Here is a 54,839-nt window from a genome sequence, read left to right as displayed (position 1 = left end):
GCGGCGCACATACGTGCCGTCCGCCGCGAAGGTGCCGTACACCGCGCGGAAGCCGCGGTCGACGCTGCCGACGTTGATCAGGTTCTCCATCACCCAGCGGGCGACCCGCTCGTGCTCGGTGGCGGGCCGTTGCGCGGCCTGGGCGGCGATGCGGGGGATGAGGCGGGCGACGATCTGGTCGTGGTCCGCGCCCGTGTCGAAGTCCATGTTCAGGGTGACCAGGTCGATGGCCGCGAGGGCCACCTCCGCCATGCCGTACACCGAGTACTCACCGGCGAGATTGGCCTTGCGCGCGTCGAGGTCGTGCAGCGGCGCGGTGCAGGCGAGCGCGCGCAGGCGCCGCGCCAGGCCCTCGTCGGCGGCCGGCCCCGGGGCGGGGCGCGGCCCCGCGCTGAGCTGGGGCGGAACGCTGTCCGTCGATGCAGGCGAAGTCACGGTGCACAGACTAGGTCCTGGGTCTGACATCGGCCCAAACGACGCGGTGCGCCCCCGGCGCCACCGTCCTCAGCCGTCCTCGCCGACCCGCCGCCGGTACACCTCGACGACGCGCTCCAGCGAGTCGTCGAGGTATCCGGCGAGCAGGCTCTCGGCCTTCTGGCGGTCCCCGCTCTGAAGAGCCTCGAGAATCGCGACATTGCGCGCGATGTACGGTTCGTGGAGTTGCTGCGGCTCGTCCACCACATGGAAGGCCAGCCGCAGTTCGGCGAAGACGCTCCGCATGAGCTCGTCGGTGCGCTCGCTCGCTGCGAGAGCGACCAGTTCCCGGTGGAAGTGGATGTTCGCCGTACCCACCGCTTTCCAGTCACCTTCCCGGGCCGCCGTCCGCCCCAGCGCGACCGCGCCCGCCAGCCCGTCGAGCCCGTACGGCGGCCGCCCGAGGCCCCGGACGACCGCGCACTCGACGAGCCGGCGGGTGCGGTAGATGTCCTCGACGTCCTCCACGGTCAGAACCCGGACGAAGACACCCCGGTTCAGCTCGTGGACGAGCAGGCGTTCATGCGTGAGCAGCCGGAACGCCTCGCGCAGCGTGTTGCGGGAGACACCGAGCGCGCCGCCGATGCTGTCCTCCGACAGGCGGGTCCCGGGCGGGAAGTAGCCTTCGGCGATCCGGCTCCTGAGGATGTCCGAGACCCGTTCGGCGGTACTGGTGCGCCCGAGGAGGGCCCGGTCGTCGGCGAGGTCCTTCAGCTGCTCTGCCATGCCGGAATTCAATCGCAGATCACAAGAACGAACCAACATGGGTATTGAGGGATCGTTGAACAATCCTCTACGGTGCTACGCACGGCGTCGCTTCCCCCACCAGCGCGCCGACCGGTTCGGCACGACACGGCTCACCCTCAGCACTCTCCTCCTCCCTCTGCGAGGTGCCCATGAGCACGACTCCTCCACCGCAGGCAAAGATCGACGACACCCGCCCCACGACCGCGGAACGCGCCCCGGACGACGGGGCGCTGGGCTGGCTGCGGGCCCTGGGCCCGCGCGGGCGGCGCGCGTTCGCCGGCGCCTTCGGCGGCTATGCCCTGGACTCGTACGACTACTTCACGCTGCCGCTGAGCATGGTCGCGCTGTCGGCGTACTTCGGCCTGAACAGCGGCCAGACCGGACTCTTCACTACGGTCACGCTGGTGGTCTCCGCGATCGGCGGCGCCCTCGCGGGCGTGCTCGCGGACCGGGTCGGCCGGGTGAAGGCGCTGATGGTCACCGTGATCACGTACGCGGTGTTCACGGTCGCCTGTGGTTTCGCGCCCAACTACGAGACGCTGCTCGTCTTCCGCGCGCTCCAGGGCCTCGGTTTCGGCGGTGAGTGGGCGGTCGGCGCGATCCTGGTGGCCGAGTACGCGAGCGCCAAACACCGGGGCCGCACGCTCGGCGCGATCCAGAGCTCGTGGGCCGTGGGCTGGGGCCTGGCCGTGATCGTCTACACCCTGGTCTTCTCGGTGGCCGGCGACGACCTGGCCTGGCGCATCATGTTCTGGACCGGGGCACTGCCCGCGCTGCTCGTCGTCTGGCTGCGGCGCAGTGTGCACGACGCACCCGAGGCGGCCGCTGCGCGCGAACAGAGCGCGCAGAAGGGCTCGTTCACGGCGATCTTCAAGCCGGGCCTGCTGCGGGTCACGATCTTCGCGGGGCTGCTGTCCACCGGTGTCCAGGGCGGTTACTACACGCTGGCCACCTGGGTGCCGACGTATCTGAAGACCGAGCGCGACCTCTCGGTCGTCGGCACCGGCGGTTATCTGACGTTCCTCATATCGGGTGCCTTCATCGGCTACCTGACCGGCGGCTACCTCACCGACAAGCTGGGCCGGCGGCGCAACATCTGGCTCTTCGCCCTGCTGTCGGCGCTCTGCATCCTGGCGTACGCGAACATCCCGAGCGGCGCCAACACCCTGCTCCTGGTGCTCGGTTTCCCGCTCGGGTTCTGCATGTCGGCCATCTTCAGCGGCTTCGGGTCCTACCTGAGCGAGCTGTACCCGACGGCGGTGCGCGGGACGGGACAGGGCTTCACGTACAACACCGGCCGCGCGGTGGGCGCCGTGTTCCCGACCATGGTCGGGTTCCTGGCCGACAGCTGGGGGGTCGGCGGCGCGCTGGTCTTCGGCGCGATCGGCTACGGCATCGCGGCCCTGGCGCTGCTCGGGCTGCCGGAGACCCGTGGGAAGGAACTCGCGTGAACCGCACGAGCACCGAGGACCGACCCCTGCTCCTCGTCGACGAGCACGCGCGCGCGTGGAGCCCCGCGACGGCCCGGGCCCGCTTCCGTCAAGGCCTGACGGGCCCCACGGCGGGGGTCGCGACGGGCCACACCCAGGTCAACCTGATCTCGGTGCCCGCCGACTGGGCCTACGACATGCTGCTGTTCTGCCAGCGCAACCCCAAGCCCTGCCCGGTCCTGGACGTCACCGACGCCGGGTCCTGGACGACCGTGCTCGCCGACGGCGCGGACCTGCGCACGGACGTGCCGCGCTACCGGGTGTGGCGGGACGGTGAGCTCGTGGACGAGCCGACCGACGTGCGCGCGTACTGGCGGAACGACCTGGTGTCGTTCCTGATCGGGTGCAGCTTCACCTTCGAGTGGGCACTGGGCGAGGCGGGCGTGCCCATCCGCCACGTCGAGCAGGGCCGCAACGTCCCGATGTACGTGACGAGCCGGCAGTGCCGTCCGGCGGGGCGGCTGCACGGGCCGCTGGTGGTGTCGATGCGGCCGGTGCCGCCCCCGCATCTGGCGGCGGCGATCCGGGAGAGCAGCCTGCTGCCGGCGGTGCACGGCAGCCCCGTGTACTGCGGTGACCCCGCCGGGCTCGGCATCGGCGATCTCGGCCGCCCCGACTTCGGCGACCCGGTGGACGCCGAACCGGACGACATCCCGGTGTTCTGGGCGTGCGGGGTGACCCCGCAGGCGGCGGTCATGGCCTCGCGCCCGCCGTTCGCCCTCACGCACGCCCCGGGGCAGATGTTCCTCACCGACGCCCGCGACGAGCAGTACCGCGTGGCCTGACAGGAGACACTGGAGACATGGCCTGCATCGACCTGAACGCCGACCTCGGCGAGGGCTTCGGCCGCTGGCGGCTCACCGACGACGAACGACTGCTGTCCGTCGTCACCAGCGCCAACGTGGCCTGCGGCTTCCACGCCGGGGACGCGGTCACCATGCGCCGGGTGTGTGCGCTGGCGGCCGAGCGGGGGGTCCGGATCGGCGCGCAGGTCTCCTACCGGGACCTGGCCGGCTTCGGGCGGCGCGCGATGGACGTGCCGCCCGCCGAGCTGGCGGCCGAGGTCGCGTACCAGATCGGCGCCCTGGAGGTGTTCGCACGCGCGGCGGGCGCCCGCGTGGCCTACGTCAAACCGCACGGCGCGCTCTACAACCGGGTCGTGGGCGACGCGGAACAGGCCGCCGCGGTCGTCGACGGCGTGCTCCTGGCCGACGCCGCCCTGCCCGTCCTCGGCCTGCCCGGCTCGCGCCTGCTGGAGCTGGCCGGGAAGGCCGGACTGCCGGTCGTCACCGAGGCCTTCGCGGACCGGGCGTACACCGATGAGGGCACCCTGGTGCCGCGCACCCGGGAAGGTGCCGTGATCACCGACCCGGACGCCGTGGTGGAACGCTCCCTGGGCCTGGCCCGCTCCGGCGAGGTCGTCTCCCTCTCGGGGACGCGCATCGAGGTACGCGCGCGCTCCCTGTGCCTGCACGGCGACACCCCGGGCGCGGTGGAGCTGGCGCGCCGCGTGCGGGAACGGCTGGAGGCCTCGGGCGTCCGGGTGGAGGCCTTCGTATGAGGGTGCTGCCCGTCGGCGACGACGCCCTGCTCGTCGAGGTCTCCTCGGGCGACGAGGCCGAGGCCCTGCACGCCGAGCTGCTGCGACGCCGCGTGGAGGGCTCGCTCCCGGCCCGCGAGATCGTGCCGGCGGCCCGCACGGTCCTTATCGACGGCCTCGACGCCCCCGCCCGGCTGGCCGCCGAACTGACCGCCGCCGAGCTGCCGCCCCCTCCCTCACGCGCACACGCGGTCGTCGAGATCCCGGTGCGCTACGACGGCCCGGACCTGGCCGACGTCGCCGCGCACTGGGGCGTGCCGGTGCCGGAGGTCGCCCGCCTCCACGCGGACACCGAGTTCCGGGTCGCCTTCTGCGGCTTCGCGCCCGGATTCGGCTACCTCACCGGGCTGCCGCCGCGCTACGACGTCCCGCGCCGGGCCACCCCGCGGACGGCCGTCCCGGCGGGGTCGGTCGCCCTGGCGGGCCCGTACACGGGCGTGTACCCGCGCTCGTCGCCCGGCGGCTGGCAGCTGATCGGCAGCACGGACGTCGTGCTGTGGGATCACACGCGCGTGCCGGCGGCGCTGCTGTCGCCGGGTACGCGGGTGCGGTTCGTCCCCGAGGCGGGATCATGACGGACCGGGCGCTCGCCGTGGTCCGAGCCGGGGCCCTGACCACCGTGCAGGACGCGGGCCGCCCGGGCCACGCCCACCTGGGTGTGCCCCGCTCCGGGGCCCTGGACCGGCCCGCCGCCGACCTCGTCAACCGGCTCGTCGGCAATCCGCCCGAGGCGGCCGTGCTGGAGACGACCCTCGACGGCTGTGCCGTCCGACCCCGTTCGACCGTCACCGTGGCGGTCGCGGGCGCGCCCTGCCGGGTCACCGTGGACGGGCGGCCCGTCGCCTGGTGCGCACCGGTGTGTGTACCCGCCGGGGCGCTGCTGGACGTCGGACCCGCGGTCTCGGGCGTACGCGCCTACGTGGGGATCTCCGGTGGCATCGCGGTCGAGCCGGTGCTCGGCAGCCGGTCGACGGACCTGCTGTCGGGGCTCGGCCCGCCCCCGCTCGCGGACGGCGCGGTGCTGCCCCTGGGCCGGCCGGCGGGCGGGCACGCGCGCGTGGACGTCGCCCCGCAGCCGGCGCCACCGGCCGAGCTGGTGCTGCGGGTGACACTCGGCCCGCGCGACGGTTGGTTCACACCGCAGGCCGTACGCACCTTCGGCTCCCGCTCCTACCGGGTGTCCTCCGCGAGCAACCGCATCGGGCTGCGCACCGAGGGACCGGCCCTGGAGCGGGCCCGGCCGGGCGAACTCCCCAGCGAGGGCATGGTGCTGGGTGCCGTACAGGTCCCGCCGGACGGCCGGCCGGTGGTGTTCCTGGCCGACCACCCGACGACCGGGGGCTACCCGGTGATCGCCGTGGTCCGTGCCACCGACCTCCCTGCCGTCGCTCAGGCGGTCCCCGGGACACCGGTCCGCTTCGTGGCCGTGCGCCGCCGCTGAGGCCGGTACGCGGGTTCGCGGGACAGGCGGCGTCAGAATCAGGCCGCGTCCGCCTGCACCACGCCCCCGGGCGCGGAGGGCAGTGCCGGGCGCACGGGGACGGCCGCGTCGTGCGCGGCGAGGAACGCGTCGACCGCCGCGTTCCACCCGAAGCACTCCGCACGCGCGCGTGCCGCCTCGCGCCGGTCCGCCTCCAGGCGTTCCAGCAGGAGGTCCACGCCGTCCGCGAAGGCCTCACCGTGGTCCGCCGCGACGGCTCCGGCGGAGCCGATCACCTCGGGCAGCGCGGACGACGCGCTCGCCACCACGGGCGTGCCGCAGGCCATGGCCTCCAGTGCGGCGAGCCCGAAGGTCTCGGCGGGCCCGGGTGCCAGGGCGAGGTCGGCGGACGCCTGGAGCGCGCCCAGCAGCCCGCGGTCGAAGACGTGCCCGAGGAAGGTGACCGGCAGGCCGCTCTCGCGCACCCGCTGTTCGAGGCGGGCGCGCAAGGGGCCGTCCCCGGCCACCACCAGCACGGCCCGGCGACCACGCCGCCGCAGCGCCGCCAGGGTGTCCAGCGCCGTTCCGGGCCGCTTCTCCACGGACAGCCGCGAGCACATCACAAGCAGCGTCTCGTCCTCACGCGCGTACCGGGCCCGTACCCCGGGGTCGCGCAGCGCCGGGTGCCGCCGCGCCAGATCGACGCCGAGCGGGGCCCGGACGACGTTGCGGGCACCGATCCGCACGAATTCCCGCTCGGCGAACTCGGTGGTGCACACCACGCGCGAGTAGGTGTGGGCCGTACGGACATTGAGGGCGTCGGCGGCTCGCCGGGCGGCGCCCTCGGGCAGGCCCCAGGTGCGCAGCACCCCGTCGGCCGTCTCGTGCGAGACCATCACGGCCGGAACGCGGGCGCGCCGCGCCCACTTGCCGGTCCACCGCAGGGTCGTCCGGTCGGACACCTCCAGCCGGTCCGGCGCGAGTTCCTCCAGGAGCCGGGCCACCCTCCGTTTGTCGGTGAGGACGCGGTAGCCGCCGGTGCCGGGCAGCAGGGGCCCCGGGAGGGTGATCACCCTTCCCTGCTCGGTCTCGCGGTCGCTCATCCGTTCGCCGGGGACCACGAGGACGGGTTCGTGTCCCGCCGCCTTGAAGCCCTTGCCGAGCTCGCGCAGCGCGGTGCGCAGCCCGCCGGAGGAGGGCGCGACGAAGTTGGCGAGCCGGACGATCCGCAGCGGCCGACGGCCGCTGTCGCCCGAGCGGGAGGCGCTCATGCCGCCACCGCCGTCCGGCGCCCGGCGAGCACGTGCGCATAGTGCCCGATCAGCTGGTCGCCGACGGCCGCCCAGGTGCGGCCCTCGACCATGGCGCGTCCGGCGGCGCCGAAGGCGGCCCGTAGTCCGGCGTCGGCGGCCAGGGACCGCACCGCGCCCCGTACGGCGGTCGCGTCGCGCGGCGGTACCAGCAGGCCGGTGCGCCCGTGGGCGACCAGGTCCAGCGGTCCGCCCGCGGCGGGCGCCACCACGGGCAGGCCGCTGGCCATGGCCTCCTGGACCGTCTGGCAGAAGGTCTCGAACGGGCCCGTGTGGGCGAAGACGTCCAACGAGGCGAAGATCCGGGCGAGGTCGTCACCGGTGCGCCGGCCGAGGAAGACCGCGCCGGGCAGCACCTGCTCCAGGCCGGGCCGGCTGGGGCCGTCGCCGACGATCACGACCCGGACGCCCTCCAGGCCGCAGGCACCGGCGAGGAGTTCGACCTGCTTCTCCGGGGCGAGCCGGCCGACGTAGCCGACGATCAGTTCGCCGTTCGGGGCGAGTTCGCGGCGCAGGACCTCGTCGCGCCGGTCGGGCCGGAACCGTTCGGTGTCCACGCCGCGCGGCCACAGCCTGACCCGGTGGACTCCGTGGGTCTCCAGATCGCGCAGGGCCGCGCCGGACGGGGCCAGGGTGAGGTCGGCGGCGCCGTGGACGGAGCGGATGCGCCGCCAGGCGGCGGCCTCTCCGGCCCCCATGTACGTACGGGCGTAGCCGGCCAGGTCGGTCTGGTACACGGCGACGGCGGGGATGCCGAGGCGGGCGGCGGCGGCCATGCCGCGCACGCCGAGGACGAAGGGGCTGGCGAGGTGGACGACCTCGGCACGGTGCTCGATGAGGGTGGCGGCCAGGCGGCGGCTGGGGAGGGCGACACGGACCTGGGGGTAGCCGGGGAGCGGGAGGGAGGGGACGTGGACGACGGGGCACGGCGCGCAGGCGTCGGGCTTGTCGCCGGGCGCGGGAGCCGGGGCGACGACGACGGGGGCGTGACCGCGATCGACGAGGTGCCGGGCGGTCTGGAGCGCGCAGTGGGCCACGCCGTTCACATCGGGGGGAAAGGATTCGGTCACGATGACGACACGCATACCGGTGTTGTCGCCGTGCCGGACGTGGCCGCGTCAACGTGGATCTTTCCTCACGTGGAACGTCCCATGAGCGTTCTGAGGTACACCCGCGCAGGTCAGGTCGTGTCCATGCGCTCCTGACCCGCGCGTCGTCCCGTGTTCACCCTGGAGGCGCGAATCCGCCCCGGCGTCCCGTCGGGGAGGGGGGTCACACAGCGGTTTCCTCAGGACCGATGCGGCTGCGGACGGCCGTCTGGACCTCGGCCTCCTCGGCCGGGTCGGCGGCGAGCCGGCGCAGTCGCTCGACGACGCGGGTGTCTCCGGTCTCGGCGTGCCGGGCGGCGATCTCCCGGGTGGTCTCCTCGCAGTCCCACAGGCATTCGACGGCGAAGCCGGTGGGGAAGGAAGGGTCGGTGGCGGCGAGGGCCCGGGCGGCGCGGCCGCGCAGATGGGAGGAGGCCGTCTCGCGGTACACATGGCGCAGGACGGGTGCGGCACAGGCGATGCCGAGCCGTCCGGTGCCGTCCACGAGGGTCCACAGGGTCGGCGCGTCGGGGCCTTCGCCCCGTACGGCCTCCCGTAGCGCCGCGAGGACCAGGTCGCGGTCCTGGGCCCCGCCGCGGCAGGCGAGGAGGCGTCCGGCTGCGGCGCCCAGCACCTCCGGCCGCCGGGCCCAGCCGCGCGCCCGGTCCACGGCCGCCAGTGAGCGCATGCGTTCGAAGGCGTCGACGGCGGCGTCCACGACGAGCGTCGAGCCGGTGGCCACGGCGCCCTCGATCAGATCGAGGGCCTCGGGATCGTTGCCGTCGGCGAGGTACCTGAGGGCCGTGCACCGGGCTCCGTCGGTGCCGTCCTTCGCCGCCCGGACGATCTCGGCCCGGTCCTCGGGCCCTGCCACGGCGGTGAGACAGCGGGCGGCCGGCACATGGAGGGCGGCACCCCGCTCGATGCCTTGCTGGGCCCACTCGAAGACGGCCTGCACGCTCCAGCCCGGCCGGGGGCCGGACGGCCGCATCTGCCGCTGCCAGCGGTCGAAGCTGCCGGTTTCGTGGGCTGCGCGCACGCGCGTGGCGACGGATTCGCGCGGATCCTCTGCCCACAGGCGCCAGGGCCGGGGTTCGAAGGCGTCCCGGACGGTGGCGGCCAGCTCGGCGTCACCCTCCGGATCGGCCGGGAACCGGGCGAGGACGGGTGCGGCGAGGGCGCGCAGACCCGCGTCGTCGTCCCTGAGGGCCAGTTCGTCGAGGGCCCAGGCCCAGTTGGAGCCGTGGGCGGCGTACCTGCGCAGCAGTTCGAGGGCGTCCCGCCTGCCGTAGGAGGCGAGGTGCCCGAGGACGGCCAGGGCGAGCCCGGTGCGGGACTCGTCGGTGTCGAGGACGTCCTCGGCGCAGAAGAGATGGGCCTCGACCTCGTCCAGCTCGCCGTTCAGGTCGAGGTAGAGGCGGGCGTAGTAGAGGGAGCGGTTCTCCACCTGCCAGTCGTGGCGGGGATCGCGCAGCACACAGTGGTTCAGCGCCGCCAGCGCCTCGGGGCGCGGGGCGGTGAGCGCGTGCAGCGTGCCGTCACCGCGGCCCCGCTGGAGCAGGCCGAGCAGCGTACCGCTGGGCGCTATGACCGGATCGAACATGGGAAACAGCCTCACATCAAGCGTCGACGCAACCGGGGACGTGAACTACCTGGCCGCGCGACAACACGTCGGAGTGCCCGCCGTTTCCTGCTTGCTGTAGACCATCTTCCTCTGCCTCTCGTCGGTGGTCCTTGCGGACCGCGTCACGGCCCGCGCGGTGCGGCAACCTCTGCCCAACCATCACGTCCGTGAACCACGTCGTCATGATGACTCGGCACTCTCGTCCACCGCGACCGAAATTTCGGCGGCCTTGTACCGCCTCCCCCGTTTTCCGTGTCGTGCCTGGTCAGGTCGGTCGGCTCAGTGCTCGCCGAAGAGTTCGAGCAATTCGGTCCGCCCGAACATCCGGGCGGTGTCGACCGCAGAGGGCGTGCCGGAGGACGGGTCGGCTCCGCCTTCCAGAAGGACCTTGATCACGTCCGTCTCGCCCTTGAAGACCGCTCCGGCGAGCGGGGTCTGGCCTCGGTCGTTGATCCGGTCGGCCTCGGCACCGCGTTCCAGCAGCGCCCGCACCGCGTCGGAGTGGCCGTGATAGGCGGCGAGCATCACGAGCGAGTCGCCGCGGTCGTTGGTGAGGTTGGCCGGAACACCGGCGTCGACGTACGCCACGAGGGCCTCGGTCTGTCCCCGCCGGGCCAGATCGAAGATCCTGGTCGCCAGCTCCACGACCTCGGGGTCGGGGACTTCGGTCATCGGCCGGACCGCCTCTCCATCACGCGTCTGCTCAGGGTGTACGCCTGCGGGGGCGCAGCCGTACGAGTGAATCGCCAGGGTACTGGCTCGCGCGGCACATGACCCGATGTGCCCGAGGTAAAGATCAGCACAGACCCGGACAAGCGCAACAGCCCGGCTCCACCGGGCGCGGGGCCACTCCACCGCACAGGGGAAATAGTACGAATTTCACCCAGTTGCACCTTTTATCGTATGGATACATCCTGTGAGCCTGGAAGTACTCATGGTGACTGTCCCCGCGAACCAGGAGAACTCAAATGATCCTCTCCATCTCAGGCGTGGTCCTGCTCGGCATCGTCGTCTTCATCTTCTTCCGCAAGGACGGACTGAAGGCGTCGCATGCCGTGGTCGCCATGCTGTTCGGCTTCTATCTGGCGAGCACGGCCATCGCCCCGAGCATCAAGGCGGGCGGCGAGAGCCTGGCGAGCCTCCTCGGCGGAATCAAGTTCTGACGGCCCGGTTCCCCGTGCGCATCCCGCCCGTACGCACTCACTGGAGGCAGTAGTGGCCCGGCGCCCCCTCCCCCGCATTCTGAGCAGCGGCAGCGCGCAGCTCGCCCGGAGCCGGGAGCTGGCCCGGACGGCCGCCGACGGCGCCACCGACGTCCTCCACCCGCTGATCACGATCATGCGGGGTCTGCGCCGGCTGGCAGCGGCCGGACGGCGCAGATGGACCGAGACACCCAAGGAGCGACGAGGGGCGCTGCTGTTCCTGGTGGCCTCCGTGGTCCTGGTGGTGGCGCTGGTGCCTTACGGGCCGCTGCTCGCCGGCATCACCCTGATGGCGGCGGCGGCCTGGCAGGGCCGGGACCGGGCCGCTTCGGCGTCCGACGGGCCCGACGAGTCGCAGAGCCAGCGGCTGAAGTCGCTGTACGAGGCGCTCGTGCCGTACTTCTCCGCCGCCGAGGACCCCGAGCCGCTGTACTCCCACGGCGGCGCGTGGGACAAGGCCTTCCCCACCTACGCGTTCGACGGCGACGGCCGGATCTCGCAGCTGGTGGTGCGCTACCCGGCGTACTTCACCGACGGCGAGGCCGAGGCCCGCGCCCGCATCGAGCACGTCCTGGCGGCCAAGTCGGGCCGGGGCCGCGAATACCACTTCACGTGGGACGAGGAGGGCAATCAGTTGACGGTCGGCGTCCTCCTGCCGCTGCCCGTCGACATCGCCGCCCAGCGTTTCGTCACCACCCCCGGCGAGACGGTCCTGGGCTTCACCGACCCCACCCGGGTCCAGCGCACCCTGCCCCTCACCCACGGGGAACGCCGCCGCGACGTGCCGCCGGTCATCTGGCGCACGGGCCCGCGCTCCACCGAGCCGCACCTGCTGGCACTCGGCCAGCCGGGAAGCGGCACCTCCACCCTGCTGCGATCCATCGCCCTGCAGGCCCTGCGGCACGGCGATGTGGTGATCATCGACGGCGGCGGCACCGGTGAGTACGCCTGCCTCACCGGCCGGGACGGCGTCCTGGCCGTCGAGGCCGGGCTCGCCGGGGTCACGGCCAGCCTGGAGTGGGCGGCGACCGAGACGGAGCGCCGCCTCACGTCCGCCAACCGCGCCCACCAGGCGGGGCACCCGCCGCCGGACGACACCAAGCGCCCGCTGTGGATCCTCCTCGACCGGCCCACGGCGTTCACCCATCTGGCCGCCGCGGACGGCCGCAAGGATCCGCAGTCGCTCCTCCAGGTCCCCCTCCGTCACGGTCGCCCGGCGAACGTGACGGTCGTCGTGGCCGACCAACTGGACAGCATGGACGCCCTCAGCGACCCGGTGCGCCGGCACACCCGCGCCCGCGTGGTCCTGGGCCCGGCGACGACGGACCAGCTCGAGTCGGGGCTGGGCGCGCCCCCGCACACCACCCCCATCGACCAGCTCCCGCCCGGCCGCGGGTACGCCCGCCTGGGCATGGGCCCGGTCCACCGCCTGCAGGTTCCCGCCACCCCGAACCCCTACGACGACGCGACGCCCGACGCCCTGTGCCAGGCGGTCCTGGACCTCCTCCCACCCCGGACGGCCCCGGCGGACGGGGAGACGATCCCGGAGCAGGACCAGTCGGCGGGCGAACCGGAGCCGGTACCGACGGCAGGGGAATCGGAGCCGGTGACGACGTCCGGCGAACCGGAGCGAGTGCCGGCGTCCGGCGAACCGGAGCGAGTGCCGGTGGCCGGCGAACCGGAGCGGGTGCCGGTGGCCGTAGGGCCCGTGGCTCCGGAAGCGAAACCCGGCCCGGTACCGGTCCTCGGTCAGGACCCCCTGCCGCATCCGGCGCCGGTCCTGACGAAACCCTCGGAAGCGGATCACTCGTAGCCCGCCAGGCCACGGGCGATCCGCCCCGACCTAGGCGACGAACGTGCGCGGCGCCTCCGCGCTCCCGACGGCTCCGCTCTCCACCAGTCCCGCGGCCGCGGCCAACCGCACGGCCGCCTCCTCGGCCACCGCGCCCCCGACGGTGAACGGCAACCGCACATACCCCTCGAACGCCCCGTCCACCCCGAAACGCGGCCCCGACGGCACCCGCACCCCGACACGCTCCCCCGCCTCGGCCAGCCGCGAACCGGACAGCCCTCCCGTGCGCACCCAGAGCGTCAGCCCGCCCTGAGGCACCTCGAACTCCCAGTCGGGCAGCTCCCGCCGCACCGCGGCGACCAGCTCGTCCCGGTTCGCCCGGGCCTGCTCCCGCCGCACCTCCACGGCCTGCTCCCAGCCCCCGGTCCCGAACAGCCAGTTCACCGCCAGCTGTTCCAGCACCGGGGTACCGAGGTCGGCATACGCCCGCGCGGCGATCAGACTGCGGATCACGTCCGGCGCGGCCCGCACCCAGCCGATCCGCATACCGGCCCAGAAGGCCTTGCTCGCCGACCCCACCGTGATCACCGTGGACCCGGCCGGGTCGAACGCGCACACCGGCCGCGGCATCCGTAGCTCCGCGTCGAACCACAGCTCGCTCATCGTCTCGTCGGCGATCAGCACGGTCCCCGCGGACCGCGCCGCGTCCACCAGCCGCCGACGCTGGTCCTCGTCCGCGAGCGCCCCGGTGGGGTTGTGGAAGTCGGCGACGACGTAGGCGATGCGGGGCGCGGCGTCGCGCAGGACCTGCCGCCAGCGGTCCATGTCCCAGCCGGTGAGCCCCTCCGCCATGGCGACGGGCACGAGCCGGGCCCCGGCCTCCCGCATCAGCTGGAGGATGTTGGCGTACGAGGGCGACTCGACGGCGATGCGCTCGCCCCGCCCGGCGAACAGATGGCAGATGGCGTCGATCGCGCCCATCGCCCCGGTCGTCACCATGATCTGCTCGGGCATGGTGGGAATCCCCCGCGCGGTGTACCGCTCGGCGATCATCGCCCGCAACGCGGGCAGCCCTGCGGGATAGTCGCCGTGCGTGTGCGCGTAGGGCGGCAGTTCCTCCAGGGCGCCCTGGACGGCCCGGGTGAGCCAGGGCTCGGGAGCCGGCAGGGCGGCGCAGCCCAGGTCGATCATCGAGCCGAGGGCCTCCGGCGGCAGGGGCTCGAGCCCTCGCGCGGGCAGCGGGTTCCCGGCCGGCACCGCGGTCCAGCTGCCCGCGCCGCGCCGGGACTCGAGGAACCCCTCACTGCGCAGCGCCTCGTAGGCGGCGGCGACCGTCGTGCGGCTGACGGACAGGGAGAGTGCGAGTTCGCGCTCAGCGGGCAGCCGGGCGGCCACCGGGACCCGTCCTTCGAGCACCAGCAGGCGGATGCCGTCGGCGAGCGCGCGATAGGCCGGCGGCCGGCGCGTACCGGGTCCAGCCGGTCGGTCCTGCTGGGAGCTGAGGAGCCGGGCGAGTTGCGCCGCCCCCACAGCCGAGGTCCACTCCGCCATCGAAATCAGTCCACCTTCCCCGGATTGGCCATGGATGGCCTCTCCATCCAAGCCACAGGGTGTCATACAGCAGTCCACTACCACCACAGGGGGGCACATCATGTTCACGCGGGGACGTCTGGCCCGGCGGCTCGTCCAGCTCTACGCCGGTCTCGCGCTGTACGGAGCGAGCTCGGCCCTGCTCGTCCGCTCGGGTCTCGGGCTGGAGCCGTGGAACGTGCTGCACCAGGGCCTGGCCGAGCGGACCGGCCTGCCGATCGGCGTCGTGCTGACGCTGGTGGGCGCCGCGGTGCTGCTCGCGTGGATTCCGCTGCGCCAGCGACCGGGCCTCGGCACGATCTCCAATGTGCTGGTCATCGGCCTGGCGATGGACACGACGCTGGTCCTGGTGCCCGACGCGCACGGTCTGACGCCGCGCATCACACTGCTGGTGGGGGGGATCGTCCTGAACGGGGCGGCGACCGGCCTGTACATCGCGGCCCGGTTCGGGCCGGGCCCGCGCGACGGTCTCATGACCGGACTGCATCAGCTCACGGGCGTCTCGATCCGTCTGGTGCGCACGGGCATCGAGCTCACGGTCGTGGCGACCGGCTTCGCCTTGGGCGGCACCGTCGGGATCGGCACCCTTCTGTACGCCCTGGCGATCGGCCCGCTCGCGCAGGTGTTCCTGCGCGTGTTCGCCGTCCCCCCGGCATCCGGTGACAGCACGGCCGTTGCCATCGCTCAACCCCGAGGGGCGATACTGCGTCCGTGACCCCGCGGATACGCCACCCCTACCTCGGCCATCCCGGCCCGATCGCCTTCGCCCACCGGGGCGGGGCTGCGGACGGCCTGGAGAACACCGTGCGGCAGATCCGGTGTGCCGTGGAGGCCGGCTACCGGTACATCGAGACCGACGTCCACACCACCCGGGACGGCAAGCTCGTCGCCTTCCACGACGCGACGCTGGACCGGGTGACGGACGGGACGGGCCGGATCGCCGACCTGCCGTGGCAAGTGGTGCGGCAGGCGCGCGTGGCGGGCGAGGAACCGCTCCCCCTCTTCGAGGAGCTCCTGGAGACCTTCCCCGACGTGCGCTGGAACGTCGACGTCAAGGCGGAGGCCGCCCTGCTGCCCTTCCTGGACCTGGTCGGGCGGACTGACTCCTGGGACCGGATCTGCCTCGGCTCGTTCTCCGAGGCTCGTGTGGTGCGTGCCCAGCGGCTGGCCGGCCCGCGCCTGGCCACGTCGTACGGCACCCGGGGTGTGCTCAGTCTGCGGCTGCGCTCCTGGGGGCTGCCGGCGGCGGTGCGCCGCTCGGCGGTGGCCGCGCAGGTCCCCGAGATCCAGTCCGGCATCCAGGTCGTGGACGGGCGCTTCCTGCACGCCGCCCATGCGCGAGGGCTCCACGTCCACGTGTGGACGGTCAACGACGCCGAGAGCATGCACCGGCTTCTGGACCTGGGCGTGGATGGCATCATGACCGATCACATCGACACGTTGCGCGAGGTCATGGAGGACCGCGGCGTCTGGGTCTGAGACCCCGGTCCGTCCTCTCCACGCGTTCGCGGGGAAGCGAGGGCACGGGTGGGCCACGACACCGTGCGGACACCACCGGCCGACGGCGCCGCGGCGCTGAGGCGCGAGCAGCGCGGCTGGTACGTCTACGACTGGGCCTGCTCCGTCTATTCGACGAGCGTGCTCACCGTGTTCCTCGGCCCCTATCTCACCTCGGTCGCCAAGTCGGCGGCCGACGCCGACGGGTACGTCCACCCCCTCGGCGTACCGGTGCGGGCCGGGTCCTTCTTCGCCTACTCGGTGTCCTTGTCGGTGATCGTGGCCGTGCTGGTGCTGCCCCTGGTGGGTGCGGCGGCCGACCGCACCGGCCGCAAGAAGCCCCTCCTCGCGGCCGCCGCCTACACCGGCGCCACGGCGACGACGGCCATGTTCTTCCTGGACGGTGACCGCTACCTGCTCGGCGGCGTCCTCCTGATCGTGGCGAACGCCGCACAGTCGGTGGCGATGATGCTCTACAACTCCTACCTGCCGCAGATCGCGCCGCCCGAGCGGCGGGACGCGGTCTCCTCCCGCGGCTGGGCCTTCGGTTACGCCGCCGGCTCGCTGGTTCTGGTCGCCAACCTGGTCCTCTACACCGGCCACGAAGGCTTCGGGCTCTCCGAGAGCGCGGCCGTCCGCATCTGCCTGGCGTCGGCCGGGCTGTGGTGGGGCGCGTTCGCCCTCGTCCCGCTGCGGCGGCTGCGCGATCGCAGGACCGCCGTCCGGGAGGCGGCCCTCCCCGGCTTTCGGCAGCTCGCGGCGACCGTCCGCGACATGCGCCGCCACCCGCTGACCCTGGCCTTCCTGCTCGCGTACCTGGTCTACAACGACGGCATCCAGACGGTGATCTCCCAGGCCTCGGTCTACGGTTCCGAGGAACTGGGCCTCGGTCAGTCCACACTCATCGGCGCGGTCCTGCTGGTGCAGGTGCTGGCGGTGGCGGGCGCGCTGACCATGGGCCGGCTGGCCCGGGTGTACGGGGCCAAACGCACGATCCTCGGCTCGCTGGTCGCGTGGACGGTGACGCTGGCGGCCGGGTACTTCCTGCCGGCCGGGGCGCCGGGGTGGTTCTTCGTCCTGGCCGCCGGGATCGGCCTGGTCCTCGGCGGCAGCCAGGCGCTGTCCCGATCCTTGTTCTCCCATCTGGTCCCGGCCGGCAAGGAGGCCGAATACTTCGCGGCGTACGAGGTGAGCGACCGCGGCATGAGCTGGCTGGGACCGCTGCTGTTCGGGGTCACCTACCAGCTGACCGGAAGCTACCGGGACGCGATCATCTCGTTGGTGGCGTTCTTCGTCCTCGGGTTCGGGCTGCTCGCACGGGTTCCGGTTCGGCGTGCGATCACCGAGGCGGGGAACCCGGTCCCCGAAAGGATTTAGCACTCAAGGCGAAAGGGCTGTAGTGTACGCGTTTGGCCTGCCAGGCGGACCGTTACTGCGCGTCAAAGATGCCGAAACGCTGGGTTATATCTGTTATCAGATGTGACAAACCGGGCGCTGGTGGGTACAACAAGGGCGGCTACGACGGCGACGCATGACCCGGAACGGGACTCGGAACGGGAATCTTTACCGCCGACCGGACGTTGACCGGATGACGACGACAGCGACACCTGTCCTGTGGGCGACAAGCCCGGGAGGCACGATTCATGAGTGAGCGAGCTCTTCGCGGCACGCGCCTCGTGGTGACCAGCTACGAGACGGACCGCGGCATCGACCTGGCCCCGCGCCAGGCCGTGGAGTACGCATGCGAGAAGGGGCACCGCTTCGAGATGCCCTTCTCGGTCGAGGCGGAGATCCCGCCGGAGTGGGAGTGCAAGGTCTGTGGGGCCCAGGCACTCCTCGTGGACGGCGATGTCCCTGAAGAAAAGAAGGGCAAGCCCGCGCGTACGCATTGGGACATGCTGATGGAGCGGCGCACCCGTGAGGAACTCGAAGAGGTCCTCGAGGAGCGCTTGGCGGTTCTGCGCTCCGGTGCGATGAACATCGCTGTTCATCCCCGAGACAGCCGCAAGTCGGCATAGCCCCTCCAGGGTCTGGCCGAAGTAAACAGCACATCAGTAAGACCGCGGGCGCCGTACGAGATGTACGGCGCCCGCGGTCTTCTGCGTGCCCGGGCCCGATGCCGGACCGGCTGGGCCCGGGACGGCACGGCTCAGTGCGTCAGCGGCGGCCGCGGGGCGTCCTCCGGCTCGTCCCTGATGACCTCGCCCTGGACGACCTTGCCGTCGGGTTGGCGCATACGTGCCTGCTGGAACGCGCCGCCCAGGGTGCCCGGGCGGGCCTGCCGGAGCTTGCGCTCGAAGGTGCGCTCGGCGGAGCGGCTCACGGCCTTCTGGACCGGCGGCAGCAGCAGGAGCAGGCCCACCGCGTCCGACACCAGGCCCGGGATCATCAGGAGCAGGCCGCCCAGCATCATCAGGCCGTTGCCCTCGCTGCCCGGCCGGGCCGCCTCGGGCATCGCTCCGCCCTGCTGCTGTTGCAGCGTCTTCGAGAGCTTGCGGAAAGCCCGCCGGCCGGCCCTCTTGATGACGACGGAGCCGAGAACGAGACCGGCCAGCAGGACGAGGAGGACCACCAGCCCGTTGGTCGCCCCCGCGACCATCGTGAGCAGCCAGATCTCCAGCACCAGCCACACGGCGACACCCAGCGGCAGGAAGGTGCGCAGCCGGGAGCGCCTGGGCCGGGCAGGGGACAGAGGGGTCTGAGCGCCAGTCGTCATGCCCCCAGTGTGCCTGGCCCCGGCTCAGCGCGGCGTAAGGCCACCATCAGCTGATTCTGTGAACGGCTGCCCGGGAAGGAACCCGACGGCGCTACGGCTTCGACGGCTTTGCGGCGCGCCCCGTGACCTTGCCGAACCGCTCCCCCACGCCCCAGGCCGTGACACGCCACAGCGCCTCGACGAGGATGTCGCGGCTCATCTTGGAGTCGCCGAGTTCCCGTTCGACGAAGGTGATGGGCACCTCGATCACGTGGTAGCCGGCCTTGACCGCGCGGCGGGCGAGGTCCACCTGGAAGCAGTAGCCCTGGGAGGCGACCTCCTCGAGGCCGAGGCCTTGAAGTGTCTCGCGGCGGAAGGCACGGTAGCCGCCGGTGATGTCGCGCAGCGGCAGATCGAGCGCCAGCCGGGAGTAGAGGCTGCCGCCCCGGGAGATCACCTCGCGGGACTTCGGCCAGTTCACCACCCGGCCGCCGGGCACCCAGCGCGATCCCAGCACCAGGTCGGCGCTCTTCAGGGCGGTGAGCAGACGGGGCAGTTCCTCGGGTTGGTGGGAGCCGTCGGCGTCCATCTCGATCAGCACGCCGTAGTCCCGCTCCAAGCCCCAGCGGAAGCCCGCGAGGTAGGCGGCGCCCAGGCCCTCCTTGCCCTTGCGGTGCAGAACGTGGACGTGGTCGTCCTCGACGGCCAGTTCGTCGGCCAGCTTGCCCGTGCCGTCGGGGCTGTTGTCGTCGGCCACGAGCACATGCGCCTCGGGGACGGCCTTGCGCACCCGGCCGACGATGCTCTTGATGTTCTCCGCCTCGTTGTAGGTCGGGATGATCACCAAGGCCGTGCCGAGCGGGCCGAACTTCCTCCCCTGGGCCCCTGCCGCGAGGGTTCCGTCGCCGTCGTTCACCACTGCCCCTTCATGTCCATACGCAGACGTCCACCATAGTGGGCCCGGCCTGCGCCGACATGACAGGGCGTTCGAATCGGGGTGTCGAATCGGCACGACGCGGTTAGGAACGCGCTTCCGGGTGCTCACGTACGGCGGATGGGGGCCCGGCGCCCTTCGGGCCGACCTGGGATCCGCCGGCTGCGGATCGACCGAAAGCCGTTGTCTACTGAGCGCCCGGGCCCCACCCGGGTCACACCTCCCCGACCGGCCGGAACATCCCTCGGCGCTGCGCCGGCCTGAGCCTGGCTCCCAGTGGCGGTGCCCCGGTGCGGCACACCGTCCCTGACCCGGCGGCGCCGCGGCGAGTGCTCGGACGTTCCCCGGTCGGGCGTCCGGTGGTGGACTCCGCCGAACCTACCGGCCTCCTCCGGCCGCCTGTCAACAGCCGTTCGACCTGCGCATCTTCGGGCAAAGCCCTGGTCAGCGCGGAGGATGCGCAGGTCGAACGCCGGGGCCGCGGCGCACGACCGCGTGCGCGCCACCCCCGTACATCACTCGCCCGGCCGTACGAAGACCGTGCGTCCGCCCACCACGGTGCGCAGGCAGACGGGCAGGTCGCGGCCCGGGGTCAGGTCGGGCAGACCGGGCGTGCCGGAACGGGGATCCGTCGACCAGCGCGCCACACGGTCGTCCGGGGCCTGGACGACGAGTTCGCCGGTGCGCCAGACGGCGTAGTCGGCCGGGGCGCCCGGGACCAGAACGCCCGCGTCGTCCCGCCCGACGGCTCGCCAGCCGCCGCGCGTGTGCGCCGTGAACGCGGCGCGCACGGAGACGCGGTGCTCCGGCGTGCGGTGGAAGGCGGCGGCCCGGACCGTGCCCCACGGATCGAGCGGGGTGACCGGGCTGTCGGAGCCGAAGGCGAGCGGCACACCGGCGCGCAGCAGGGCCGCGAAGGGGTTGAGGGCGCGGGCCCGTTCGGCGCCCAGGCGCTGCGCGTACATGCCCTCCTCGCCGCCCCACAGGGCGTCGAAGGCGGGCTGCACCGAAGCGGTGAGGCCGAGTTCGGCGAAGGCGGCGACACTCTCCGGGGTGAGCATCTCGGCGTGCTCGACGCGGTGGCGTGCGGCCCGGATCCGGGCGAGGCCGAGCTTCTCGGCGGCGGCGCGCACGCCCTCCACCACGGCGTCCACGGCCGCGTCGCCGATGGCGTGGAAACCGGCCTGCAGGCCCTCCTCGGTGCAGGCCATGACGTGCGCCGCGACCGCGGCGGCGTCCAGATAGGCGATGCCGGTGTCCCCGGTGTCGGCGTACGGCTGGTGCAGGCAGGCGGTGTGGGAGCCGAGGGCGCCGTCGACGAACAGGTCCCCCGCGGCTCCGGCCGCGCCCAGCTCGCGGGCCTTGGCGACGTCCTGTTCGGCCCAGTAGCCGACGACACGGGGTCCGGGTTCCGCTGCGGCGAGGCGCAGCAGGCCGGTGAAGTCGTCCTCGGAGGAGATCTCGGGCCCGGCGCACTCGTGGACCGTGCCGATGCCGAGCGAGACGGCATGCGCGAGGGCGGCGCGCTGCGCCTCGGTGCGCTGCCGTGGCGTCACGGCCGCGAACGCGGCGGCCCGCACGGCGTGATGGGCGCCGGCGGTGAGGGGACCGTCCTCGCGGGTGACCTCGGGAACCAGGTCGAGCAGGGCGGTGCTCACCACCGCCGAGTGGACGTCGATCCGGCTGAGGTAGAGAGGCCGGTGCCCGGTGGCCTCGTCGAGCTCGGCCCGCGCCGGGGGCCGGCCACCGGGCCAACGGGCGGCGTCCCAGCCGTGCCCGAGCAGCACGCGGTCGTCCGGGCGGGCCGCGGCGAAGTCCCGCACGAGGGCGAGGGCGGCTTCGAGGGTGGGGGCGCCCGACAGATCGAGACCGGTCAGGGCGAGCCCGGTGGCCGTGGTGTGCACATGCGCATCGGTGAACGCGGGGGTCACCAGGGCCCCGTCGAGGTCGACCACCTCGTCGACGCCGTCGGCAAAGGCGTCAGCGGCCCCCTCGGACCCCACCCACGCGATCTGTCCCCGCTCCACAACCATGGCGGTGGCGAAGGGATCGGCGGGGCTGTGCACCTCGCCACGGCGGAGCAGAACGGTCTTCGGCGGCACACGGGACTCACTCATGGGGACAGTCTCACAGGCCGCCCTTCGACGCCCCGCGAAGGGGCGCGGGACGATGCCGATCTGCGCCTCCGCCGCGCGGGCGCGGTCCGGCACACAGGCACCGCAGCCGCAGTACCGACCGGTCAGATCCTGGGAGGCCGCGCCTCGTAGGGCGTGGACAACACCACAGTCGTCCGGGTCGACACCCCGGCCAGTGACCGCAGCCGGGCCAGCAGCTCCTCCAGCTCGTGCGGTGTGGCGACCCGCACCTTGAGGATGTAGTTCTCGTCCCCCGCGACGCTGTGGCACGCCTCGATCTCCGGCACGCCGGCCAGCCGGTCCGCGATGTCGTCGGGCGCGCTGGGATCGAACGGTTTCACCGAGATGAACGCCGTCATCGGCAGCCCCACGGCCTCCGGGTCGACGACCGCGGCATAGCCCCGGATGACACCCCGCTGCTCCAGCCGCCGCACCCGCTGATGCACGGCCGACGTGGACAGGCCCGTGGCCTTGCCCAGGTCGGTGTAGCTCATCCGCCCGTCCTTGACGAGCAGCTGCACGATCTGTCGGTCCAGCTCCTCCATGGCGCAAGAACCTACAGTGCGGCTGATCTCCCGGGATACCTGAGCGGCCCAGGTCATGCCCGCTTCGTGATGTGGGCGGAAGCCGGCTGTCAGCCGTCCGGGGGACAAACACACCGCAGCGGACACCTGCGCGGGGCATGTGACGAACGCCACAACCCTCGAACAGTCTCCGTAATGTTCTCGTGATTACCGCCCAGGGGGCGCGGGAAGTGCTTGCTGTGGTCGAGGCCGCAGTGCCTGATACGGCCCAGCCCTAGGGGGAGAACCCAATGCAGAGTCTTAAGCGCCCTGGTCGCACCGCACCCAAGCGGCAGCAGCTCGTCGTCGAGCCCGAGCCGGAGGGTGTCGAACCCGACGCCTTCGACGACGAACTCGACGCCTACGACACGTTCGAGATGTTCCGGGTCGTCTGCCCGGACTGCGCGCAGCCCATCGCCCTGCTGGCGGACGAGGAGGTTCTGCCGGAGCACGCGATGTGCGCCTCGCCGTGGAACCCCTTCGGGCTCACGGTCTGCGCCGGAACCGGCCGCAGGGCCGCGGACGCCCGCCCCGCGGACGAGTCCGTGGAACCTCAGGAGCAGGACACCGCCCTGCTGTTGACGCTCCCTCAAGGGCTCGACTGGCGGACCCAGCCCTTCTCGCACGTCGGCGGCCCGGGCTCGCGCCCCATCAGGGTCCCCGTCATGCGCCGCCACGCGGCCTGAGCGCGGGCCTTCTCCGCCCGCCCGCTCCACTCCCGTAGCTGCCCCGCGCCACGGCATCGCAGACCGCCGTGGCGCGGGACCCCTGCGCCCGGAGCCGGGCCGATCCGGGCGGGCACTGAACGCACGGCCGATTCCACCATCCGGTGACCTGTCCGGGCTCTGCCGCGTTGCCCTGGTATGACCCCCATCTCCTCAGCGACCGGGCGTCAGCGCCTCCTGTACGTCCCACCGCCCGCAGAATCGGTTCGGCCGGCTCCGCCCCGTTATCAGGACCCGCCGATCTACCGCGACCTGATGCGGACCTGGGCCGAGGGTGGCCGCACCCTGCCGGGCCGGCACGACCCGGAGTGGATGCGGCTCGCGGCCCCCTGGCGAGGCCTCGACCAGTTCAGCGTCCCTCTGGGCCCACGAGATGGCGGGCGATGACCATCCGCTGGATCTGGTTGGTGCCCTCCACGATCTGCAGCACCTTGGCCTCGCGCATGTAGCGCTCGGCCGGGAAGTCGGCGGTGTAGCCGTAGCCGCCGAGGATCTGCACGGCGTCGGTGGTGACCCGCATCGCCGTGTCGGTGCAGTGCAGCTTGGCCATGGCGGCCTGCCGCGCGAAGGGCCGGCCCGCGTCCTTCAGCCGTGCCGCGGCGAGGTAGAGCGCGCGGCCGGCCTCGATCTGCGTCGCCATGTCGGCGAGCATGAACCGCAGCCCCTGGAAATCGGCGATCGGCTTGCCGAACTGGCGCCTCTCGGTCGCATAGGCCAGTGCCTCGTCGAGAGCCGCCTGCGCCACGCCGATGGCGCACGCCGAGATGCCGAGCCGTCCCGAGTCGAGCGAGGACAGCGCGATCGCGAAGCCCTGCCCCTCCTCGCCGATGCGCCGGTCGTCCGGGACGCGGACGCCGTCGAAGTGGATCTGCGCGGTGGGCGAGCCCTTCATGCCCATCTTCTTCTCCGGCAGGGCGGCGCTCAGCCCTTCGGCGTCGCCGGGCACCAGGAACGCGCTGATCCCGCGCGGGCCCTCCTCGCCGGTGCGCGCCATCACCGTGTAGAAGTCGGCGATCCCGCCGTGCGTGATCCAGGCCTTGGTGCCGGTGATCACCCAGCCGTCACCGTCCCGCACGGCCTTGGTGCGCAGGGCGGCAGCGTCCGAGCCGGAGTGCGGTTCGGAGAGGCAGTAGGCGCCGAGCAGGCCGCCGCCGAGCATCGCGGGCAGGTGCTCGGCCTGCTGCTCCTTGGTGCCGTAGGCGGCTAGCGCGTAGGAGGCCAGGGAGTGGACGCTGACGCCGAGACCGACGGTGAGACGGGCGGCGGCGAGCTCCTCCAAGACCTGGAGGTAGACCTCGTAGGGCTGGTCACCGCCGCCGTACTCCGAGTCGTACGGCAGGCCGAGCAGTCCTGAGCGGGAGAGCAGGGTGAACAGCTCGCGCGGGAAGCGGCCGGCGTCCTCCTCCTCGGCCGCCTTCGGGGTGATCTCCTGCTGCGCGATGTCGCGCACGAGCGAGATCAGGTCCCGGGCCTCCTCCGTGGGCAGTTGTCGGTCCACCGGCTGCGGGGCGCGGTCGGGCATGGCGACGCTCTCCTCCCTGTCGGGCACTGGCGGGCGGGCCCATGGGTGGGGGCGGCGCCGCCGGGTCGTTCTGATGCCTGGCCGATGCTCGCAGTCCCGGGTCTCGGAAGCTGCTGACCAGCGGCTGTGCGCTGTGAGTATGCCCGATCGGAGGCATCCCGTCACCAGTTAACGACCGCTTACTTCAAGAAATGGCGGTGCGCGCCGGGACGGCGAAATTGGTCCGCACCATTGACCCAACTGGTCTAGTCCTCCTACTGTTTCGCTCCACCGATTCACCGCGTTCATGCCAATGGGCGCGGCGTTCACCTCTCCCCACGAGGAGACACCGGATGCACACCCCCCACCCCTCCCGCTTCCGGGCCATCGTGTCCTTGGCCTGTTGCGCCGTACTCGGCGCCGGTCTGCCGGCCGGCGCGGGCACCTCCGCCTTTGCGGCGACCTCGGCTCAGAAGGCCGCCGCAGCCACGACGGACGCTCCCGGCACCAGGGCCGCAGGCTCCAAGGTCATCGGGTACTTCACCGAATGGGGCACCTACGACCGCAAGTACTACGTCAAGAACATCGAGACGTCCGGGTCGGGCGGCAAGCTCACCCACATCAACTACGCCTTCGGCAACGTCACCGGCGGCAAGTGCGCCATGGGCGACGGGTACGCCGCCACCGACCGGGCCTACACCGCCGCCGAGTCCGTCGACGGCAAGGCCGACACCTGGGACCAGCCACTGCGCGGCAACTTCAACCAGCTGCGCAAGCTCAAGCAGAAGCACCCGGACCTCAAGGTCCTGTGGTCCTTCGGCGGCTGGACCTGGTCGGCCGGCTTCGGCGAGGCCGCGAAGAACCCGGCCGCCTTCGCCCAGTCCTGCTACGACCTGGTCGAGAACTCCAAGTGGGCCGATGTCTTCGACGGCATCGACATCGACTGGGAGTACCCGAACGCCTGCGGCGCCACCTGCGACACCAGCGGCAAGGCGGCCTTCAAGAACCTGATGCAGGCCTTGCGCACCACGTTCGGCCCACGCAATCTCGTCACCGCGGCGATCACCGCCGACGCCACCCCGGGCGGCAAGATCGACGCGGCGGACTACGCGGGCGCCGCCCGGTACGTCGACTGGTACAACCCGATGACGTACGACTTCTTCGGTGCCTGGGACGCCGCGGGTCCGACCGCTCCGCACTCACCGCTGACCTCGTACTCCGGCATCCCGAAGGCGGACAACCACAGCGCGGCGACCATCGCGAAGCTCAAGAACCTCGGCATCCCGGCCTCGAAGCTGCTGCTCGGCATCGGCTTCTACGGCCGCGGCTGGACCGGTGTGACGCAGTCCGCCCCGGGCGGCACCGCGACCGGCCCGGCGGCGGGTACGTACGAGCAGGGCATCGAGGACTACAAGGTCCTCAGGACCAAGTGTCCGGCGACGGGGACGGTGGCCGGCACGGCGTACGCCAAGTGCGGCAGCAACTGGTGGAGCTACGACACCCCGGCCACCATCGGCACCAAGATGAACTACAAGAACCAGCAGGGTCTGGGCGGCACGTTCTTCTGGGAGCTGAGCGGCGACACGTCGAACGGTGAGCTGATCAAGGCCATCAAGTAACACCCGGAGCGAAGGGGCGGAGGTCCGCTGCGGACCCTCCGCCCCTTCGTCATGCGCCCCGGCGGGCGGGCTGCGGGGCCGGGTGGGCCGGGTCGAGTTCCTCGATCGCGCGCAGAGCGCCGCCGAGGGTCTTCACGAGCAGCTCGCACATGGTGGCGCGGGGCAGTTCGGGACGGTCGATCCATTCGAGCGTGGCACCCTCGACGCTGCACATCCAGGCCAGCAGCCCCATCCGCGCCAGCGCGGTGATGTCGACACGGCCGTACGCCCCCTCGGCGATGGTCGTCACCACCGCCTCGCGCACCCCGTCGCGCAGCGCGTGCACTTCGGTGTCGAAGCCGACGCCGCCGCTGACGATCGTGCGGTACGCGGCCTGGTTGTGCTCGGCGTAGCGCAGATAGCTGTCGACGGTGCGCTGGACCCGGTCGACCGGGGGCAGCTCGGGACCGCTCGCCGCCAGTGTGACCAGCTCGGTGACCGAGTCCTGGATGATGGCCAGGTAATAGCCGCGCTTGGACTGGAAGTAGTAGTAGATCAGCCCCTTGGCGACGTGCGCCTGCCGGGCGATGTCGTCCATCGACAGGGCGTCGTAGGAGATGTCGGCGAACAACCTCCGCCCGATGGCGATGAGTTCGGCACGGCGCGCCATCGAGCGCTCGGTGCCGCGGGCCTTGGGGCGCGCGGCAGGCTGGGGGCTGATGTTCAAGGTCGACCCTGGTCTCGACGGGCGGGGGCGGGACCTCCGCAGTATGGCAGGCGCCGACGCCGGGCCGTGGGTCAGGTCACAGCAGCCCGAGCTGGGTCACGAGCATCGCGACGACCACGACGAGGGCCCATCCCATGACGTGCTCGACGATCTTCGGGCCGTCTTCCTGAGGGCCGCCGGTGCGGGCGCGGGTGGCGGTGACGGAGTACGCGGTCATGGCTTCTCGCAGGGTCGGTGGTGCGGACGGACTCCCCCCTAAGTCCTGTCCACCTTGCCACCGGGAGCGGCTTTTGCGGCCGAGAGCTTGGTCACACGCGGATGCCCACGGCCGCCAGGGCCTTGCGCTGGACGGCGCTCGGGCGGGCCGGGAAGTACAGATAACAGATGCCGCCGGTACCGGAGACGACCTTGCCGGAGGCGTTGTACCGCTTCGTCCTGAGCCAGATGTTCTCCCACTCGCGCCTGCGGTAGACGCGTCGCACGGCCTCGTCGGTCGCGGAGAAGGGATCGTTGGCGATCACGTCGCCCTCGGCGGTGAAGCCGATGACGGTCATCAGGTGCCCGGCGGTGCCGTACCCGGCGCCGGTCAGCTCCTCCTTGAGGAACGACTGGGACGTTATGGCCGGGATGCCCGCGGCGATCAGCCTCTCCAGTTCGGTGAGCGAGCCGAGCCGGGTGACCACGCCCTGGAGGTCCTCGTACGTGGCCGCGTATGCGGCGTTGAACGGCCAGTTGCCGCACCCCCCGTACTGGTAGTCGTACGTGAACCGGGCCGCGTGGCAGACCTGCGGATCGGTGTACGACGGGTCGACCCAGGCGAGTTGCTCCTCGGTGAGCCGGCCGCCCCAGTACTCGATGATCATCTGGGAGGACGTCGGGCTGCACCAGGCTTCGCCACCGTTGTCGTACTCGGGATACCGGCCCTTGTGGATCTCCTGCGAGTAGCGCGGGACGGCCAGTTCCTTCGCGAGGCCGGGCGCGGACGCCGGGACGGTGAACCGGTCGGGCACGTCGGAGCCCATGGCGCCGAGCCGCCAGACGGTGGGCGTGGCCTTGGTGCCGGGCTTGCGGTAGAGGGTCAGGCGCAGCCGGTACGAGGCCAGGCGCAGGCCGGTCGGCGGGTCGTCGATCGCCAGGGTGTCGGTCCAGACCGTGCTCTTGCCGTCGCCCTGGTCGTCGACCGACGTGCGCCGGATGTCCTGGTCGCCCGCCGCCCAGCGGCCCATCACGTACCAGGGGGTGCTGGTGCCGTCGGTGTAGGTGCCCCTGATCTCGGCCTGGATCCAGGTGCCGACGGGGGTGCGCGCGTTCCAGGAGACGACCGCCTCGGTCGCGGGGACGGTGAACCGGTGGACGGGCGAGGTCCAGGTGCCGTACTCCCACGCCGCGGTGGTGCCGGTGTGCGGGTCCGTGTAGTCGGCCGTTGCGACGGGGCCGGCGATCACCAGGCCCGGGCGGGCGCCCGCGACGGCCCGGGTGCCCCTGGCGGTTCCGCCGCGCCAGTCGCCGTAGGAGATCCAGGCCCGGTTGTCGACGGTGGGGGCCGGGACCGCCCGGGCGGGGTCTGCGGTGTCGGTCGTCATGGGAGCCTCGGGATCGGCGGCCGCCGGACCCGCGCCCGCGGTGACGGCGGCGGCGACCGCGGCGGCCAGGACGGTTCTGCGGGAGGGCTGTTCGGCTCTGCGCATGGCGGGGACCCCCGGATGTCGGAGTCGGGCAGGGGCGGGACAGGTCCGCGCACGGCCGGACGCATCCGTGCGTGCGCCACATATGAGCACAGCCCGCCGTGTCCTGCCAGCACTTCGACGCGCGCCACGCCCACCAATATTGGCGTCGACCAGTGGCGACCGCGCAGGACACCGTCGTTAGAGTGCTGGGCGAGATGAATCCGTCCTTCCGCCCCGCACCGGGCCCCGCCGTCCACGAGCTGGCCACCCGGATCCGCCGTCTCTCCCCCTCCTGCGGCCCGGTCCGCCTCGTCGGCGTCGACGGCCACGCCGGGTCCGGAAAGAGCACGTTCACCGGGCAGTTGGCCACGGCGCTGGGCGGTGCGCCGGTGCTGCGCCTCGACGACGTCGCCAGCCACGACGCGCTCTTCGACTGGACCGGGCGGCTGCTGGACCAGGTGATCGAGCCGCTCTCCCAGGGCCGGACCGCGCACTACACCCCCTACGACTGGCGGGATCGCCGCTTCGGCGCGCCGGTCCCGCTCCCGCCCGCTCCGGTGCTCCTCCTGGAGGGCGTCGGCGCGGGGCGCCGGGCGCTGCGCCCCCACCTGGCCCTTCTGCTGTGGATGGAGCTGCCGCGTGAGGAGGCCTGGGCGCGAGGACGGTCGCGGGACGGGCCCGAGCAGCGGGAATTCTGGGACGGCTGGGTCCCGGCGGAACGCCGGCACTTCGCCGGCGATCCCTCGCGACCGTTCGCCGACCTTCTGGTACAGCAGGAGAATGAGGGATATGAGGTGCTCGTGGGACCTGCTGGGACCGCTGGACCGGACCAGCCCCTCACGGACGGTGACGGACCGCCCGCAGTGTGCTGAACTGGTGAAGGGGCCTTGCGGGAGGTCTCGCCGCAGTGCCTCAACTCGGCTTGACCGCTGGGCCGTACAGGTCTTACGTTCTCAATGTGCGGCATCGGAGCCGCCCGCAGACGCGAAGCCCCCGGTTGTTCCCCCGTGATCGGGGGCTTCGTTCTGCCCTCTTCCGGTTTTCCGGCCGCCGCGGGGGGCACCGACCGCTCACCCTGGGTCACCGTGCGCGAGTCCGCCACGTCCGCTCCCACCTCGCCGAACGGCCCCTGCGGCACTCTACGGGCGCGCCGCCCGCGAAGGTACGATGCCCTCGTCGCGACCTGCGGACGGTTGCTTTGCGCCCGGCAACTCCGGTCCGTGGCACAGCGGTTCGAGCAGGGCAGCCGACCGGGGGACGGCTCGTTGGCATACCGACGGGGGCACGGTTCGTGGGGGACGTGATGGACTTCGGCACGCAGGGCCCTCAGGCCCCGGCCGACCTCGCCTGGCTGCGAGGCGTGGACGCCTACACCATGGGCGCCTATCCGCAGGCGGAGGAGGAGTTCCGCGCCGCCGTGCGCATGGACTCCGGGATGGCCGACGGCTGGCTCGGACTGCACGCGCTGCGCGTCGACACGACGACCGCGCTGCTGCGGATGTTCCAGCACCGCGACCGCTTCGGGGAGCAGCGCTCACGCTATCGTCGCCCGCTCAACTCCTGGTACTGGCTGGGCTGGTGGGTGCAACCCGTACTGGAGAGCCCCCGCGACCTGCTCCTCGCGCACGCCTCCCACTGGCTCGACGGCCGCCATGTTCCCGAGCTGGACCGGGCGCTCGCCGGGCTGCCGCCGGTGGACACCGACCACCAGGTCCGCTTCCTGCACGCCTGCCGCGCCTATTTGGTCAAGGACTGGGAGCAGCTCGTCCGCCACACCGACCCGCTGCTCGACGAACCCGTGCTCGGCATCGAGGCGGGCCTGTTCGGCGGCATGGCCCGGGTCCGCCTGGAGATGTACGGCCAGGCCGAACCACTGCTGGCCGCCGCGCTGATGCGCTGCCGCAGCGAACAGCCCCAGCGCAAGGAGCTGCGGTACTGGCTGGCCCGGGCCCACGAGGGCACCGGCCGCAGTGCCGCCGCGCTCCCCCTGTACCGGGCCGTGCACCGCGTCGACCCCGCCTTCATGGACACCTCCGCCCGGCTCGCCGCGATAGCCGAGGGCGACGGATACGACGACGTCACGGACCTCGCCGCGATCACGCTCACCGGCGCGGGCCAGGACGTCGTCGACGGGCCGGACGGGTTCGATCCGCTCTTCGGCCTGGAGGGGCGCGACCTGAGACTGCCCGACCCCGAGCCGCCGACCGCTCCCCTGCCGCCGGTGACCGTCCCGCCGGTCCGCGAGAGGACCGGCCCGGCCTCCTCCCTGCCCGCCGGGCCGACCGACCCGGCCTTACTGGAGGAAGCACTCGCCGAGCTGGAGCGCATGGTGGGCCTGGAGCCGGTGAAACGTCAGGTCAAGGCACTGTCGGCGCAGATGAACATGGCCCGGCTGCGGGCCGGGCAGGGCCTTCCGGTCCAGCCGCCCAAACGGCACTTCGTCTTCTCGGGACCCTCCGGCACCGGCAAGACCACCGTCGCCCGCATCCTCGGCCGTGTCTTCTACGCGCTCGGGCTGCTCGGCGGCGACCACCTCGTGGAGGCGCAGCGGGCCGATCTGGTGGGCGAGTACCTCGGGCAGACGGCGGTGAAGGCGAACGAGCTGATCGACTCGGCCCTCGGGGGCGTCCTCTTCGTCGACGAGGCCTACTCGCTGTCCAACTCTGGCTACAGCAAGGGGGACGCCTACGGCGACGAGGCCCTGCAGGTGCTGCTGAAGCGCGCGGAGGACAACCGCGACCACCTCGTGGTGATCCTGGCCGGCTACCCGGAGGGCATGGACCGCCTGCTGGCCGCGAACCCCGGTCTGTCGTCCCGTTTCACCACCCGCGTGGACTTCCCGTCGTACCGGCCCCTCGAACTCACCGAGATCGGCAGGGTACTGGCGGCCGACAACGGTGACCTGTGGGACGAGGAGGCCCTCGACGAGCTGCGCTCCATCGCCGGGCACGTGGTGGACCAGGGGTGGATCGACGAGCTGGGGAACGGACGGTTCCTGCGGACGCTGTACGAGAAGAGCTGTGCCTACCGGGACTTGCGGTTGTCCCTCTACCCCGGCGCGCTGGAGCGTGAGGATCTCGCCACGCTGCGGTTGCCGGATTTGATGCAGGCGTACGGGGAAGTGCTGTCCGGGCGGGGACCGCAGGATCCGCCCGGACCATGAGGAAGCGGCGTGGGGCGTAGCGCTAGGTGGCCAGGACCTCCTCCGAGGCCCCACTGCTCCGGGGCTCGGTCAGCCTCACCTCGCGCACCTCACGATGGGCCGGGTCGCGCACCTCCCCCACCAGCAGCTCCAGCACGTCCTCCAGCGCGACCAGCCCGAGCACCTTCCCGGACCCGTCGGCCACCTGGGCCAGGTGGGTCGCCGCCCGCCGCATCACCGTCAGCGCGTCGTCCAGCGGCAGCTCGGACCGCAGGGTCGTCATGGAACGCCACAGGTGCTGCGGGACGGCCCGGTCGGAGTCCTCCAGGTCGAGGACGTCCTTGACATGCAGAAAGCCCATGAACACGCCGTTGTCCGCGGCGACCGGGAAACGGGAGTAACCGGTACGGGCCGTGAGCTCGACGATGCGGCCGGGGGTGACCGACGGGCTGACCGTCACCAGGGACTCCCGCTTGAGCAGGACGTCCGTGACCGGTCGGGAGCCCAGCTCCAGGGCGTCCTCCAGGCGTTCGGCCTCCTCGGGGTCGAGCAGGCCCGCCTGGCCGGCGTCCTCCACCAGCCGGTTGAGCTGCTCGCTGGTGAAGACGGCCTCGACCTCGTCCTTGGGCTCCACGTGGAAGAGCCGCAGGATGCTTTGGGAACAGGCGCCGAGGGCGGCGGTGATGGGCTTGCAGAAGCGGGCGAACCAGACCAGGCCGGGGCTCAGCCACAGCGCGGCCTTCTCCGGGGCCGCCATCGCCAGGTTCTTCGGGACCATCTCGCCGATGACGAGGTGGAAGAAGACCACGGCGGCGAGGGCGATGACGTAGGTGAGCGGATGGATCACGCCCTCGGGCAGGTGGATCCGCTCGAAGACCGGCTCCAGCAGGTGCGCGACGGTCGGTTCGGCGACCGCGCCGAGGGTCAGCGAGCAGATCGTGATGCCGAACTGGGCCGCCGCCATCATCTGCGGCAGGCGCTCAAGACCGTAGAGGACCTGCCGGGAGCGGGCGGTGCCGAGCGGCTCGATCTGGCTGCGGCGTACGGAGACCAGCGCGAACTCGGCGCCGACGAAAAAGCCGTTGGCGAGCACGAGCAGCGCCGCGAAGAGAAGCTGGAGCACGCTCATCGGACGGCCTCCGCCATGGAGACCACGGGGGCGGTACGCACCACCCGGACCCGTTCCGCGCGGTAGTGGCCGACCTGGCGCACGGACAGCCGCCAGCCGGGCAGCTCCGCCTTGTCCCCGACGGCCGGGATGCGGCCCAGCAGGTCTGCGATCAGGCCCGCGACGGTCTCGTACGGGCCTTCGGGCACGTCGAGGCCTATGCGCTGCAGGATGTCGACCCGGCAGCTGCCGTCGACATCCCAGGCGGGCCTTCCGTCCTCCGGCGGCGCGGCGGCCAGCTCGGGCAGGTCGTGTCCGTCGTGCTCGTCGCGGACCTCGCCGACGAGTTCCTCGACGATGTCCTCCAGCGTGACGACACCGGCGGTGCCGCCGTACTCGTCGACGACGACCGCGATGGGCTGCTCGCTGCGCAGGCGCGCGAGGAGCGGCCGCACCGGCAGCGTCTCGGGGACGAGCAGCGCCGGGCGGGCGATGCGGCCGACGGGGGTGCGCAGCCGGTCCTGGACGGGCACGGCCAGGGCGTCCTTGAGGTGGACCATGCCGACGACCTCGTCGATCCTCTCCCGGTAGACGGGGAAGCGGGACAGGCCGGTGGCCCGGGTCAGGTTGACCACGTCCTCGGCGGTGGCCGAGGACTGCAGGGCGCTGACCTTCACGCGCGGCGTCATCACGTGCTGCGCGGTCAGCTCGCCCAGCGACAGGGTCCGGACGAACAGATCGGCCGTGTCCTGCTCCAGGGCTCCGGCCCGGGCGGAGTGGCGGGCCAGGGAGACGAGTTCGCCGGGGGTGCGGGCGGAGGCCAGTTCCTCGGCGGGTTCGACGCCCAGGGCGCGCACGAGCCGGTTCGCTACGGCGTTGAGGCCGGCGATGACCGGGCGGAACAGCCGGGCGAAGACATGCTGCGGGCCCGCGACGAAGCGCGCGACCTGCAACGGCCTGGACACCGCCCAGTTCTTGGGCAGGAGCTCGCCGATCACCATCTGCACGGCGGAGGCCAGCAGCATGCCGACCACGACCGTGACACCGGAGACGGCTCCCTCGGGGATGCCGACCGCGGTGAACGGGCCGTGCAGGAGCTCGGCGAGCGCCGGTTCGGCGAGCATGCCGACGACGAGCGAGGTGATGGTGATGCCGAGCTGGGTGCCGGAGAGCTGGAAGGACAGTTCCTTGAGCGATTCCACGACACGGTGGGCGCGCCGGTCGCCCTCGGCGGCGGCCTTCTCGGCCTCCGGGCGCTCGACCGTCACGAGTCCGAACTCGGCGGCCACGAAGAATCCGTTGGCGAGGATCAGCAGGAACGCGGCTGCCAGGAGCAGCAGGGGGATGGTCATGATGCCGCCGCCTCCGCACGGTCGCGTTCCTCGACAACGAGGTCCGCGCTATGTCGGCAGGGGGCGGCGCAGATACTGCAGGACGATCCGTCCATCGCCGGAGGGGGTCACTCCTCGGTGAGCAGGGGGGCCTCTGCGCACCGGTCGGGGCGACAGAGACGGAGGCGCATCCGTCACGCCTCCGCCAACAGATTAATCAAGACACGGCCCGGTGCGGCAGTGGCGGCCGCCGGGAGGATCCCGCGTCAGTCCCGAGGCTCCCCGGGGCGCGCCGCGGAACGGGCCTCGGCGAGCGCCCGCAGGGCCCGGGCGTCGGCGATCGCGCGTTGCTTGGCCAGGCCCGGCTGGATGCCCAGAGCAGGCAGGCTGGTGCCGTCGCTGAGGTTGAGGAAGACCCAGGGGTCGCCGGGCCGGAGGGTCACCTGGAGGATCTCCGCCCATTCCAGCCGGCGCTTGTTCGTGAGATTCACGACAGTGACGCCGTCCTCGTCGGCGATGACCTTGGGCCGCGCCAGAAGGAGCAGTACGGCGTCCAGCAGGAGCGCCGTGAAGACGAAGCTGACGCGCTCGCCGGGGCTGAGCTGCTTCAGCAGCATCGCGACCGCAGTGATCACCACGAAGACGGCGACGGCTGCGGTGAGCAGCACCACGCGGGTGCTGCCCGGCCGGAAGGTGACGGGCAGGGTGGGCAGATCGGACATCGGTACGCGCCCCTCAGAGACGGCAGGCGTGGATGGCCGTGGTCAGGATGGCCCGGGCGCCGATGTCGTACAGGTCGTCCATGATCCGCTGGGCTTCCTTGGCCGGGACCATCGCGCGGACGGCGACCCAGCCCTCGTTGTGCAGCGGGGAGACCGTCGGGGACTCCAGGCCGGGCGTGAGGGCCACGGCCTTCTCCAGCTGCTCGACACGGCAGTCGTAGTCCATCATCACGTACGTCCGGGCGACCAGGACGCCCTGGAGGCGGCGCAGGAACTGCTGCACCTTGGGGTCGTCGGGCTCCGCGCCGGTGCGGCGGATCACGACGGCCTCGGACTGCATGATCGGCTCCCCGGCGACCTCCAGGCCCGCGTTGCGCAGGGAGGTGCCGGTCTCGACGACGTCGGCGATGACCTGGGCGACACCGAGCTGGATGGCGGTCTCGACGGCGCCGTCGAGGTGGACGACGGAGGCGTCGATGTCGTGCTCGGCCAAGTGCGCCGCGACGATGCCCTCGTAGGAGGTGGCGATCGTCTTGCCCGCCAGGTCCGCCAGGCCGCTGATCGTGCCGGGCTTGGTGGCGTAGCGGAAGGTGGAGCGGGCGAAGCCGAGGGCGAGGATCTCCTCGGCCTCGGCGCCGGAGTCGATGAGCAGGTCACGGCCGGTGAGGCCGATGTCCAGCTGGCCGGAGGCGACGTAGATCGCGATGTCGCGGGGGCGGAGGTAGAAGAACTCGACCTCGTTCACCGGGTCGACGATCCGCAGTTCCTTGGACTCCCGGCGCTGCTGGTAGCCGGCCTCATGCAGCATCTCCGCCGCAGGGCCTGACAGGGAACCCTTGTTGGGGACGGCGATGCGCAGCATGAGGTCGGCTTCCTTTGCGTGGGTGTCGTACGGGACGGGTGCGGCTTACAGGTGGGCGTAGACGTCGTCGAGGGAGATGCCGCGGGCGACCATCATCACCTGGACGTGGTACAGCAGCTGCGAGATCTCCTCGGCGGCCGCCTCCTTGCCCTCGTACTCGGCGGCCATCCACACCTCGGCGGCCTCTTCGACGACCTTCTTGCCGATGGCGTGAACGCCCTTCCCGACCAGTTCTGCGGTGCGGGAAGTGGCGGGATCGCCCTGGGCGGCCTTGTGCTGGAGCTCGGTGAAGAGCTCCTCGAACGTCTTCTTGGACATGGTGTCGCTCAGCCTATGCCACACACGGCTTTCGTCAGCGCCAGGGTTCGGATACTGAGCGGAGGGTGGCCGCGGTCGCGACCGCGGCCGTCACCGCCTCGTGCCCCTTGTCCTCGTGGGAGCCCTCGATTCCGGCGCGGTCCAGGGCCTGCTCCTCGGTGTCGCAGGTCAGCACGCCGAAGCCGATGGGGACGCCGGTGTCGACGGAGACCTGGGTGAGGCCCTGGGTCACGCCCTGGCACACGTATTCGAAGTGGGGGGTTCCGCCGCGGATGACGACGCCGAGGGCGACGATCGCGTCGTAGCCGCGGCCCGCGAGGACCTTCGCGACGACCGGGAGCTCCCAGCTGCCGGGGACCCTCAGCAGGGTCGGCTCGTCGATGCCCAGGTCGTGCAGGGCGCGCAGGGCGCCGTCGACCAGGCCGTTCATCACCTTCTCGTGCCACTGTGCCGCGATGACGGCGACCCGGAGGTCACCCACATTGCGTACGGACAGCTCCGGTGCACCCTTGCCGCTCACGTCTCTCCCTCTGTGCTCTCTTACTGGTTGCCGCAGGCCGGCACGGTCGTCGTGTCCAGCCAGGGCAGGTCGTGGCCCATCCGGTCCCGCTTGGTGCGCAGGTAGCGGAGATTGTGCTCGCCGGCGCTCACGGGCATCGGCACGCGCGCCCTGACCGCGATGCCGTGCCGCACGAGCGCGTCGGTCTTGTCGGGGTTGTTGGTCAGCAGCCGGACGCCGCGCACGCCGAGGTCGGCAAGGATCTGGGCGCCCGCGGCGTAGTCGCGGGCGTCGGCGGGCAGGCCGAGTTCGAGGTTGGCGTCGAGGGTGTCGCGACCGCGTTCCTGGAGTTCGTAGGCGCGCAGTTTGGACATCAGGCCGATGCCGCGGCCCTCGTGTCCGCGCAGGTAGACCACCACGCCCCGGCCCTCGGCCTGGATGCGGGCCAGGGAGGCGTCCAGTTGGGGGCCGCAGTCGCAACGGGCGGAGCCGAAGACGTCGCCGGTGAGGCATTCGGAGTGGACCCGGACGAGGACGTCCTGGCCGTCGCCGATCTCACCGTGCACCAGGGCGACGTGCTCGACGCCGTCGACGACGGAGCGGTAGCCGTAGGCCGTGAAGGTGCCGTGTGCGGTGGGCAGTTGGGTCCTGGCCTCGCGGCGGACGGTGGGTTCGCTGCTGCGGCGGTAGGCGATCAGGTCCTCGATGGAGATGATCGTCAGGCCGTGCTTGCGGGCGAAGGGGATCAGCTCGGGCAGGCGCAGCATGGTGCCGTCCTCACCGGCGATCTCGACGATCGCGCCGGCCGGGCGCAGGCCCGCGAGGCGGGCGAGGTCGACCGCGGCCTCGGTGTGGCCGTTGCGGGTCAGGACACCTCCGGGCCGGGCGCGCAGCGGGAAGATGTGGCCGGGGCGGACGAAGTCGTCGGGTCCGCTGACGCCGCCGGCGAGCAGCCGGAGGGTGGTGGCGCGGTCGGAGGCGGAGATGCCGGTGCTCACGCCGTGGGCGGCAGAGGCGTCGACGGAGACCGTGAACGCGGTCTTCATCGACTCGGTGTTGTCCTCGACCATCTGCGGGAGGTTCAGCCGGTCCAGTTCCTCGCCCTCCATGGGGGCGCAGATCAGGCCGCGGCACTCGCTCATCATGAAGGCGACGATCTCGGGGGTCGCCTTCTCGGCGGCGATGACGAGGTCGCCCTCGTTCTCCCGGTCCTCGTCGTCGACGACCACGACGGGGCGGCCGGCCGCGATGTCGGCGATGGCCTGCTCGACGGGGTCGAGGGCGAAGTTCTCGACGTCGTCGGTGCCGTACAGGGCGGTGGTCGAGGGGATGGCGCGAAGCGCCTCGTTCAGGGTGGTGGCGGGTGACGGGCGGGCAGTCATGCCGGCGCTCCTTCCAGGGTGGGCCGCGCGGCCTGACGCGAGCGCAGCCACCAGTCGCGCAGGCCCCACAGGACGAGCGCGCCGTAGATGACGTAGACGAAGCCGGAGAAGGCGTAGCCGTTGGCGAAGTTGAGGGGCACGCCGACGAGGTCGACGAGCAGCCAGGCGAACCAGAACTCGACCATGCCGCGGGCCTGGGCGTACATGGCGACGACGGTGCCGACGAAGATGTAGGCGTCCGGCCAGGGGTCCCAGGACAGGGTGGGGTACGCCGTGAAGAGCAGCGCCACCGCGACCGTGCCGGCGGCGGCCGCCGCGGCCATCGCCGCGCGCTCGCGCCAGGTGGCGAACCGGACGGCTATGTGGCCGTCCTCGCCCTGCCCCTTGCCGCGCTGCCACTGCCACCAGCCGTACAGGGCGACCACCATGACGACCGCCTGCTTGCCGGCGCTGCCGGTGAGGTGACCGAAGAAGGCGCCGAAGAGGATCAGGCCGGCCAGGAACTGCACGGGCCAGGTCCAGATGGAGCGCCGCCAGCCGAGGGCGAGGGCGGCCAGGCCGAAGAGGTTGCCGACCATGTCGGACCAGAGAATGTGCTGTCCGAAGAGGGCGAACGCCTCGGAGTTCAGCGTGTTCACCGGGCCGCCCCCTGCGCGCGGTCGCCGAGCATCCGCTCGACGTACTTGGCGATGACGTCCACCTCGAGGTTGACCGGGTCGCCGGGCTGCTTGTGGCCGAGCGTGGTCAGGGCGAGGGTGGTGGGGATGAGGCTCACGGTGAAGTGGTCGGAGCCGGCGTCGACGACGGTGAGGCTGATGCCGTCGACGGTGATGGAGCCCTTTTCGACCACGTACCGGGTGAGGTCGGCGGGGAGGGAGATCTTCACGATCTCCCAGTTCTCGGAGGGCTTGCGCTCCAGGATCTCGCCGGTGCCGTCCACGTGGCCCTGCACGATGTGCCCGCCGAGGCGTTCGCCTACGGCCATGGGGCGTTCGAGGTTGACGCGGGAGCCGGCCTTCAGGGCACCGAGGCTGGAGCGGTTCAGGGTCTCGGCCATGACGTCGGCGGTGAACTCGTCGCCCTCGTGGTCGACGACCGTGAGGCAGACACCGTTGACGGCGATGGAGTCGCCGTGTTTCGCGCCTTCGGTGACGACGGGGCCGCGCAGCCGGAAGCGACAGGCGTCGTCGAGGTTCTCGACGGCGGTGACCTCGCCCAGCTCTTCGACGATTCCGGTGAACACTTCCCGGGTCCTCCTGCCTCTTCGGGCACGGACTCCGGGGCTGTCGATGACGACAGAAAGTACGAGCAGGACACCGGGGACGACGCCGGACGGAGTCCGCCACGGGGACGGACTTCTGGGCGGCGCGCACGGATGCCCGCTCGCCGCGCACTGCCTCCCATCCGGACTTTAACCGTCGGTCCAGGAATTTCACCTGGTCAACCGGCCGCTGGAGGCGACCGGGTCGCGGACTGTAACCGCCGGTTCGGACTTTCACCGACCCCGGAGTGCGCTGCTTGTGGTACTCGGCCAGTGTGCCACGCCTGATCGGCGTTCTGAGAGGAGAAGTGTGTGGGCTGTCTCACAGACCGTGTCGCCCCCCTTCCCGAGCGCGACCGGGTCCTCAACGTCCGTGCCGGACCGGCCTCTTGAGGCCGCCATTGGTACACACCTATTGACGATTTGGTCTAGTCCTTTCTAGGGTCGGCGTCAGGATCGACCGGCCTCCACCGACCGGCCCGGCGGCGGTGACGACGGCCCTTGCCCGCCGTCGGGCCTTCCCATGCCGCGCACACGGCGTTCTGGCAGGGTGAGTCGTATGACCACGACGACCGCCGACGAGTTCGAGATCCACCGGCGCCGGATGTTCTCGCTCGCCTACCGTCTGCTGGGCTCCGCCGAGGAGGCCGAGGACGCGGTCCAGGACGCGTACCTGCGCTTCAGCGGAGCCGACCGGGCCGGGATCGAGCAGCCGGCGGCCTGGCTCGCCAAGGTCGTCACAAACCTCTGCCTGAACCGGTTGACCTCCGCGCGGGCCCGCCGCGAGCAGTACGTCGGGACCTGGCTGCCCGAGCCGGTGGTCACCGGGGACGGCACGCTCGGGCCGCTGGAGTCGGCCGAGCAGCGGGATGCCGTGTCGATGGCGATGCTGGTGCTGCTGGAGCGGCTGACGCCGACCGAGCGGGCGGTGTACGTGCTGCGGGAGGCGTTCGGGTACGGGCACCGGGAGATCGCCGGGGTGCTGGATGTGAGCGAGGCGAACTGCCGTCAGCTGTACCGGAGGGCCGTGCGGCGGGTGGGTCAGCCGCAGGCCCGGTTCGAGCCCGCGTCCGAGCAGCAGGAGGAGCTGGTCGCGTCGTTCATCACCGCGGCCCGTGAGGGTGATCTGGCCGGGCTGGAGAAGCTGCTCGCGGCCGAGGCGACCTGGTGGAGCGACGGCGGCGGAAAGGTCACCGCAGCGCGTTGGCCGATCGAGGGCGGGCAGAGGATCGCCCACTTCCTGGCGGGCGGGGGCCCGAAATTCGCGGCGGGCCTGGACTTCACGCCGGTGGAGGTCAACGGAGCCACCGGGCTGGCCACCTGGGCCGGCGACACCCTGGTGGGGCTGGCGGCGATCGAGGTGCGCGACGGGCTGGTCACGGGGGTGCGGGCCGTCGTCAACCCGGAGAAGCTGGCGTTCGCACGGCGTCAGCTCACCCGGGCGTAGGGCCGCCAGGCGCGTCTGTCACATTCCGCGGGGGGTGTTCGGTCTCAGCTGGTGTGGGGCGCTCCGTACGGGAGCGCCGGGCGTCCGAAGGGACTGAACTTCATGACCACGATCCTGGTGACCGGCGGTACCGGAACGCTCGGCCGGCTCGTCGCCGAGCGGCTGCGCGCGGACGGGCACGACGTGCGGGTACTCAGCCGGCACAGCGAGCCGTACGCGGTCGATCTGCGCAAGGGCGGTGCCGGGCTGGACGCGGCGGTCGCCGGTGTGGACACGATCGTGCACTGCGCGTCGTCGCAGAAGGGCGATGAGGAGGCGGCGGTGAACCTGATCATGGCGGCACGCGGGGCGCGTGTGCCCCACTTCGTGTACATCTCCATCGTCGGCGTCGACCGGGTGCCGTTCCGCTATTACAAGAGCAAGCTCGCGGTGGAGAGGCTCGTCGAGGAGTCGGGGCTCGGCTGGACCGTGCTGCGGGCCACCCAGTTCCACGACCTTCTGGTCATGCTGTTCCAGGGGCTGTCGAAGCTGCCGGTGCTGTTCCTTCCGGCCGGCCTTCGGGACCAGCCGGTCGAGGTCGCCGAGGTCGCGGACCGGCTGGCCGGACTGGCGGCGGGTGCGCCGGCGGGGCGGGTCGAGGACATGGGCGGGCCCGAGGTGCGGACGTTCGAGTCACTGGCCCGCGCGTACCTGAAGGCGTCCGGGCGACGGCGAGCGGTGGTGCACGTGCCGCTGTGGGGGGCGGCGTACCGGGGCTTCCGCAGTGGGGGGCATCTGACGCCGGACCGGGCCGTGGGCACCGGGTCGTTCGAGGAGTACCTGGCGAGGCGGTTCGGGAGCGACCGGGTGCGGGCGGGGAGCCGGCGGGGCTCAGAGGGCCGGTCCGGGGCTTAGGCACCAGGGGGCAGGGCGGGGGCGGCGGCCGAGGGGCAGGGCGGGAAGCAGCGGCACGAGGGCGTCGGCACCAGGGCGCGACGGCCAGGGTGTCACGTCCTACCAGCCCGGGAACGGCTGTGACAGCCGCTCCCCCGGCGGGAACAGTTCCTCCTGGGCGCGGTCCCGAGCCGTGAGCAGCGCACCTCGCAGGACCGCGGCGCCGCCCAGGGTGGCCGTACGCACCTCCGTCGGCAGCGGTGTCATCCGGATGATGCGGTCGTGCACGCGTGCGGCGAGCTCCTCACCGCCGGCCTGACCGACCTCACCCCCGAGCACCACGCACCCGGGGTCCAGGATCGCGACGACCGAGGCGACTCCGACGGCCAGGCGATCAGCGAGGGCGTCGAGGAAACGGCCGGCGGGGCCGACGGGCGAGTGCTCCTCGGGGGGCCCGGCCGCCGCTCCCACCTCCCGGAGCTGAGCCACCGCCCCCCGCACCACCCTGACCGCCGCCCGCACGACCCCCGCCTGAGACGCCTCCACCGGCACCCCGCACTCGGCAGCGAGTTGCATGACCGCAGCCGACGAGGCAAGGGAATGGAAGCCCCCCTCGCAGTCCGTCGAGGACGGCAGCGCGGTCGTGCCGGGCACGGGGAGGAAGCCGATCTCGCCGGTGCCGCCGGAGGCTCCGCGGCGGAGGGCGCCGTCGAGCACCACGGCCGCTCCCGTCCCGTGGCCCAGCCACAGCAGGACGAATGTGTCCCGGTCGCGGGCCGCCCCGTCGCGCTGCTCGGCCACCGCCGCGAGGTTGGTCTCGTTCTCGACGCTGACGCGGGCCTCGGGCAGGCGCTCCTGGAGGGTGGCGACCAGGCGGCGGTGCCACTCCGGCAGTCCGGAGGAGTCGCGCAGCTCGCCGCTGGACGGGTCGATCAGGCCGGGCGCCCCGATCCCCACGGTGTGCAAGCGGTCGGCACCGGCTTCCTTGGCCACGCGCTCGACCAACGCGACCGCCTGTTCCACGGCGGGCCCCGTTCCCATGTCTCCGGCGATCGGCACCGACGCCTCGGCCAGTACCCGCCCCACCAGATCCGCGACGGCCACTGCGACACCCTCGGTGCGGACGTCGAGTGCGGCCAGGTGCGCCCGGTCGGCGACGATGCCGTACACCTTCGCGTTGGGGCCGCGCCGCTGCTCCCCCGTCTCGCCGACCACCGCGATCAGACCCGCGGCGGTGAGGCGTTCGACGAGGTCGGCGACGGTCGGCCGGGACAGACCGGTCAGTTGCTTCAACTGCCCTGCCGTCAACGGGCCCTCCTGCTGGAGCAGGCGCAGGGCCAGCCGGTCGTTGATGGCCCGGGCGGTGCTGGGGGATGCGGGCATGCCGGGATCCTTCCAGATCGGCGGGGCCGTCGAGCGCGGCCCGCCGGGAGACCCTCTTATTATCAGGCAGGGTTCCTGATAGTTTACGCCCGCACCAGAGGCGAGTACCGCAGAGACCTGGAGGGGGACCGCAGAATGGGCAACGTGGTCGACGAACAACGCGAGGTGAAGCGGTCCCGGTACGCCGTGGCCGCCGTCTTCGCCGTGCACGGCGCCGTGACCGGTTCGTTCGCCACCCGCGTGCCGTGGATCCAGGACCACGCGGGCGTGAGCGCGGGCCAGTTGGGGATCGCTCTGGCCTTCCCCGCGCTCGGCGCGTCCGTGGCCATGCCGCTCGCCGGCAGCATCAGCCACCGCTTCGGCGCCCGCAACGCGCTGCGCGGACTGATCGCGCTGTGGACGTTGTCCCTGGTCCTTCCCTCCCTCGCCCCGAACCTGCTGACGCTCTGCCTGGCCCTGTTCACCTACGGCGCCACGGCCGGCATGGCGGACGTGGCGATGAACGCGCTGGGGGTCGAGGTCGAGAATCGCCTCGGCCGGTCGATCATGTCCGGGCTGCACGGCATGTGGAGCGCGGGCGCCCTGGTCGGCTCGGCGGCCGGCACGCTCGCCGCGCACCTCGGCTCGGACGCCCGGCTGCACCACGTCCTGGCCGCCGCGGTCCTCACCGTCGTCGGCGTGCTGTCCTGCCAGTGGGTGCTCGACCTGCAGCCCGAAGAGGACGAGGAGCCGCCGCCGCGGTTCGCGCTGCCGCCCCGCTCGGCACTGGTCATCGGCGCGATCGGGTTCTGCGCGGTGTTCGCGGAGGGCGCGAGCCTGGACTGGTCGGCGGTCTATCTGCGTGAGCAGCTGGAGACCTCCGCCGGGCTCGCCGCGGCGTGCACGACGGGCTTCACACTCACCATGGCCGTCGCGCGGCTCGTCGGCGACAAGGTCGTCGACCGCTTCGGTGCCGTGCGAACCGTGCGGACGAGCGGCGTGTTCGCCGTCCTGGGCGGACTGCTGATCGTCGTGGCGGACCATCCGGCGGTGGCCATGAGCGGGTTCGCGCTGATGGGCCTCGGCATCGCCGTCGTCGTACCGCTGTGCTTCGCCGCGGCCGGCCGCAGCGGTGCCAACCCGAGCCTGGCCATCGCGGGCGTCGCGACCATCACGTACACCTCGGGGCTGATCGCGCCGAGCGCGATCGGCATGGTGGCCCAGGCGACCAGTCTGATGGTGTCGTTCTGCCTCGTGACGGCGCTGTCGTGCGGCCTTGTGGCGTTCGCGGGGGTGCTGCGCCCCGGCGAGCGGACGAAGACCGGCCGGCCGGACACGGCGGTTGCGGACCCGCGGCCCTGAGCCGGACCGGACCCGAACGGGCCCCGGTCACCGGCACTCACGGCGCACCCCGACAATGGTCCGGACACTCGCACGCACGACGGAAGCGAAACCGCACCATGGATCTCGGCGTCCGCTGGAAACTGCACGGCGACGGACGCACCCCGGCGCCCGGCGCGGTGGTCCGCCCCGACGAGCGGCTCTCCTGGCCGCGCACGGCCGGGCTCGGCGCCCAGCACGTCGTGGCCATGTTCGGGGCGTCCTTCGTGGCCCCGGTCCTGATGGGCCTGGACCCGAACCTCGCGATCATGATGTCGGGCGTCGCGACCGTCGTGTTCCTGCTCGCCACCCGCGGCAGCGTCCCCAGTTATCTGGGCTGTTCGCTCTCCTTCGTCGGCGTGGCGGCGGTCATCCGGGCGCAGGGCGGCAGCAGCGCGACCGTCACCGGCGCGGTGTTCGTCGTCGGGGGCGCGCTGTTCCTGGTGGGGCTCGCCGTGCGGCGGTTCGGGGCGCGGATCATCCACGCCGCGATGCCGCCGATCGTGACCGGCGCGGTGGTGATGCTGATCGGCTTCAACCTGGCGCCGGTGACGGCTTCGACGTACTGGCCGCAGGACCAGTGGACGGCCCTGCTGGTGATGCTGTTCACCGGTCTGGCGGTCGTCTGCCTGCGGGGTTTCTGGTCCCGGATCGCGATCTTCCTGGGGCTCGTCTTCGGGTACGGCATCTCCTGGGTGTTCGACCTGGTCTTCGGCAAGATCCACTCGGTGGACGCGAGCGGCCGGCTCACCGACCACTGGCGGCTGGACCTGTCCGGCGTGGGCAGGGCCGACTGGATCGGGCTGCCGGACCTGCACGCCCCGTCGTTCCAGTGGTCGGCGATCCTGGTGGCCCTGCCGGTCGTCATCGCGCTGGTCGCGGAGAACGCCGGGCATGTGAAGGCGGTCGGCGAGATGACCGGTGACTCGCTGGACGACAAGCTCGGCACGGCCATCGCGGCCGACGGCGTCGGCTCGATGCTGTCCACCGCGGTCGGCGGCCCGCCCAACACGACGTACTCCGAGAACATCGGCGTGATGGCCGCGACCCGCGTGTACTCGACGGCCGCCTACTGGGCCGCCGCCGGCTTCGCCCTGCTGTTCGGCATCTGCCCCAAGTTCGGCGCGGTCGTCGCGGCGATCCCGGGCGGGGTGCTCGGCGGCATCACGGTCATCCTGTACGGCATGATCGGCCTGCTCGGCGCGCAGATCTGGATCAACGCCGAGGTGGACCTGCGCAATCCGCTGAACCTGGTCCCGGCGGCCGCGGGCATCATCATCGGTGTCGGCAACGTCTCCCTGAAGTTCACGGACACGTTCTCGCTGAGCGGCATCGCGCTGGGCACGGTGGTCGTCATCACCGGCTACCACGCCCTGCGGGCCTTCGCCCCGGCCCACTTGAAGACGCAGACGCCCCTGCTGGACGAGGGCACCTCCTCCTACGACGACGCCAAGTCGTAGGCGTAGGACGCCGTGAACGTCCCGGGCCTGCCCTTGCAGCCGTCCGACTCCCCCGGCAGCTTCACCCACAGGTAGGCGTCGATCCGGGCCTCGCCGGTGCTGAGGGTGGGTGCCCGGCCGAGCTTGCGGCCCGCCGGGTCGCACCACTGGCCGTCGGGCGGCGCGCCGTTGCCGTTGCGGCTGGTGTCGATGACGGCGCCGAGGCTCTCCGGGCCGCCCAGTGCCTCGAGGACCCGCCGGTCGTAGGCGACCTCGTCGGCGGTGGTGTGGAAGTTGGAGACGTTGCTGAAGATCCCGTCGGAGGAATCGGGCGAGGCGGCACCGGCCTGTCTGAGCCAGGCCGCCTGTGTGCCGGGCGCGTTCCAGCCCGAGTGTCCCGCGTCGAAGTACACGCGGGCCCGGGGGTTGGCGGACTTCAGGACGCGGCCTGCCCGGGCCAGTGAGGCGAAGCGGTCCGCGCGATCACCGGCGGACAGGCACGCGGTCTGGGCGACCGAGTCCGGCTCCAGGACGACGATGACCTCTCCGGAGCCCAGCCCCGCCGCGAACCGGTCGATCCAGGCGTCGTACGCGTCCAGGCCGGGCGCCCCGCCCTGGGAGTGACCGCCACAGTCCCGGCCGGGAACGGCGTACGGCACGACGACGGGCACCCGGCCCAGCGCCGCCGCGCCCGAGGTCACCGCGGCGACCCGGGCGGTGACGGTCTCGGGCGAGTAGTCGGCGAACCAGACCGCCGCGGGCCGCTCGGCGATGCGGGACGCGATGACCGCGTGCCGGGGGTCGCCGGCGTGTGAGCGGACCCACTCGAGCACCTGCGAGTCGGGGTGGCGGTACAGCCGCGCGGCCACACGGGTGGTGGTGTGCTGCCGCTTCTTCTCGGTCCTCGGCGGGGTGGAGCTCCGCGTGCGGCGCGCGGACGGCGACGGCGAGGGGGAAGCGGACCCGGCCGTGGCCGGCGCGGACGTCGACGGCACGGCCGGCAGGGGCGCAGGGCGGGGCGGGGCCGACACTTCGGGGGGCCCGGCCTCGTCCGAGGCCCGCCCGTGGTCGAACGCGGCGAGGACCCCGGCGACCGCGCCGGCCGCGACCACGAGCGAGGCCGCCACGGCCATCGCGCCGCGCCGGGCGGCGCGCCTGCGCTCGGCCCTGCGGGCGGCCAGGCGCTGGGCGCGCAAGCCTGACACGGTGCCGCTCCCCCTCCCCCTGCGGCAGGCGGTGTTCCCCCGTTTCGGGGAAGCGCCGGGCCCGCCGGTACGTCCGCCAGCCTAGAGCTGCGACTCTGCCCGCATGCCGCGATGCGAACAAGTCCCCCCAGCCGTGGACACTCCGGTCGACGCCGTCATCTCCCGGATGCGCGCCCTCGACGCGGCCCTGCATCCCCAGGACGGGGTGGCGGTCTTCAACCGCGTCTACCTCGCCGTGACGGAGGCGGTGGACCGGTACGTCGACACCGGGCGGTTCGCGGACGCCCACGCCGCGATCACGCTGGACGTACGCTTCGCGCAGCGGTACCTGGCGGCCGTCGAGACGGCGGCGGGCGAGCGGCGCCCGCCCGCCTGCTGGCGCCCGCTGTTCCAGTTCCGCCGCCATCCCGGGGTACGGCCGTTGCAGTTCGCGCTGGCGGGCATCAACGCGCACATCGGGCACGATCTCGCGCTGGCCGTCGTGGACACCTGCCGTACGCTCCGCTGCGCACCCGTCGATCTGGAGGACGAGTTCGACATGGTGGGTGATCTCCTCGTCTCGCTGGAGGAGCACATCCGCGAAGATCTGATGCCGGGCCCCGACCTCTTGCGGATCGCCGACCCGCTGACCCACCTGCTCGGCTCCTGGAGCCTGGACCGCGCCCGGGACGCCGCGTGGACGGCGGCCCGGGCCCTGTGGGCCCTTCGCGAACTCCCCGAGGTCGCCGCGGAGTTCGCCGAACGCCTGGACACGGCGGTGGGCTTCGCGGGGCGCATGCTGCTCACACCGCTGGCCGAGCCGCCGCTCCGGTTCTAAGAGCTGCCGTTCGGATCAGGTCACGGGAAGGCGACCGTGCTGCCGACCGGCGTGATCCGTCGACAGGCCCTAGTCCTCCGGCAGTTCGACGGGCGCGATCTCGTCGTAGACGTCGCCCGGGCCCGGGTTGGTCGGGTCGGTCGTGCCGCCGAGGTGGTGCATGACGCCCCAGACCGCGTTGAGGGCGGTCTGGATCGCGCCCTCGGCCCAGCCGGCCGTCCAGGAGATGTCGTCTCCGGCGAGGAAGATGCCGCGTTTGTCCTCGGGCAGCCGGTCCTGCATGAAGTGTGTGAACAGGCGCCGCTGGTAGCGGTAGTGGCCGGGCAGGTTGGCCTTGAACGCGCCCATGAAGTAGGGCTCGTTCTCCCAGGAGACGGTCACCGGGTTGCCGATGATGTGCTTGCGGATGTCGACCTTCGGATAGATCTCGCCGAGCGACTTCAGCATGACCTCCATCCGCTCGTTCGCGGACAGCGGCAGCCACTTCAGGCTGTCGTCGCACCAGGTGTAGGAGAGGCAGATGACGGCGGGCTTGTCCGGGCCGTCGTCGAGCAGGTAGGTACCGCGCGTCATACGGTCGGTGAGCGTCATCGACATGACGTCCCGGCCGGTCTCCTCGTCCTTGTCCAGCCAGAAGGGACGGTCGACCGGCACGAAGAGCTTGGAGCTCTCCATGTAGTGGGTGCGCTCGATGGCGGTCCAGTGGTCGATCGGGAAGAGCGAGTCGTCGCAGGCGATCTTCGACAGCAGCATCCAGGACTGGGCGGTGAAGATCGCCGCCTGGAAGGTGCGGATGTCGCCCCGGGCGTCGGTCACCGTGATGCGGTTACCGGCGGTGCGGTGCAGCCGGGTCACGGCCGGGAGGGGCTCGCCGCCCTGGTGCAGGCTCGCGAGCGAGGTGCCGAGCGGCCAGTGGACGATCTTCTGCGGCTCGCGCTCCCACAGGCGCAGCGGCAGCTGCTGGGAGCCGCCGACGATGCCGCGGTGGTGGTCGTCGGCCTCGGTGTAGACGACGCGCAGGATCTCCAGGATGGAGTTCGGGAAGTCGGTGTCCCAGCCACCCGTGCCGAAGCCGACCTGGCCGAAGATCTCGCGGTGCCGGAAGGACTTGAACGCCTCGGAGTCGCAGAGGAAGCCGTAGAAGGTCTGGTTGTCCAGCTTCTCGACGAGTCGCGACCAGATCGCGCGGATGCGCGGCACGTCCCGCTCGCGCAGGGCCCGGTTCATGTCGGAGAAGTCGGCGCCCTCCTCCAGGCAGCGGTTCCAGGCCTCGGCGACGTCCCGGTACACCTGCGGCAGGTCGGCGATGGTCTCGGCGTAGTGGGACTCGCCCTTGAGGTCGACGACCGTCGAGGGGGTCGCCTCACTGAGGGGGTTGGGGAACGGCCGCGTCTGGAGGCCGACGAGGTCGATGTAGTGCTGGAGGGCCGTGGAGGACGGCGGGAAGCGCATCGCGCCCATCTCGGCGGTGAGCGACTCGTCGCACCCGTCGAAGCCCACCGTGCGCAGCCGGCCGCCGATCTGGTCGGCCTCGTACACGACCGGCTTGAGGCCCATCTTCATGAGCTCGTACGCGGCGACGATGCCGGACAGGCCGCCGCCGATGACCGCGACCTCCGTGCCGTGCTGCGTCGCGGGTATCTGCCCGAGGCCCGCCGGGTGGGCGAGGAAGTCGTCGTAGGCGTACGGGAAGTCCGGGCCGAACATGGTGATCGGCGGCTGCTGCGCGTCAGCGTGCTCGACGGCGTTGGGCACGGTGGACGTCATGGGGTGCGGACTCCTTGCACAGATGCGAACGGTGCGGTTCAGGGGGGTGTCAGACGAGCGGGCCGTACAGGCCGGGCCGCCGGTCGTGCAGATACGGGTTGTTCGCGCGCGACGCGGCGAGGAAGGCCGGGTCGACGTCGGCGAGCACGAGTTCCTCGCCGCGTCCGGCGCGGGTGCGGGCGATCCCGTCGGGCCCGGCGAGCGTGGACAGCCCCACGAACTCGAACTCGCCCTCCTGGCCGGCCCGGTTGACGTACGCGACGTACATCTGGTTCTCGAAGGCGCGCACCGGGATCATCGACTCGGCGACGAACTGGAACGGGTGCATCTGCGCGGTCGGGACGACCAGCAGGTCGGTGCCGGCGAGGGCGTGGGCGCGGACGTTCTCCGGGAACTCCACGTCGTAGCAGATCAGGATGCCGACCCTCAGGCCGTCGATCTCGGCCTGGACGACCGGCTGGTCGCCGGGCGTGAAGTGGTCCCGCTCGAAGCAGCCGAAGAGGTGCGTCTTGCGGTGGTTGGCGAGACGGGTGCCGTCGGCGGAGATCAGCTGGGCGGAGTTGAACACGGTGTCGCCGGCCCGCTCGGGGTAGCCGTAGGCGATCGCCAGGCCGTGGTTCGTCGCTATCTCGGCGATGGCGTCCGCGCAGTCGCCGTCGGCGGGCTCGGCGAGCCGGCCGATCTCGTCGCCGATCGCGTACCCGGTGAGGAACAGCTCGGACGTGACCAGCAGTCCGGCGCCCGCGGCGGCGGCCCGGCCGGCGGCCTCGTCGAGGACCTTGAGGTTCTCGGCGGTGGAGCCGGGCCGGCCGGAGCTCTGGAGCAGGGCGGTGCGCATGCGTGTTCCTCACCGGGCGGAAGGGTGGTTGGAGGGGCCACGTAGACGGTACGGGCGGCTGACCAGGGCGGACAAGAAGGAGCCGTTGCGCGCCGGTGAACGGTTCGTTGCGTGCGCGCGGGTCCGGGCGGCGATTCGTTGCGCGCCTCGGGTCGGACCCCCGCTCATCCCGGGAGCGCAGCCGTGTGCGGTCTCCCCCGTCGTGCGGCGGAGGCGGAGTCCCGCCCCGAGTGCGATGTCCCTTCCGCGGCGGGCCGGGACAGTGAGGACTGTCCAAGCGACCTGAGGAAAGGAAGCTCATGAAGCGCCGTACGAAGATCGTTGTGCTCGGCTCCGCGCTGCTGCTCACGGCCGGGGCGGCCTCGGCCGCGACCGCGTCGGACTCGGCTCGGCATCGGGAGGCCGCAGCGCTCACCGGCACCGCCAAGCTCCACCGCTCGGCAGGGGACGACATCACGTTCTCGTTCGACGCGCATCTGGCCGCGCGGGACACCGCCGACCCGATGAAGGCCACCGGCACCTTCGAATTCAGCCACTATCGAGACGGCCGTGGCGCCCGGGCGAAGGCCGAGGTCGACTGCCTGGTGACCGGCGGCAAGGTGGCCGTCGTGTCCGGCGTCATCACCGAGTCCGACCTCCCGGGCGCCGAGGGCAAGCGGGTCGGTGTCACGGTGCACGACCTCGGCCGGCACGACCGGCTGGGCTACAGCTGGGCGTCCACGGGCAGCCCCGCCGAGACGAAGGAGCTGCCCGAGTGTGTGAGCTCCGCCCCCTTCGAGAAGGTCGAGAAGGGGACGGGCGACTTCACGGTCGTGCCGTGGCAGCCCGAGCTCTAGTCAGCGCCAGGGCCGTCAGCAGGTAGGGAATCGCCAGTACCGCGAAGACGGTGCCGTGCGTCAGGTCCGTCCCGAGCAGCGCGTACACGCCGAACGTGGCGACCGTGGCCAGCTCGGTGCCCAGGCTCGCCACGGAGGTGAGTGTGGCTCGGCGGGACTCGTCGATGCGGTGCTGGAGACGGACGTCGGCGAGCACCTCGGCCAGCTGGAATCCCGCGAAGGCGAGGCTCACGAGCGCCACACCGGCCAGGGAACGGGCCATGGCTCCCACCGCCAGGGCGAGGGCGGCACCCGCGAGCAGCATCGCGAGCCCGGTCGTGCCGAGGCGTTCGGCCGGTCCGGTCAGCAGGCTGGCGAGGGTGACGCCCGCCCAGATCAGCATGATCAGGTAGGGCACCGTGGCCTCGGTGACGCCGAGGTCCCGGACCAGCAGGGGGGTGTACTCGTCGAGCGCGCCCCACACCGCGGCGACGGCCGGGATCAGCAGCAGGGCGCCGCGCACCGCACGGTCCCGTCGGACCACGGCGAGGCCGGCGCGCAGGGTCGCCGGCCAGCTGTCGCCGGCGCCCTCCGGCCGCACCCGGTGCTCCGGGAACCGGATCGCGACAAGAGCGGTCAGCACACAGGCCAGGACGCTCGCGGCACCGACCGCCGCGTAGCCGCCCCGGGCGAAGACGGGCCCCGCGAGGCCGAGGGAGGCCACGGTGCCCAGCAGGCGCGCGGCCCGGGCCCGGCCCATGACCCCCGCGTAACGGTCGGCGGCATCGAGCCGGTCCAGTTCGTCGTAGACCAGCGCTTCCAGCGCGCCGGAGCCGAGGGCCCCGCCCGCGCCCCACAGGACGAAGCCGGCCGCGAAGGCCCCGTACGACGGGAGGGCGACCCACAGGGCGAAGCCGGCTGCGGTCAGCAGCGGGCCGATCCACAGCAGTCTGCGACGCGACATGGCGTCGGCCCAGGCGCCGGAGGGAACCTCCAGCAGCACGCCGGTGACCGACCACGAGGCGAACAGGGAGGAGATCTGCCAGAGCGGCATGCCGGTGTCGGCGAACAGCAGCGCGTACACCGGGTAGAGCAGGACGAAGTCGTCGAGGAACGCGTAGCCGTACAGCGTGGTCGTCAGCCGCCGGACACCGGTGGCGGGCACGCGGGCGGGTGAGAGTGTCATGAGGCCTTCCCGAGAAGACGGATCGGACGCCGGAGGTACGGCGGCCGAGGCGGTCCTCGGGAGGCACGGCTGGTGGATCAATGTCGCCAGGTCATGGCACCGATGCTAGACCCGGCACACGGGTCGGGCCACGGACTTACGTGGGCGATCCGGAGGAGAAGCGGCGCAGCAGCGGCGAGAGCACGAGTACGGACTTGGTCCGCTCGACGAACGGCTCCCCGGCGATACGCTCCAGCACCCGTTCGAAGTGGCGCATGTCGGAGGCGAAGACCTGGACGATCGCGTCCGCGTCCCCGGTGACGGTGGACGCGGCCACGACCTCCTGGTAGCGCTCCAGGCCCCGCTGAATGGTTTCCGGGGAGGTGTTCCCCCGGCAGTAGATCTCGACGAACCCCTCGGTCTCCCAGCCGAGGGCGCCCGGGTCCACCCGCACGGTGAAGCCGGTGATGGCCCCGGTGGCCCGGAGCCGGTCCACGCGCCGCTTGACGGCGGGCGCGGACAGGCCGACGAGTTGGCCGATGTCGGCGTAGGAGCGGCGGGCGTCCTCGGCGAGGGCGTGCACGATGCGTTCGTCGAGATCGTTCAGCACAGTCGGTTGATCACTTTTCGGATGGCGCGAGTCGGGAACGGCGGTAGCCGTACACGAAGTAGAACACGAGCCCTGCGGCCATCCAGACACCGAAGACCACCCAGGTCACGGTCGGCAGGCTGCCCATCATCCAGAGGCAGAAGGCGAAGCCGAGCGCGGGCAGGACCGGGGAGAGCGGCACCCGGAAGCTGCGGGGCATGTCCGGCTTGGTGCGGCGCAGCACCACGACGGCCACGTTGACGAGCGCGAAGGCGAACAGGGTGCCGATGCTGGTGGCGTCGGCGAGCTGCCCGAGGGGGATCGCGGCGGCCAGGACGCCGCAGAACAGGGAGACGATCAGGGTGTTGGCGCGGGGCGCGCCGGTCTTCGGGTGGACCTTGGCGAACACCTTCGGCACGAGACCGTCGCGGGACATGGCGAACAGGATGCGGGTCTGGCCGTACAGCACGGTCAGCACCACGCTCGCGATGGCGATGACGGCGCAGAACGCCAGCAGCGTGCCCCAGAAGGTCTGCCCGGTGACCTCGCGCATGATCTGGGCGAGGGCGGCCTCGGAGTCGGTGAAGTTCTTCCAGGGCTTGGCGCCGACCGCGACGGCCGCCACGAGGACGTACAGCGCGGTGACGATGACCAGCGACAGCATGATCGCGCGGGGCAGGTCGCGCTGGGCGTTCTTGGCCTCCTCACCGGCGGTGGAGGCGGCGTCGAAGCCGATGTAGGAGAAGAACAGCGTGGCGCCGGCCGCGCTGACTCCGGCCATGCCGAGCGGCATGAAGTTCTCGTAGTTGCCGGAGCGGAAGCCCTGGACGCCGATGGCGCAGAACAGCACCAGCGCGGCGATCTTCACGACGACCATGACGGTGTTGGCGCGGGCGGACTCGCGGGCGCCGCCCAGCAGGAACGCCATGGCGAGCAGCACGACGATCAGCGCCGGGAGGTTGAACACGCCGCCGTCGCCGGGCGGGGCGGACAGGGCGTCCGGGATGGTGACGCCGATGGTCCCGTCGAGCAGTTCGTTGAGGTACTCGCCCCAGCCGACGGCGACGGCGGCCACCGACACGCCGTACTCCAGGACCAGGCACCAGCCGCATATCCAGGCGATCAGCTCACCCATCGTTGCGTACGCATACGAGTACGAGGAGCCCGCTACGGGGATGGTGCCCGCGAGTTCGGCGTAGGACAGGGCCGAGAACAGGGCGGTGAGGCCGGCGATGACGAAGGACAGCGTCACGGCCGGTCCCGCCTTGGGGACGGCCTCGCCGAGGACGACGAAGATGCCGGTGCCGAGGGTGGCACCGATGCTGATCATGGTCAGCTGCCACAGCCCGAGGGTGCGGCGCAGCGACCCTCCCTCGCCCTGTCCACCCTCCGCGACCAGGCGTTCCACGGACTTGCGCCGCATGAGGCGCGCGCCGGTGCCGGGGGGCGCGGAAACGGCTGTCCGGCCTGTGTTCTGCGGGGGTGCGCCTTGGTCGAGCACGCGCTGGCTCCTTTTCGCTGCCGGTCAGGGCGGCAGGGACCGGGGGCGCCCTCGAGCAGGGACCCACCGAGCGGAGTCCCCGCCACGCCACGTACGAGGCGACAGCCTACGAGCAACGACGTTGCTGTCGAAATGCAGCAACCTTGCGCATACCCGTAAGATCATTGCGTTCCCGTGGGCTCGGTGGGTGTTCGTTGCAGGGCGGCTGTCGAGTGTTGCACCGGGAACCGCCGGAGCGCCTTGACCAGGACTCGCGGGGATCGGCCCGCTCCTGCCGCAGGCCGGCGAAGTCCTGGGGGTCCAGCGATCGACGTGCGCCACGGTGGGCAGGTATCCGAGCCGGCGTGGAGCGCCGTCGCGCGGCGGTTGTCGTCCTCGAGCCGTGCCCCATGACAGCGCCAGCCGCTCGGCGGTGGTGCACCAGGGCGGTGCCGGCGCCCCTGGGAGCGGAGCGGCGCGGGGGCCGGACGAACAGGCCGTTGATCCCAGTGCACCCCGGCTGTACGGCCCGTACATCGGCCGCCTCGCACTCGGTCCAGCGGACCTCCGCGTGGCCCACAGTTGACCCCTCAGGGGTCAACGGGAGCCGCCCGCTACCGCGTGAAGCGGGCGGCGTGGCTGCCGTCGGCGCTGTGCG

At 72.1% G+C, this 54,839-nt stretch carries 52 protein-coding genes and 1 riboswitch (1 of these 53 only partly in view); of the genes, 21 read left to right on the top strand and 31 right to left on the bottom strand.

Features of this window, described 5'->3' with window-relative positions; genetic code table 11:
• A protein-coding gene (locus ACIQHQ_RS26690) for a hypothetical protein (RefSeq protein ID WP_402615990.1) crosses the window boundary here: on the bottom strand, positions 1-435 show its 5' portion. The gene continues 1,092 nt to the left of window position 1, outside the view; 435 of the gene's 1,527 nt are visible here — the first part of the coding sequence; its start codon is at positions 433-435; its stop codon lies off the left edge, out of view.
• Positions 436-504: 69 nt separating this feature from the next.
• Positions 505-1,200, bottom strand: a complete 696-nt coding sequence (locus tag ACIQHQ_RS26685; RefSeq protein ID WP_402615987.1) for a GntR family transcriptional regulator — start codon at positions 1,198-1,200, stop codon at positions 505-507.
• A 170-nt stretch (positions 1,201-1,370) separates the two neighbouring features.
• Between ACIQHQ_RS26685 and ACIQHQ_RS26680 the strand changes: the two genes are divergently transcribed.
• From ACIQHQ_RS26680 to ACIQHQ_RS26660, 5 genes are read left to right on the top strand one after another with little or no spacing between them, the layout of a single operon-like run.
• Positions 1,371-2,672, top strand: a complete 1,302-nt coding sequence (locus ACIQHQ_RS26680; RefSeq protein WP_402615984.1) for an MFS transporter — start codon at positions 1,371-1,373, stop codon at positions 2,670-2,672.
• Complete coding sequence (locus ACIQHQ_RS26675) at positions 2,669-3,496, top strand: putative hydro-lyase (RefSeq protein WP_402615981.1); 828 nt, start codon at positions 2,669-2,671, stop codon at positions 3,494-3,496. Before ACIQHQ_RS26680 ends, ACIQHQ_RS26675 begins: the two co-directional genes overlap by 4 nt.
• A 17-nt stretch (positions 3,497-3,513) precedes the next feature.
• Positions 3,514-4,272 (top strand): LamB/YcsF family protein, encoded by a 759-nt coding sequence (locus tag ACIQHQ_RS26670; protein WP_402615978.1) that lies wholly within the window; start codon positions 3,514-3,516, stop codon positions 4,270-4,272.
• Positions 4,269-4,886, top strand: coding sequence for an allophanate hydrolase subunit 1 (locus ACIQHQ_RS26665; RefSeq protein WP_402615975.1), 618 nt, complete (start codon positions 4,269-4,271; stop codon positions 4,884-4,886). The genes ACIQHQ_RS26670 and ACIQHQ_RS26665 overlap by 4 nt, the downstream gene beginning before the upstream one ends.
• Positions 4,883-5,752 carry a biotin-dependent carboxyltransferase family protein gene (locus ACIQHQ_RS26660; protein WP_402615972.1) on the top strand — a complete coding sequence of 290 codons (870 nt, stop codon included), beginning with the start codon at positions 4,883-4,885 and terminating at the stop codon, positions 5,750-5,752. Before ACIQHQ_RS26665 ends, ACIQHQ_RS26660 begins: the two co-directional genes overlap by 4 nt.
• Before the next feature lie 38 nt (positions 5,753-5,790).
• Here ACIQHQ_RS26660 and ACIQHQ_RS26655 read toward each other — a convergent pair whose 3' ends face one another.
• From ACIQHQ_RS26655 to ACIQHQ_RS26640, 4 genes are all read right to left on the bottom strand, one after another.
• Positions 5,791-7,002: a glycosyltransferase gene (locus ACIQHQ_RS26655; RefSeq protein ID WP_402615970.1), complete on the bottom strand. Its 1,212-nt coding sequence runs from the start codon at positions 7,000-7,002 to the stop codon at positions 5,791-5,793.
• On the bottom strand, positions 6,999-8,126 hold the full coding sequence (locus ACIQHQ_RS26650) for a glycosyltransferase family 4 protein (RefSeq protein WP_402615967.1): 1,128 nt from the start codon (positions 8,124-8,126) through the stop codon (positions 6,999-7,001). Before ACIQHQ_RS26650 ends, ACIQHQ_RS26655 begins: the two co-directional genes overlap by 4 nt.
• A gap of 187 nt (positions 8,127-8,313) precedes the next feature.
• Positions 8,314-9,732: a HEAT repeat domain-containing protein gene (locus tag ACIQHQ_RS26645; RefSeq protein WP_402615964.1), complete on the bottom strand. Its 1,419-nt coding sequence runs from the start codon at positions 9,730-9,732 to the stop codon at positions 8,314-8,316.
• A 300-nt stretch (positions 9,733-10,032) separates the two neighbouring features.
• A complete protein-coding gene (locus ACIQHQ_RS26640) occupies positions 10,033-10,425 on the bottom strand; it encodes an ankyrin repeat domain-containing protein (protein WP_402615961.1) in 393 nt (130 codons plus the stop codon).
• 296 nt (positions 10,426-10,721) lie between these two features.
• Between ACIQHQ_RS26640 and ACIQHQ_RS26635 the strand changes: the two genes are divergently transcribed.
• Both ACIQHQ_RS26635 and ACIQHQ_RS26630 read left to right on the top strand, forming a co-directional pair.
• Positions 10,722-10,916, top strand: a complete 195-nt coding sequence (locus ACIQHQ_RS26635) for a hypothetical protein (protein WP_030843336.1) — start codon at positions 10,722-10,724, stop codon at positions 10,914-10,916.
• A gap of 52 nt (positions 10,917-10,968) precedes the next feature.
• Entirely contained in the window at positions 10,969-12,768 is a 1,800-nt protein-coding gene (locus ACIQHQ_RS26630) for a hypothetical protein (protein ID WP_402615957.1), read from the top strand.
• A gap of 30 nt (positions 12,769-12,798) precedes the next feature.
• Here ACIQHQ_RS26630 and ACIQHQ_RS26625 read toward each other — a convergent pair whose 3' ends face one another.
• A complete protein-coding gene (locus ACIQHQ_RS26625; protein ID WP_402615954.1) occupies positions 12,799-14,298 on the bottom strand; it encodes a PLP-dependent aminotransferase family protein in 1,500 nt (499 codons plus the stop codon).
• Positions 14,299-14,398: 100 nt separating this feature from the next.
• Here ACIQHQ_RS26625 and ACIQHQ_RS26620 point away from each other — a divergent pair, with 100 nt between their 5' ends.
• The 4 genes from ACIQHQ_RS26620 (at position 14,399) to ACIQHQ_RS26605 (ending at position 17,852) form a co-directional block, all read left to right on the top strand.
• Positions 14,399-15,052, top strand: a complete 654-nt coding sequence (locus ACIQHQ_RS26620) for a YitT family protein (RefSeq protein WP_402615952.1) — start codon at positions 14,399-14,401, stop codon at positions 15,050-15,052.
• Entirely contained in the window at positions 15,049-15,816 is a 768-nt protein-coding gene (locus ACIQHQ_RS26615; protein WP_402615950.1) for a glycerophosphodiester phosphodiesterase, read from the top strand. Before ACIQHQ_RS26620 ends, ACIQHQ_RS26615 begins: the two co-directional genes overlap by 4 nt.
• A gap of 48 nt (positions 15,817-15,864) precedes the next feature.
• Entirely contained in the window at positions 15,865-17,211 is a 1,347-nt protein-coding gene (locus ACIQHQ_RS26610; protein WP_402615947.1) for an MFS transporter, read from the top strand.
• Positions 17,212-17,477: 266 nt separating this feature from the next.
• Positions 17,478-17,852 (top strand): RNA polymerase-binding protein RbpA, encoded by a 375-nt coding sequence (locus ACIQHQ_RS26605; protein ID WP_030247095.1) that lies wholly within the window; start codon positions 17,478-17,480, stop codon positions 17,850-17,852.
• A 131-nt stretch (positions 17,853-17,983) separates the two neighbouring features.
• On the opposite strand, the gene fxsA is transcribed toward ACIQHQ_RS26605, so the two are convergent.
• The 4 genes from fxsA to ACIQHQ_RS26585 all read right to left on the bottom strand — a co-directional run bounded on the left by fxsA (position 17,984) and on the right by ACIQHQ_RS26585 (position 22,143).
• Positions 17,984-18,550, bottom strand: coding sequence for an FxsA family membrane protein (fxsA, locus tag ACIQHQ_RS26600; RefSeq protein ID WP_402615944.1), 567 nt, complete (start codon positions 18,548-18,550; stop codon positions 17,984-17,986).
• Between the two features lie 91 nt (positions 18,551-18,641).
• Positions 18,642-19,445 carry a polyprenol monophosphomannose synthase gene (locus tag ACIQHQ_RS26595; protein ID WP_402615941.1) on the bottom strand — a complete coding sequence of 268 codons (804 nt, stop codon included), beginning with the start codon at positions 19,443-19,445 and terminating at the stop codon, positions 18,642-18,644.
• 533 nt (positions 19,446-19,978) lie between these two features.
• Positions 19,979-21,580: an amidohydrolase gene (locus ACIQHQ_RS26590; protein WP_402615938.1), complete on the bottom strand. Its 1,602-nt coding sequence runs from the start codon at positions 21,578-21,580 to the stop codon at positions 19,979-19,981.
• Between the two features lie 122 nt (positions 21,581-21,702).
• Positions 21,703-22,143: an Lrp/AsnC family transcriptional regulator gene (locus ACIQHQ_RS26585; RefSeq protein ID WP_004002750.1), complete on the bottom strand. Its 441-nt coding sequence runs from the start codon at positions 22,141-22,143 to the stop codon at positions 21,703-21,705.
• 269 nt (positions 22,144-22,412) lie between these two features.
• Between ACIQHQ_RS26585 and ACIQHQ_RS26580 the strand changes: the two genes are divergently transcribed.
• The gene (locus ACIQHQ_RS26580) at positions 22,413-22,847 is read left to right on the top strand and encodes a hypothetical protein (RefSeq protein WP_402615934.1); all 435 of its coding nucleotides are present in this window, start codon (positions 22,413-22,415) and stop codon (positions 22,845-22,847) included.
• A gap of 388 nt (positions 22,848-23,235) precedes the next feature.
• Here ACIQHQ_RS26580 and ACIQHQ_RS26575 read toward each other — a convergent pair whose 3' ends face one another.
• Positions 23,236-24,408, bottom strand: a complete 1,173-nt coding sequence (locus ACIQHQ_RS26575) for an acyl-CoA dehydrogenase (RefSeq protein WP_402615932.1) — start codon at positions 24,406-24,408, stop codon at positions 23,236-23,238.
• A 332-nt stretch (positions 24,409-24,740) separates the two neighbouring features.
• Here ACIQHQ_RS26575 and ACIQHQ_RS26570 point away from each other — a divergent pair, with 332 nt between their 5' ends.
• Positions 24,741-26,006: a glycoside hydrolase family 18 protein gene (locus tag ACIQHQ_RS26570; RefSeq protein ID WP_402615929.1), complete on the top strand. Its 1,266-nt coding sequence runs from the start codon at positions 24,741-24,743 to the stop codon at positions 26,004-26,006.
• A gap of 49 nt (positions 26,007-26,055) precedes the next feature.
• On the opposite strand, the gene ACIQHQ_RS26565 is transcribed toward ACIQHQ_RS26570, so the two are convergent.
• The 3 genes from ACIQHQ_RS26565 to ACIQHQ_RS26555 form a co-directional block, all read right to left on the bottom strand.
• Positions 26,056-26,712, bottom strand: coding sequence for a TetR/AcrR family transcriptional regulator (locus tag ACIQHQ_RS26565; protein ID WP_402615926.1), 657 nt, complete (start codon positions 26,710-26,712; stop codon positions 26,056-26,058).
• A gap of 76 nt (positions 26,713-26,788) precedes the next feature.
• Complete coding sequence (locus ACIQHQ_RS26560; RefSeq protein WP_283972519.1) at positions 26,789-26,929, bottom strand: SCO1431 family membrane protein; 141 nt, start codon at positions 26,927-26,929, stop codon at positions 26,789-26,791.
• A gap of 91 nt (positions 26,930-27,020) precedes the next feature.
• Positions 27,021-28,400 carry a peptidase C39 family protein gene (locus ACIQHQ_RS26555; RefSeq protein ID WP_402615923.1) on the bottom strand — a complete coding sequence of 460 codons (1,380 nt, stop codon included), beginning with the start codon at positions 28,398-28,400 and terminating at the stop codon, positions 27,021-27,023.
• Positions 28,401-28,594: 194 nt separating this feature from the next.
• Between ACIQHQ_RS26555 and ACIQHQ_RS26550 the strand changes: the two genes are divergently transcribed.
• On the top strand, positions 28,595-29,251 hold the full coding sequence (locus tag ACIQHQ_RS26550) for a uridine kinase (protein ID WP_402616063.1): 657 nt from the start codon (positions 28,595-28,597) through the stop codon (positions 29,249-29,251).
• A 431-nt stretch (positions 29,252-29,682) separates the two neighbouring features.
• Positions 29,683-31,542 (top strand): AAA family ATPase, encoded by a 1,860-nt coding sequence (locus ACIQHQ_RS26545; protein WP_402615920.1) that lies wholly within the window; start codon positions 29,683-29,685, stop codon positions 31,540-31,542.
• Between the two features lie 22 nt (positions 31,543-31,564).
• Here the strand turns inward: ACIQHQ_RS26545 and ACIQHQ_RS26540 are convergent, their stop codons facing one another.
• From ACIQHQ_RS26540 to ACIQHQ_RS26500, 9 genes are all read right to left on the bottom strand, one after another.
• On the bottom strand, positions 31,565-32,650 hold the full coding sequence (locus ACIQHQ_RS26540) for a hemolysin family protein (RefSeq protein ID WP_402615917.1): 1,086 nt from the start codon (positions 32,648-32,650) through the stop codon (positions 31,565-31,567).
• Positions 32,647-33,981, bottom strand: coding sequence for a hemolysin family protein (locus tag ACIQHQ_RS26535; protein ID WP_402615914.1), 1,335 nt, complete (start codon positions 33,979-33,981; stop codon positions 32,647-32,649). Before ACIQHQ_RS26535 ends, ACIQHQ_RS26540 begins: the two co-directional genes overlap by 4 nt.
• A gap of 245 nt (positions 33,982-34,226) precedes the next feature.
• Positions 34,227-34,682 (bottom strand): PH domain-containing protein, encoded by a 456-nt coding sequence (locus tag ACIQHQ_RS26530; RefSeq protein ID WP_402615911.1) that lies wholly within the window; start codon positions 34,680-34,682, stop codon positions 34,227-34,229.
• A 13-nt stretch (positions 34,683-34,695) separates the two neighbouring features.
• On the bottom strand, positions 34,696-35,544 hold the full coding sequence (gene hisG, locus ACIQHQ_RS26525; RefSeq protein ID WP_402615909.1) for an ATP phosphoribosyltransferase: 849 nt from the start codon (positions 35,542-35,544) through the stop codon (positions 34,696-34,698).
• Positions 35,545-35,589: 45 nt separating this feature from the next.
• Entirely contained in the window at positions 35,590-35,862 is a 273-nt protein-coding gene (locus ACIQHQ_RS26520; protein WP_019983911.1) for a phosphoribosyl-ATP diphosphatase, read from the bottom strand.
• A 34-nt stretch (positions 35,863-35,896) separates the two neighbouring features.
• On the bottom strand, positions 35,897-36,382 hold the full coding sequence (gene ribH / locus ACIQHQ_RS26515) for a 6,7-dimethyl-8-ribityllumazine synthase (protein WP_402615906.1): 486 nt from the start codon (positions 36,380-36,382) through the stop codon (positions 35,897-35,899).
• A 20-nt stretch (positions 36,383-36,402) separates the two neighbouring features.
• Positions 36,403-37,743, bottom strand: a complete 1,341-nt coding sequence (locus tag ACIQHQ_RS26510; RefSeq protein ID WP_402615904.1) for a bifunctional 3,4-dihydroxy-2-butanone-4-phosphate synthase/GTP cyclohydrolase II — start codon at positions 37,741-37,743, stop codon at positions 36,403-36,405.
• Positions 37,740-38,381, bottom strand: a complete 642-nt coding sequence (locus ACIQHQ_RS26505) for a nicotinamide riboside transporter PnuC (RefSeq protein ID WP_402615902.1) — start codon at positions 38,379-38,381, stop codon at positions 37,740-37,742. The genes ACIQHQ_RS26510 and ACIQHQ_RS26505 overlap by 4 nt, the downstream gene beginning before the upstream one ends.
• Positions 38,378-38,986: a riboflavin synthase gene (locus ACIQHQ_RS26500; protein WP_402615900.1), complete on the bottom strand. Its 609-nt coding sequence runs from the start codon at positions 38,984-38,986 to the stop codon at positions 38,378-38,380. Before ACIQHQ_RS26500 ends, ACIQHQ_RS26505 begins: the two co-directional genes overlap by 4 nt.
• A gap of 143 nt (positions 38,987-39,129) precedes the next feature.
• Positions 39,130-39,260: riboswitch (FMN riboswitch) on the bottom strand.
• 303 nt (positions 39,261-39,563) lie between these two features.
• Here ACIQHQ_RS26500 and ACIQHQ_RS26495 point away from each other — a divergent pair.
• Together ACIQHQ_RS26495 and ACIQHQ_RS26490 are read left to right on the top strand one after the other, a co-directional pair.
• Positions 39,564-40,451 (top strand): RNA polymerase sigma-70 factor, encoded by an 888-nt coding sequence (locus ACIQHQ_RS26495; RefSeq protein WP_402615897.1) that lies wholly within the window; start codon positions 39,564-39,566, stop codon positions 40,449-40,451.
• A 102-nt stretch (positions 40,452-40,553) separates the two neighbouring features.
• Positions 40,554-41,345 (top strand): SDR family oxidoreductase, encoded by a 792-nt coding sequence (locus tag ACIQHQ_RS26490; protein ID WP_402615894.1) that lies wholly within the window; start codon positions 40,554-40,556, stop codon positions 41,343-41,345.
• A 99-nt stretch (positions 41,346-41,444) separates the two neighbouring features.
• On the opposite strand, the gene ACIQHQ_RS26485 is transcribed toward ACIQHQ_RS26490, so the two are convergent.
• Complete coding sequence (locus tag ACIQHQ_RS26485) at positions 41,445-42,707, bottom strand: ROK family transcriptional regulator (RefSeq protein ID WP_402615891.1); 1,263 nt, start codon at positions 42,705-42,707, stop codon at positions 41,445-41,447.
• Positions 42,708-42,842: 135 nt separating this feature from the next.
• Between ACIQHQ_RS26485 and ACIQHQ_RS26480 the strand changes: the two genes are divergently transcribed.
• A complete protein-coding gene (locus tag ACIQHQ_RS26480; RefSeq protein ID WP_402615888.1) occupies positions 42,843-44,048 on the top strand; it encodes an MFS transporter in 1,206 nt (401 codons plus the stop codon).
• A 98-nt stretch (positions 44,049-44,146) separates the two neighbouring features.
• On the top strand, positions 44,147-45,526 hold the full coding sequence (locus ACIQHQ_RS26475; protein ID WP_402615885.1) for a uracil-xanthine permease family protein: 1,380 nt from the start codon (positions 44,147-44,149) through the stop codon (positions 45,524-45,526).
• Here the strand turns inward: ACIQHQ_RS26475 and ACIQHQ_RS26470 are convergent.
• Positions 45,505-46,638: a glycoside hydrolase family 6 protein gene (locus ACIQHQ_RS26470; RefSeq protein WP_402616060.1), complete on the bottom strand. Its 1,134-nt coding sequence runs from the start codon at positions 46,636-46,638 to the stop codon at positions 45,505-45,507. The two genes, ACIQHQ_RS26475 and ACIQHQ_RS26470, sit on opposite strands and share 22 nt — an antisense overlap.
• Before the next feature lie 175 nt (positions 46,639-46,813).
• Between ACIQHQ_RS26470 and ACIQHQ_RS26465 the strand changes: the two genes are divergently transcribed.
• Positions 46,814-47,527, top strand: a complete 714-nt coding sequence (locus ACIQHQ_RS26465) for a DUF5995 family protein (RefSeq protein WP_402615883.1) — start codon at positions 46,814-46,816, stop codon at positions 47,525-47,527.
• Between the two features lie 69 nt (positions 47,528-47,596).
• Here the strand turns inward: ACIQHQ_RS26465 and ACIQHQ_RS26460 are convergent, their stop codons facing one another.
• Together ACIQHQ_RS26460 and ACIQHQ_RS26455 are read right to left on the bottom strand one after the other, a co-directional pair.
• Positions 47,597-49,294 (bottom strand): flavin monoamine oxidase family protein, encoded by a 1,698-nt coding sequence (locus tag ACIQHQ_RS26460; RefSeq protein ID WP_402615880.1) that lies wholly within the window; start codon positions 49,292-49,294, stop codon positions 47,597-47,599.
• Between the two features lie 49 nt (positions 49,295-49,343).
• Complete coding sequence (locus ACIQHQ_RS26455; RefSeq protein ID WP_402615877.1) at positions 49,344-50,132, bottom strand: carbon-nitrogen hydrolase family protein; 789 nt, start codon at positions 50,130-50,132, stop codon at positions 49,344-49,346.
• Between the two features lie 299 nt (positions 50,133-50,431).
• Between ACIQHQ_RS26455 and ACIQHQ_RS26450 the strand changes: the two genes are divergently transcribed.
• The gene (locus ACIQHQ_RS26450; RefSeq protein ID WP_402615874.1) at positions 50,432-50,968 is read left to right on the top strand and encodes a Repetin; all 537 of its coding nucleotides are present in this window, start codon (positions 50,432-50,434) and stop codon (positions 50,966-50,968) included.
• Here the strand turns inward: ACIQHQ_RS26450 and ACIQHQ_RS26445 are convergent.
• The 3 genes from ACIQHQ_RS26445 to ACIQHQ_RS26435 all read right to left on the bottom strand — a co-directional run bounded on the left by ACIQHQ_RS26445 (position 50,937) and on the right by ACIQHQ_RS26435 (position 54,202).
• Positions 50,937-52,133, bottom strand: a complete 1,197-nt coding sequence (locus ACIQHQ_RS26445) for an MFS transporter (protein ID WP_402615871.1) — start codon at positions 52,131-52,133, stop codon at positions 50,937-50,939. The two genes, ACIQHQ_RS26450 and ACIQHQ_RS26445, sit on opposite strands and share 32 nt — an antisense overlap.
• 136 nt (positions 52,134-52,269) lie before the next feature.
• The gene (locus ACIQHQ_RS26440) at positions 52,270-52,722 is read right to left on the bottom strand and encodes an Lrp/AsnC family transcriptional regulator (RefSeq protein ID WP_031104506.1); all 453 of its coding nucleotides are present in this window, start codon (positions 52,720-52,722) and stop codon (positions 52,270-52,272) included.
• A gap of 10 nt (positions 52,723-52,732) precedes the next feature.
• Complete coding sequence (locus ACIQHQ_RS26435; protein WP_402615868.1) at positions 52,733-54,202, bottom strand: amino acid permease; 1,470 nt, start codon at positions 54,200-54,202, stop codon at positions 52,733-52,735.
• Positions 54,203-54,839: the final 637 nt, after the last annotated feature.

The organism is Streptomyces sp. NPDC092370 (assembly GCF_044755265.1).
In the GTDB taxonomy this organism is placed as follows: domain Bacteria; phylum Actinomycetota; class Actinomycetes; order Streptomycetales; family Streptomycetaceae; genus Streptomyces.
This window is presented reverse-complemented; position numbering and strand designations above follow the sequence as displayed.

What these genes read in the sequence shown, in the direction of transcription:
- ACIQHQ_RS26685 (WP_402615987.1), bottom strand. Translation starts at nt 1,200, where the DNA reads ATGGCAGAGCAGCTGAAGGACCTCGCCGACGACCGGGCCCTCCTCGGG.
- ACIQHQ_RS26680 (WP_402615984.1), top strand. Translation starts at nt 1,371, where the DNA reads ATGAGCACGACTCCTCCACCGCAGGCAAAGATCGACGACACCCGCCCC.
- ACIQHQ_RS26670 (WP_402615978.1), top strand. Translation starts at nt 3,514, where the DNA reads ATGGCCTGCATCGACCTGAACGCCGACCTCGGCGAGGGCTTCGGCCGC.
- ACIQHQ_RS26665 (WP_402615975.1), top strand. Translation starts at nt 4,269, where the DNA reads ATGAGGGTGCTGCCCGTCGGCGACGACGCCCTGCTCGTCGAGGTCTCC.
- ACIQHQ_RS26660 (WP_402615972.1), top strand. Translation starts at nt 4,883, where the DNA reads ATGACGGACCGGGCGCTCGCCGTGGTCCGAGCCGGGGCCCTGACCACC.
- ACIQHQ_RS26655 (WP_402615970.1), bottom strand. Translation starts at nt 7,002, where the DNA reads ATGAGCGCCTCCCGCTCGGGCGACAGCGGCCGTCGGCCGCTGCGGATC.
- ACIQHQ_RS26650 (WP_402615967.1), bottom strand. Translation starts at nt 8,126, where the DNA reads ATGCGTGTCGTCATCGTGACCGAATCCTTTCCCCCCGATGTGAACGGC.
- ACIQHQ_RS26645 (WP_402615964.1), bottom strand. Translation starts at nt 9,732, where the DNA reads ATGTTCGATCCGGTCATAGCGCCCAGCGGTACGCTGCTCGGCCTGCTC.
- ACIQHQ_RS26640 (WP_402615961.1), bottom strand. Translation starts at nt 10,425, where the DNA reads ATGACCGAAGTCCCCGACCCCGAGGTCGTGGAGCTGGCGACCAGGATC.
- ACIQHQ_RS26635 (WP_030843336.1), top strand. Translation starts at nt 10,722, where the DNA reads ATGATCCTCTCCATCTCAGGCGTGGTCCTGCTCGGCATCGTCGTCTTC.
- ACIQHQ_RS26625 (WP_402615954.1), bottom strand. Translation starts at nt 14,298, where the DNA reads ATGGCGGAGTGGACCTCGGCTGTGGGGGCGGCGCAACTCGCCCGGCTC.
- ACIQHQ_RS26620 (WP_402615952.1), top strand. Translation starts at nt 14,399, where the DNA reads ATGTTCACGCGGGGACGTCTGGCCCGGCGGCTCGTCCAGCTCTACGCC.
- ACIQHQ_RS26605 (WP_030247095.1), top strand. Translation starts at nt 17,478, where the DNA reads ATGAGTGAGCGAGCTCTTCGCGGCACGCGCCTCGTGGTGACCAGCTAC.
- fxsA (WP_402615944.1), bottom strand. Translation starts at nt 18,550, where the DNA reads ATGACGACTGGCGCTCAGACCCCTCTGTCCCCTGCCCGGCCCAGGCGC.
- ACIQHQ_RS26590 (WP_402615938.1), bottom strand. Translation starts at nt 21,580, where the DNA reads ATGAGTGAGTCCCGTGTGCCGCCGAAGACCGTTCTGCTCCGCCGTGGC.
- ACIQHQ_RS26585 (WP_004002750.1), bottom strand. Translation starts at nt 22,143, where the DNA reads ATGGAGGAGCTGGACCGACAGATCGTGCAGCTGCTCGTCAAGGACGGG.
- ACIQHQ_RS26580 (WP_402615934.1), top strand. Translation starts at nt 22,413, where the DNA reads ATGCAGAGTCTTAAGCGCCCTGGTCGCACCGCACCCAAGCGGCAGCAG.
- ACIQHQ_RS26575 (WP_402615932.1), bottom strand. Translation starts at nt 24,408, where the DNA reads ATGCCCGACCGCGCCCCGCAGCCGGTGGACCGACAACTGCCCACGGAG.
- ACIQHQ_RS26570 (WP_402615929.1), top strand. Translation starts at nt 24,741, where the DNA reads ATGCACACCCCCCACCCCTCCCGCTTCCGGGCCATCGTGTCCTTGGCC.
- ACIQHQ_RS26560 (WP_283972519.1), bottom strand. Translation starts at nt 26,929, where the DNA reads ATGACCGCGTACTCCGTCACCGCCACCCGCGCCCGCACCGGCGGCCCT.
- ACIQHQ_RS26555 (WP_402615923.1), bottom strand. Translation starts at nt 28,400, where the DNA reads ATGCGCAGAGCCGAACAGCCCTCCCGCAGAACCGTCCTGGCCGCCGCG.
- ACIQHQ_RS26550 (WP_402616063.1), top strand. Translation starts at nt 28,595, where the DNA reads ATGAATCCGTCCTTCCGCCCCGCACCGGGCCCCGCCGTCCACGAGCTG.
- ACIQHQ_RS26545 (WP_402615920.1), top strand. Translation starts at nt 29,683, where the DNA reads ATGGACTTCGGCACGCAGGGCCCTCAGGCCCCGGCCGACCTCGCCTGG.
- ACIQHQ_RS26540 (WP_402615917.1), bottom strand. Translation starts at nt 32,650, where the DNA reads ATGAGCGTGCTCCAGCTTCTCTTCGCGGCGCTGCTCGTGCTCGCCAAC.
- ACIQHQ_RS26535 (WP_402615914.1), bottom strand. Translation starts at nt 33,981, where the DNA reads ATGACCATCCCCCTGCTGCTCCTGGCAGCCGCGTTCCTGCTGATCCTC.
- ACIQHQ_RS26530 (WP_402615911.1), bottom strand. Translation starts at nt 34,682, where the DNA reads ATGTCCGATCTGCCCACCCTGCCCGTCACCTTCCGGCCGGGCAGCACC.
- hisG (WP_402615909.1), bottom strand. Translation starts at nt 35,544, where the DNA reads ATGCTGCGCATCGCCGTCCCCAACAAGGGTTCCCTGTCAGGCCCTGCG.
- ACIQHQ_RS26520 (WP_019983911.1), bottom strand. Translation starts at nt 35,862, where the DNA reads ATGTCCAAGAAGACGTTCGAGGAGCTCTTCACCGAGCTCCAGCACAAG.
- ACIQHQ_RS26510 (WP_402615904.1), bottom strand. Translation starts at nt 37,743, where the DNA reads ATGACTGCCCGCCCGTCACCCGCCACCACCCTGAACGAGGCGCTTCGC.
- ACIQHQ_RS26495 (WP_402615897.1), top strand. Translation starts at nt 39,564, where the DNA reads ATGACCACGACGACCGCCGACGAGTTCGAGATCCACCGGCGCCGGATG.
- ACIQHQ_RS26490 (WP_402615894.1), top strand. Translation starts at nt 40,554, where the DNA reads ATGACCACGATCCTGGTGACCGGCGGTACCGGAACGCTCGGCCGGCTC.
- ACIQHQ_RS26485 (WP_402615891.1), bottom strand. Translation starts at nt 42,707, where the DNA reads ATGCCCGCATCCCCCAGCACCGCCCGGGCCATCAACGACCGGCTGGCC.
- ACIQHQ_RS26480 (WP_402615888.1), top strand. Translation starts at nt 42,843, where the DNA reads ATGGGCAACGTGGTCGACGAACAACGCGAGGTGAAGCGGTCCCGGTAC.
- ACIQHQ_RS26475 (WP_402615885.1), top strand. Translation starts at nt 44,147, where the DNA reads ATGGATCTCGGCGTCCGCTGGAAACTGCACGGCGACGGACGCACCCCG.
- ACIQHQ_RS26470 (WP_402616060.1), bottom strand. Translation starts at nt 46,638, where the DNA reads ATGGCCGTGGCGGCCTCGCTCGTGGTCGCGGCCGGCGCGGTCGCCGGG.
- ACIQHQ_RS26465 (WP_402615883.1), top strand. Translation starts at nt 46,814, where the DNA reads ATGCCGCGATGCGAACAAGTCCCCCCAGCCGTGGACACTCCGGTCGAC.
- ACIQHQ_RS26460 (WP_402615880.1), bottom strand. Translation starts at nt 49,294, where the DNA reads ATGACGTCCACCGTGCCCAACGCCGTCGAGCACGCTGACGCGCAGCAG.
- ACIQHQ_RS26455 (WP_402615877.1), bottom strand. Translation starts at nt 50,132, where the DNA reads ATGCGCACCGCCCTGCTCCAGAGCTCCGGCCGGCCCGGCTCCACCGCC.
- ACIQHQ_RS26450 (WP_402615874.1), top strand. Translation starts at nt 50,432, where the DNA reads ATGAAGCGCCGTACGAAGATCGTTGTGCTCGGCTCCGCGCTGCTGCTC.
- ACIQHQ_RS26445 (WP_402615871.1), bottom strand. Translation starts at nt 52,133, where the DNA reads ATGACACTCTCACCCGCCCGCGTGCCCGCCACCGGTGTCCGGCGGCTG.